Consider the following 57671-nt stretch of genomic DNA (forward strand, 5'->3'; position numbering starts at 1 on the left):
GGGGGTCTGGTGTTGTGTTAAACCCCCACCCCCCCCCCCCACCCCCCATTACCCCCCGCGGCCCCCCCCCCGCCGCGGGGGGTTTAAAACCCCCCCGGGCCGGCCCATTGGCCCCCGGCCGCGTAACCGTTCGGTCGCTTAGGCCGCGAACGCTCTGACCCTGACGCCGCTTGCCTCAAGCCGTCTCCTGACATGCGCGGCGATGGCGACGGCAGCCGGCGTGTCGCTGTGGACGCAGATCGAATCGATCGGCGTCCGCAGCATCTGCCCGGAAAGCGTCTCGATGGCGCCTTGCTTGACCATTCGGACGACCCGTTCGGCTGCCCTCTCGGCGTCGTGGATGACAGCGCCTTCCAGCTTGCGCGAAACAAGGAAGCCTTCCTCCGTATAGGCGCGGTCGGCGAATATCTCGGACCTGACCGTCAGCCCAGCGTCGCGCGCGATCCTGTCCTGGAAGCCGAGCGCAATGACCAGGCAGATCAGGCCGGGATCGACGGCCTTGACCGCGCGCGTCACCGCTTCGGCGACGCCACGATCGGTCTGGGTAAGATTGCCTAGCGCGCCATGCGCCTTCACATAGTGGATCGGGTGGCCGGCATAGGCGGAAAGCGCCTGCGCCGCGCCGATCTGGTAGGCGACCAGCCTTTCGATCTCATCCATGGAATGCGGAATGATGCGGCGTCCGAACCCCCACAGATCGGCGAAGCTCGGATGCGCGCCAACGGCAACGCCCTTGTCGCGCGCCATCGAGAAGGTGGCAGCCATGATCTCGGGGTCGCCGGCATGAAAGCCGCAGGCGACATTGGCGGAACTGACGATGTCGAGGATCGCCGCATCGTCGCCGAGCCTGTAGGCTCCAAAACCCTCGCCCATGTCGGAATTGATATCGACCTGCAATCCTTGGGCCGCCATGGCGCTTTCCTCAGTGGTTCGAACCATCGCCTTTGCTTCACACCAGCTCGTAGAGCGGCGTGCCGTAGCCGACGACCGCTCCGTCCTCGATCAGCGCCGCGCCCAGCACGCCGTCTACCGGCGCGAGCACGGCCTTCAGGCATGGGCCGACCTGCAGGACGCCGACCGTCTCGCCCTTGCGAACCACCTGGCCAGGGTCGGCAACCGGCCGACCGGTCGTTGGATGATCGAGACGGAACACGCCGACGCCGGGCGCGCGCACGCCTTTGAAGACCGTTTCGGCCTTCGGGGCTTCGGCCGCGGGTGTCGAGGGAACAACGGATTGCATGTGCAGGCGCAACGAAAAGCCGGCCTCCGACACTTCGATCTCGCCGATGCCGGCGCTAACACACCAGCCGGCCAGCCTTTCGAGCTCCTCAACCGTCATCGCCGCCTCGTCCCTGGAGCAGACCGCCTTCAATGAGACGTTCAAGATGATGGATATCGAAGCCGCCGGCGGCAAAGCCGGGCTCCTCCATCAGGAGGCCGTGGAGCGGCGCGTTGGTGGCGATGCCGACAGCCTCCATCTCGCCCAGCGCGCCGCTCATGCGCCGGATCGCCTCGGCCCGCGTCGCGCCATGCGCCAGCAGCTTGGCCACCAGGGAATCGTAGTGCGGCGGCACGGTGTAACCGGAGTAGAGATGCGATTCGACGCGGATTCCCGGGCCGCCGGGCGGCGTCCAGCGCTCGACCCGGCCCGGATGCGGGCGAAAGCTGTAGGGATCTTCAGCGTTGATGCGGCATTCGACGGCGTGGCCCTGGATGCGGATGTCTTCCTGGCTGAACGACAGGGCTTCGCCCCGGGCGATGCGGATCTGCTCGCGCACGATATCGATGCCGGTGACAAGTTCCGTGACGGGATGCTCCACCTGCACGCGGGTGTTCATCTCGATGAAAGAGAAGCGCCCGTCCTCGTAGAGGAATTCGAACGTGCCCGCGCCTGTATAGCCGATGGTTAGGCATGCGTGGGCACACAGCTCGCCGATCTCGGCAATCGCCTCGCGGGCGATGCCGGGCGCCGGCGCCTCCTCAATGATCTTCTGGTGGCGGCGCTGCATGGAGCAATCCCGCTCGCCTAACCACACCGCCTTGCCATGCTTGTCCGCCAGAATCTGAATCTCGATATGGCGCGGGTGCTCAAGGAATTTCTCCAGATAGACTTGCGGGTTGCCGAAGGCCCGGTCCGCCTCTTTCACCGCCATCGAAACGGCTTCCAACAGAGCGCGCTGCTCGCGCACGATGCGCATGCCGCGCCCGCCGCCGCCGCCCGCCGCCTTGACGATGACCGGATAGCCGATGGCCTCGGCAATGGCGCGCACTGCCTGCTCGTCCTGCGGCAGCGCCCCCTCCGACCCTGCAACGCAGGGAACGCCGGCAGCGATCATCGTGCGCTTGGCGGAGACCTTGTCGCCCAAGGTGCGGATCGCCGCGGCCGACGGCCCGATGAAGGCGAGGCCGGCATTTTCGACGGCCTCGGCGAAGGCGGCGTTTTCCGAGAGGAAACCATAGCCCGGATGGATCGCGCCCGCGCCGGTGAGTTGCGCGGCCGCGATGATCTCGGCGATATTGAGATAGCTCTCCGTCGCCGCAGCCGGCCCGATGCAGATCGCCCTGTCCGCCAGCGCGACATGGCGAAGGCTCGCGTCGGCTTCCGAGTGCGCTGCCACCGTCTTCAATCCGAGATCGCGGCAGGCGCGCAGGATGCGCAGCGCGATTTCACCGCGGTTGGCGATAAGGACGGTGTCGAACATCGCCGCTAGCCCAAATCTTCGAGAACGAACAGCACATCGCCGGACTGCACGGCGGCATGGTCGTCCAACGCGATCTGGACGATCCGCCCAGCGCGATCGGATTCCACGACGTTGAACGTCTTCATGGCTTCGAGGACACCGACCTTCTGCCCTTCCACGACCACATCGCCAACCGAAGCGAGCGGCGGTTCGCCTTCGGTGCCGGAACGGTAGAACACGCCGGTCAGCGGCGCGCGGATCGAATGCCGCGCGATGGGCGGAGCTGTCGAAGCCGGATTTGTGAAGACGGCAGGGCCGGCGGCTGACCCCGACTGCGGCGAAGGCTGCGACGCGGATTGCGCCAGCACCCCCTGCCTGGACATGCGGATACGAACGCCATCGCGCTCGATCTCCAACTCGGCAATGGGCGAACGCGAGACAAATTCGATCAGCTTCTGGACGAAGTCGAGATCCATCGCCGGCCCTACCGCAGCGCTTCGACAGCCTCGGCGATACGCCCGATCGCTTTTTCGATCAGGTCCATCGACGTGGCTATGGAAATGCGGAAATGCGGCGACAGGCCGTAGGCAGAGCCCTGCACCACCGCGACCCGCGCCTGATCGAGCAGGTAAAGCGAGAAGTCGTCGTCGCTGCCGATAGGAGTGCCGTCCGGGCGGCGACGACCGATCAGGGCCGAGCAATTGGGATAGAGATAGAAGGCGCCCTCGGGCGTCCGGCAGGTGAGACCGGGAATCGCGCGCAGCAGATCCAAAGCGCGGTCGCGCCGTGCCTGGAATTCAAGCGCCCGAGGGCGAAGAAAGTCCTGAGGACCTTCCAGTGCGGCAATGGTCGCGGCCTGCGAGATGGACGACGGGTTGGACGTGCTTTGGCTCTGCACGGTCGCCATGGCGCGGATCAGCGGTTCCGGCCCGCCGGCATAGCCGATCCGCCAGCCGGTCATGGCATAGGCCTTCGACACCCCGTTCACTGTCAGCGTACGGTCCTTCAGCCTCGGCTCGACGCCGGCGATGGTATGGAAGGTTCGTCCATCGAACAGGATATGCTCGTAGATGTCGTCGGTCAGAACGTGCACATGCGGGTGATCGAGCAACACCCCCGCCAGCCCCGCAAGTTCGTCGCGGCTGTAGACGGCGCCTGTCGGGTTGGAAGGCGTGTTGAGCAGCAGCCATTTGGTGCGCCCGGTGATCGCGGCTCGCAGGGCTTGCGGTGTCAGTTTGAAGCCCTGCGGCTCCGTGCAGGGAACGACCACGGGCTTGCCTTCGCCGAGCAGGACGATGTCGGTGTAGGAAACCCAATAGGGCGCTGGGACAACCACCTCGTCGCCGGGGGCCAGCGTTGCCAGCAGGGCGTTGTAGATGATCTGCTTGGCGCCGCCCGCGACACTGATTTGCGAAGGCTTGTAATCGAGGCCGTTCTCGCGCCTGAATTTTCCGGCCACCGCCTTCTTCAGCGCGGCGGTGCCGTCGACCGCCGTATAGCGCGTCTCCCCCCTGCGCATCGCCTCGTAGGCCGCCTCGACGATGTGCGGTGGCGTTGGAAAATCCGGCTCGCCGGCGCTCAGGCTGATGACGTCGATGCCGGCCGAACGCATTTCGATTGCCCGCGCGGTGACCGCCATGCTGGGGCTTGGCTTGATGACGTCGAGACGGGGAGCGATGAGGCCCACGGGAAATCCTCGGCATGGCTGCCGCGACGTTGCCGGGCAGGTGATATCTGTTACAAATTGGATAATGTATTCTGTTTTTCACGTCAAACCTCTTTTTCTGCATCGAAGACCGGGTTATGTCTCGTTTTGGACGTGGACCGATAGAGGAAGATATCCAATCCTTGTCGCCGCGGATGATATTCGAGATAGGGAACGCGATTGGTATGGGCACAAACTATGATGTGGTGATCGTCGGCGGCGGCGTTGTCGGCAGCTCGATCGCCTACTTTCTGTCAGCCAATCCGGATTTCGATGGCAGGATCGCGGTGATCGAGCGGGACCCGTACTACACGGCGTCCTCGTCTTCCTTGTCGACCAGCGCCATCCGCCAGCAGTTCGGCACGGCGCCCAACATTGCCATGTCGAAGTTCAGCATCGACTTCCTGCGCCAGGTAAAGACGCGGCTTGCCATCGGCGACGAGTTGGCCGACATCGGCCTGCATGAGCCCGGCTACCTCGTGCTGGCGACACCCGAGCGGGCCGACGCGCAGCGTGCCAAGAACCGCGTTCAGCGCGGCATGGGCGTCGACGCCGAACTGATCGAGCAGGCCGATCTGGCGCGACGCTTCCCATGGCTCAACACGGACGATCTCGCCCTTGGCTCGCTCGGCCTTGGCAGCGAAGGCTGGTTCGACGGCCCCGGCCTGATGCAGGCATTCCGCCGCAAGGCACGCACGCAGGGCGTGGACTATCTTGCCGCGACCGTGACCGGACTGACCATGGCGTCTCCCGGCAAGGTTGGCGAAGTGGTTCTGGACAATGGCGACCGGCTTGCCGCCGGCACGGTGATCAACGCGGCCGGGCCATGGAGCGCGGGCATTGCCAGGATGGCCGGCGCCGACCTACCGGTCGTCCCGAGCAAGCGATGCGTCTTCGTCTTCGAAACACCGGCAAGGATCGAGAACTGCCCCTTCATCTTCGACACAAGCGGCCTCTGGCTGCGGCCGGAAGGTCAGCTCTTCCTGTGCGGTATTCCACCGGTACGCGAGAACGACCCGGACGATTTCGGCCTGGATGTGGACTACGACCTGTTCGACGAGTTGATCTGGCCAGCACTCGCCTATCGTGTGCCAGGCTTCGAACAATTGCGCATGCTGCGCGCCTGGGCGGGGCTCTACGAGTACAACACCTTCGACCACAGCGGCATCATCGGCCGGCATCCCGAGATCTCGAACTTCGTCCTGGCCACCGGCTTCAGCGGCCACGGCATGATGCACGCGGCGGCGACCGGGTCGGGCGTCAGCGACCTCATTGCCTACGGCGAGTACCGATCTGTCGACCTCTCGGCCTTCCGCTACGAACGGATCGCTGGCAATCAGCCTATCGAGGAACATGTCTACTGAAGCGAAACGGGCGACATGGCATCGCAGTGACAACGGTGCTATGCGTCCACTTCTTCAATCAAAACGGCGCCAGTCAACAAACACGGCGGCCGCCTCAGGCTGATTCATGCTCGTACAGAAGAAAACCATCTCGACCCAGGTCGCCGATGCCATCAGGCAGAAGATCCTGATCGGCGAATACGAGGCCAACTTTCAGCTGCGGCAGGAGCATCTGGCCACCGAGTTCGGCGTCAGCCGAATTCCGGTGCGAGAGGCGCTGCATCAGCTTCATTCGGAAGGCTTCGTCACGCTGGTTTCCCACAAGGGCGCCGTCGTTACCTCCATTTCCCTGGACGAGATTCTCGAGCTCTACGAATTGCGAGCCCGGATCGAAACATGGCTGCTAGCCCTGGCCATTCCAAGGATGACGGAGGCAGACCTCGCGCTGGCTCGCGAGCGCGCAAAGCAGCACCAGGAGCAGGGCAAGACCGGCGAGTACTCGAACCAGCTCAACTGGAACTTCCACGCCGCGCTCTACGCGCCGTCCGGCCGCAAGGCGACGATCGAACTGGTCGGGCGCATCTACCAGCAGCTGGAACGCTACACGCGCATGATGGTGACGCTCACCGAGATCCAGGCCCAGTCCGACCGCGACCACTGGCAGCTCATCGACCTGTGCGAAGCCAAGGATACGCTGCGCGCCGTCGGCCTTTTGGAAATGCATATCATCACCAGCGGCAAATTCCTGGTCGACCGGCTTCAGGAATTGCGGGGCAGCTGATCAGTCGCCCCGTCTCCTTGTCCAGCCCCAATCCTTCGCGCGAAGATCATTTGCCGGGCAGATTGGTCGCCCGGGTCAGCAGGATCACGCCTGCCTTGTCGGCTGTGTCGTAGTAGGTGAAGCCGGTGCGGTTTTCCCGGCGCCCGCGCATCAGCACGGCAAGTCCGTCGGTTTTCGCCTTGGTTTCGGCTGCGTCCGCATCACGAACCTCGAAGCCGATATGGAAGACACCTTCACCCTTGCTGTCGAGATGAATTCGCTGCGGTGAAGGATCGCCGTTCGGCTGGCACAGCTGCAGCTGAACGTTCGGCAAGTTGCAAATCCGATATTGCATCGCCTTGAAACCCTCGGGGCTTGGGACCTGCAGTTCTTCGTATTCGGCCAGCGGCGGATAGGGCTCCCATGGCCCGATGCCGATGGAGTCGTAGTAGGCCTGCGCCTTGTCGATATCGTGCACGACGATGCAGATGTGATGCAGCTTTTCGAAATTACCCATGTCACTCCCCATTCTTCTCACTCCTTGATCGGGACCGTATAGTTCAGAACGCGGCGCCCCCCGTCGGGGTAGATCGTCTCGCCGGTGATGTAGGAAGCGTCGTCGCTGGCCAGGAATGCCACGACCGAGGCGATCTCGGCTGCCGTGCCGAGGCGCCCGAGCGGTGTCCGCGAAAGAACCGCCCGTCTCATTTCCTCCGAATCGATGAATGTCCCGTCCATGACCATGTCCGTGGCGATGGTGCCCGGGCCGACACCGACCACACGGATGCCGTGGGTGGCGAAGGCGACGGCCGCGGTGCTGGTGACCTGGTTCATGCCGCCCTTGGAGATCGCGTAGGTGGCGACGCGCGGGTTGGCGAGGCCCGAATTGATCGACGACATGTTGATGATGACGCCGCCTCCACCCTGCGCGATCATCTGGCGGGCGGCCGCCTGGGTGCCCATGAACGCACCTTTCAGATTGACGGCGAGGACCCTGTCGTAATCCGCTTCGCTGATGTCGAGAAAGTCCTGGACCGGAGCGATGCCGGCATTGTTGACCATGATGTCGACACGGCCGAACTTCGCCACCGCCGCTGCAATCAGCCCATCGACCTGGTCCTTCTTGCTGACATCCGTAACGACCGCCAGGACGCTGTCGGTGGTGCCGATTTCAGCGGCACATTTTTTTAGCTCCACGGCATCGATGTCGCCGAGCACGAGCTTCGCGCCTTCGGCCAAAAAGCGTTCCGCGCAAGCGCGTCCGATGCCGCGCGCCGCGCCTGTGACAACAGCCACCTTGCCTGCCTGTCTCATGTCCAATCCTTCGATCATTTGTAAGTCGGCCACCGTCTCAAGGAGTATGGGCCGAGCTTGGCTACGGATGGGGATTCTCCCACCGAAGCCTAGCCTAGCGGATAACGAAGGGATTGGCGGTCTTGCCGGCGGTGTCTATCCACACCGTCTTGGTCTGCAGATAGGAATTGATGGCATCCTGCCCGCTTTCGCGCCCGATACCGCTCCTCTTGTAGCCGCCGAAGGGCGCCATGTAGGAGACGGCACGGTATGAATTGATCCAGACCATCCCCGCCTCCATTGCGGCCGCGCCGCGCAACGCCCGGCCCATGTCGCTGGTCCATATTCCTGCCGCCAGCCCGTAGGGGCTGTCATTGGCAATGGCGAAAGCCTCTTCCTCGTCGTCGAACGGAATGACCGAAAGGATCGGTCCGAACACCTCTTCGCGCGCGATCCGCATGGTGTTGTTCACGCCAGTGAAGATGGTGGGCTCGACGAACCAGCCCTCGGCCAATTCACCCGAGGCCGGCTTGCCGCCGCCCAGCACGCAAAGCGCACCCTCGCGGCGCGCGATGCCGAGATAGGACAGCACCTTCTCGCGCTGGGCTTGCGTGGTGATCGGCCCCACCTGCGTCTCTTGCAGCGCCGGATTGCCCAGTCGAGCGCTGGCCGCCAGCGTTATGACGCTCTCCACGAACCGGTCGTGGATTTTGCGATGCACCAGCAGCCGCGAACCCGCGATGCAGGTCTGGCCACTGGCGGCGAAGATGCCTGAGATCGCGCCGTTGACCGCGCCCTCGATATCGGCATCGTCGAAGACGATGTTGGCCGATTTGCCGCCGAGCTCCAGCGTGACGACTTTTAGCTGTTCGGCAGCCGCCCGATAGACCGCGATCCCGCCAGGCTCACCACCGGTGAAGGCGATCTTGGCGACGTCGGGATGAGAGACGAGTGGCGCGCCGACATCAAGCGGCATGCCGGTAACGGTGTTGACCACGCCGGGCGGGAAGCCTGCCCGCGCAAACAGTTTCACGAACTCCAGCGTCGAGGCCGAGGCGTGTTCCGACGGTTTGATGACGACAGTGTTGCCTGCCGCCAGCAGCGGCGCGAGCTTCCATGTCAGGAGCAAAAGCGGCGAATTCCAGGGCACGATCGCTGCAATGACACCCAGCGGCTCGTGGCGGGTGAAAGCGAACATGCCAGCCTTGTCGATCGGCAGCACCGACCCTTCGATCTTGTCGGCAAGACCGCCGAAATAGCGGAACCATTCCGGGATATAGCGCAGCTGTGCCGTCATTTCGGTGAGCAGCTTGCCATTGTCGCGCGTCTCGATGGCGGCAATGCGATCCGCGTTCTCCGCGATCAGCTCAGCCAGCCGCACGAGCAGCTTGCCGCGCGCGGTGGGCGTGATCCCGGCCCACTCCTTCGACCGGAAAGCAGCCTTGCCGGAGGCTACGGCGGCATCCACCTCGGCCTGTCCATCGCTCGGAATCAGCGCCCAGGGCCTGCCGGTGAACGGATCATGGCTCTCGAATGTATCGGCTGTCGATTGCAACCGACCGCCGACCGTGTTCTGGAAACTGACCAGCGCTATATCGGTCCTCAACAGGTGGCAAAGCCCAGATGGGCGCGAAAGCGGTTCTTGACCTCGACCGCGTCGCGCGGCGGCAGCGAGCGCGGCAGGTTCTCGGCGGTGATTTTCAGCACGAAAAGGCGCGGACCGTCGGCCGGATGCCGAAGCTCTTCACACAGCGTGTCGACCTCCTCCAGCGTACGCAGCTCGGCGGTCTTCGAAAAACCGCAAGCGGCCGCGACCTTGTCGAAACCAATGCCCTTGCCGGTATGGCTCGACTGCATGCCGGTCTCGCCGAAATGCTGGTTGTCGAGCACGATCAGGTCGAGATTTTTCGGCCGCGCCACCGAGATCGTCGCCAGCGAACCGAACGCCATGAGCTGTTCGCCATCTCCGGTGATCACCATGACCCGCTTGTCGGGCTGGGCCTGGGCAAGCCCCAGGCCGATCAGCGCAGCACCGCCCATGGCGCCCCACAGATAATAGTTGTCGTTGCGGTCACCGGCAGCATGCACGTCGTAGCTCGGCGAGCCGAGACCGGTCACGACCAGGGCGCCATCGCGGGCGTCGAGCAGCTTCTTCACCGCAACCCGGCGGTCCATCGTCGGTAAATTCATGTCGCTCACCACTTCTTCTTGCCGAGCAGCCGCTGCCCGATCAGCACGGCAATCTGCTGGTCGGCGTCGAAAGCCATCAAGGCTGCCTGCGCCACCGTCTCCACGAGATCGGGACCGGTCTCGGCGCGCAGCACCCTGAGGCCGATCGCCTTCAGCGAGGCCTCCGTCGCCTGCCCCATCGGCACCTGCCACGGATTGAACTCGGCCCACTCGCCTCGCATCGTCACCAGGACGAGCAGGGGAAAGCGCGCCTGCACGGGAAGCGACAGCATGTTGATGCAATTGCCGACGCCTGAGGATTGCATGAGCACGACGCTCCGCTTGCCGCCGAGCCAGGAGCCTGCGGCAATGGCGATGCCCTCCTCCTCCGTCGTCAGCACATTGGTGACAACCTCGGGATCCGTGCTGAAGCGCTCAATCAATGTGGTGTGGCCTGCGTCGGGCACGTAGGACATCTGGCTGATGCCGGCGGCCTTGAGCACGTCATAGACCTGATCCGGCCACTGCTTTTCAGACGCCGCCGGAGCGGCTGCAAGTGCTGCCGCTTGCGGATGTTTTGCTTCTATGCTCGCCGTCACCTTGGACCCCCGGGAATTTGGATTGGAACCAGGTTACCTCGGCTGTCCGATCTAATCTTCGTTCCTTTATTGTGATCAGATATAATGATATTCGATAGCTCATGGAGTTATCGCAGCTACGCACGCTCATCCACGTCGCCGAACTCGGCAGCCTCAGCAAGGCTGCCGACCGGCTGCACATCGCGCAGCCGGCACTCAGTCGGCAGGTACGCATGCTGGAGGAGGAATTGGGCTTTGCACTTTTCCTGCGCCACGGACGCGGCATGGTGCTGTCCGAGCAAGGCAAGGAGGTGCTGACACACGCCATGCGCGTGATGGCCGAGATTGACGAGATCCGCGCCACAGCCACGCCCGCCGACGCGCCGCTGACCGGCGAAGTGGCCATCGGCCTGCCACCCACCGTTGCGGACATTATTTCGATGCCGCTGGCTGCCGCCTTCGGCAAGGCCCACCCCAAGGCGAAACTCAGGCTTGTCAGCGCCTACACCGGCTATCTGCTGGACTGGATGCATCGGGGCGAAGTGGACGTCGCGGTGCTCTACGACCCGCGCATGGCGCGTTCACTGCGCTCGCGCCCGCTGCTTCTGGAAAACCTCTTCCTGATCGGACCGCCAGACGCGGGGTTTTCAACCGTGCGCGCCGTATCGTTCGCCTCACTCGCCGGCAAGCGCCTGCTGCTGCCCAGCATCAAGCATGGGCTGCGCATCATCGTCGAACACTGCGCCGCGGATGCCGGCATCACGCTCGATGTCGGCATCGAGGCGGACTCGTACTCAGCGCTGAAGGACCTGGTGCGCAACGGCCATGGCTGGACGATCCTGCCGCTCGCCCCTATCCATGCCGACGTGGCCGCGGGGCTGCTCACCGCCGCGCCGCTGATCGATCCGGTGCCCGTGCGCCGGCTGATCCTTGCCTACCCGGCGGACCGGCCTGCCTCGCGGCTGGCGCGGTTTGCCGGACAAGCGATCGAGGACATCGCCAAGGATCTTGTCGGGCGGGCCGTCTGGGTTGGCCAGCTTCTCGGTCCTCCGCCATAAGCATTTGAATTTCGTTATATCTGCTCACACCTGCCTTGCATTGCGGATAGGGCGTCGAGGCGCGATAGTGAGGCCTGCAGCAAGACGAAAAGCCGGACAAACCTCATGGAACACTACCAGGACATTCGGGATGCCGTCGCCAAGCTGTGCGCCCGCTTTCCCGGCGAATACTGGCGCGCACTCGACAGGGACATGACCTACCCCGGTGAATTCGTCGCAGCGTTGACGGAGGCTGGCTGGCTCTCGATCCTGATCCCGGAGGCCTATGGTGGCTCGGGCCTGCCGCTTTCGGCCGCCGCTGCCGTGCTGGAGGAAATCCAGCGCGCCGGCTGCAATGGCGGCGCCTGCCATGCGCAGATGTACACGATGGGCACGCTTCTTCGCCACGGCTCGGAAGCGCAGAAGCAGCGATACCTGCCGAAGATCGCCGCGGGAGAATTGCGCCTGCAAGCCTTTGGCGTCACGGAACCGACCAGCGGTACCGACACGGGTGCGCTCAAGACCACCGCGCGGCTCGATGGCGATCATTTCGTGGTCAAGGGCCAGAAAATCTGGACCAGCCGCGCCGAGCATTCTGATCTGATGCTGCTTCTGGCGCGGACCACGCCGCTGAAGGACGGCATGAAGAAGACCGACGGCCTCTCCGTCCTCATCGTCGACATGCGCGAAGCCGTTGGCAGCGGCCTCACCATCCGGCCGATCCGCACCATGATGAACCATGCCACCACCGAGGTTTTCTTCGACGATCTGCGCGTGCCCGCCGAAAACCTGGTCGGCGAAGAAGGAAAGGGCTTCCGCTACATTCTCTCTGGCATGAATGCCGAGCGTATCCTGATTGCCGCCGAATGCGTCGGCGATGCGAAATGGTTCATCGAAAGGGCGAGCACTTATGCCGGGGAAAGGCATGTGTTTGGCCGAGCGATCGGCCAGAACCAGGGCATCCAGTTTCCGATCGCCCGGGCCTACGCCAACATGCGGGCTGCCGAACTGATGGTGCGGGAGGCGCTGAACCTCTACGAGGCCGGCAAGAACCCCGGAGCCGAAGCGAACATGGCCAAGATGCTGGCGGCCGACGCTTCGAACGAGGCCGCCAATGTCTGCATCCAGACGCATGGCGGGTTCGGTTTCGCGGAAGAGTACGATGTGGAGCGCAAGTTCCGCGAGACACGGCTCTATCAGGTCGCGCCGATCTCGACCAACCTCATCCTGTCATACCTTTCCGAGCACGTGCTTGGACTGCCGCGTTCCTACTAGGAGTCGTCTGTGAACGTCCTCATCGTCTATGCCCACCCGGAAGCAAAATCCTTCAACGGCGCCATGAAGGATCTCGCCGTGGAAACCCTGACCCGCGCAGGCCACGACGTCGTCGTCAGCGACCTCTATGCGATGGGCTTCAATCCTGTCGCCGGGCCTGGCGACATATCAGGCGAGCGCAACGATCCGGACTTCTTCAGCCTGTCGCGCGAGCAGACCGCCGCCTACGAGACCGGCGCACTCTCGGCCGACATCAATACCGAGATCGAAAAACTGAAGCGGGCGGACTTCGTGCTGTTCCAGTTCCCGGTCTGGTGGTTCGGAATGCCCGCAATCCTCAAGGGTTGGGCCGACCGTGTCTTCGCGCGCGGTTTCGCCTATCTGCCGGGCCGCAAATACGACACCGGCATGTTCAGGGGGAAGCTCGCCATGGTGGCCGCCACCACGGGCACATCGGCCGACACCTACGCGCCCGACGGCATCGACGGCGACATCCTCACGGTGCTGTGGCCGATCCACAATGGTCTGCTGCGCTATTCAGGCTTCGACGTGCTGCCGCCCTTTGTCGCCTATATGCCGGGCCGTATCGGTGATGACGGCCGCAAGGCCTACCTGGAAGCCTACCGCAAGAGGTTCGAAGACATCGACGGCACGCCGCGACTGTTCTTCCACGCCGCCGAGGATTACGGCAAGGACGAGCGGCTGAAGCCCGGCGTGCTCGCTCGTTCCGGGGTGCAGCGCAATGTCTGACAGCGCCCGCCCGCTGGAGGGCCTGTTTGTCGTTTCGATCGAGCAGGCTGTCGCCGCTCCGCTTTGCACGGTCCGCCTTGCCGACGCCGGCGCGCGCGTCGTGAAGATCGAGCGCCCGGAAGGCGAAACCGCGCGTCACTACGATTCCGCAGTGGAGGGCATGTCGGCTTACTTCGTCTGGCTCAACCGCGGCAAGGAGAGCGCGGTGCTCGACCTGAAGACCGAGCACGACCTGGCTCTCCTGCGCCGGATGGTCGCGCGCGCCGACGTCCTCGTGCAGAATCTCGTGCCGGGCGCCATCGACAGGCTCGGCCTCTCGGCCGATACAATTGCGAAAGAGTTTCCTCGGCTGATAGCCATCAACATCGTCGGCTACGGGCAGGACACGCCCTACGCGGCCATGCGCGCCTACGACATGCTGGTGCAGGCCGAAAGCGGCATCTGCGCCGTTACCGGCACACCGGACACGCCGAGCAAGGTCGGGGTTTCCGCCGCCGACATCGCCACCGGCATGAATGCCCATGCAGCGATACTCGAAGCCTTGTTGGCGCGCCAGAAGACTGGGCGCGGTCGCATTGTCGAGATTGCCATGTTCGACGCCATGGCCGATTGGATGACCGTGCCGCTGCTGCACTACGAATATGCGGGCCGTGAGACCCAGAGATATGGCCTGGCGCACGCTTCGATCTACCCCTATCGACCCTATGCCTGTCGGGATGGCAGCGTGGTCGTGTCCATCCAGCAGAACAATGAATGGAAGCGCTTCTGCACGCTCGTGCTGCAAAGGCAGGATTTGTTCGCCGACGAACGCTTCGCCACCAATACCTGGCGGGTTGCCAACCGCACGGCGCTCGACGCCGTGATCGAACCGATCTTCGCGGCAATCGACTGCGACGAGGCCATAGACCGTCTCGACGAGGCGCAGATCGCCTGGGGCCGGGTGAGTGCAATGCGCGACCTGCCGCACCACAAGGCCCTCCGCCGGACGGAGGTGGCACTGCCGGACGGCAAGCGCATCGCAGTACCCATGCCTGCAGGGCGGCCGGAGGGATTTGCAACGGTTCCCAGCGTCCCCGCGCTTGGAGCCGATACGGACCGGATCCGGTCCGAATTCGCCCCCTGACGAGGACCTCATGAGCCTGGACACAAGCACGCTGCAGGAATGGGTTGGACGCACGCACGAGGTCGAGGATGTTGTGACCCCGCGCCTGCTGGCCAGCTTTGGCGCCACGCTTGGGGACCACGCGGCGCAGACTGCCGAGGGCGCGGCCGCGCCCGGACTGCACTGGTGCCTGACACCCGACATTGCCGAAATGCGAGAACTCGGACCTGACGGGCACCCGGCCAAAGGCGGCTTCCTGCCGCCGGTGTCGCTTCCACGCCGCATGTGGGCTGCCAGCGATGTGCGTTTCATGGCGCCGATCCGCTCTGGCGACCGCATCCGCCGCAACTCGACATTGACCGCCATAGAGGAGAAACAGGGCCGCACCGGCCCGCTCACCTTCGTCGCGGTCCGGCACGACATCGCCAACGATTCCGGTCCGGTCATCGAGGAGGACCAGACCATCGTCTATCGCGGCGCCGAAGCCGCTGCTGCGCCCCCTGCCCCGCCGGCCAATTCGCCCCTGGCCGCATCGCACGAGCGCACGATCAACGTCGATCCCGTGCTGCTCTTTCGATATTCCGCGCTGACGTTCAACGGGCACCGCATCCACTATGACGCGCCCTACGCCACGACGGTCGAGCACTATTCCGGGCTCGTCATCCATGGCCCGTTGCAGGCGACGCTGCTGATGAACTTCGCCACCGCCATTGCCGGCACGTCGCCGCGCCGCTTCTCATTCCGCGGCGTCCATCCGGCGAGCGGCCCACAGAGCCTGGTCCTGAGTGCAACAGCCCGAGACAAGGACGGCATGGCGTTGGAGGTGCGGTCGGCGGACGGGCATGTAACGGTGAAGGCCACGGCGCAATGGTGAGCTTCGTCACGCCTGTCGTACCGCTTTTCGTGCCGGGCTCGCGGCCGGAACGGTTTGCCAAGGCCGACGGCAGCGGCGCGGACGCAGTCATTCTCGACCTCGAGGATGCCGTAGCCCCTTGCGACAAGGACCGCGCTCGCGAAGCGATTCTCGCCAATGCGGCCACGCTGAAATCCGCCGTTGTGGTCCGCATCAACGCCGCGGGAACACCCTGGCACGAAGCGGACATCGACGCCGTGCGGCGCCTCGACGGCGTCTCCATCATGCTGCCCAAGGCCGAACGTCCGGAGGACATTGCCGATATGGCCAAGCACATGGCACGCAGCGTTTCCGTCATCGCGCTGGTCGAGAGCGCCGTCGGCCTCGCCAACCTGCCGGACATATTGGCCACGCCCGGCGTCGTTGCCGTCGCCTTCGGCTCGGTCGACTTCTCGCTCGATCTCGGTTGCGCGCATGATCGGCTGATCCTGCTTGCGGCTCGCAGCGAAATCGTCTGGCGCTCGCGCGCCGCTGGCCGGGCCGCGCCGATCGACGGCGTAACGACCGACCTGAGCAATCCTGAAATCACGGAGGATGACGCCCGCCACGCCATGAAGATGGGTTTTGGCGGCAAGATGGCCATCCATCCGAGGCAGATCGAGCCGATTCGCAATGGCTTTCGCCCGAGCGAAAATGACATCACATGGGCACGCGACATCATTGGCGCGGCCTCATCAGGCGAAGCCAGCCAGGTGAACGGCGAGATGGTGGATCGGCCGGTCATCGAACGTGCAAGGCAGGTCCTGCGCCGGGCCGCTTTGGTCTAAAGGGCATGCCAGAGGAGGAGCAACAGATGAGCACGGACACCGCCGATTGGCCGACCGCCAGGCTCTGCTCGTTCATCGCCGAACTCGACTTCGAACAGATCCCGCCGCGCGTCGTTCATTTCGCGAAAGGACTGATGATCGACTGGCTCGGCTCGGCGCTGGCCGGCAAGGGTGCGCACCAGGTCGAGATCATCGACGGCTTTGCGCGTGCCATGGGGCCGGCGGACGGCCCAAGCACCATCATCCCGACGCGGCGGCGCACAAGCCCCTATTTCGCGGCGATGGTCAATGCGGCGGCCTCCCATATCGTGGAACAGGACGACGTTCACAACGGCTCGGTCTTTCACCCGGCGGCCGTGATCTTTCCGGCGGTCCTGGCGGTTGCCGAGGCTGAGGGGAAGACCGGCCGCGACGTCCTGACTGCCTGCATCGCCGGCTATGAAGTGGGCATCCGCGTAGGAGAATTCCTCGGACGCTCGCACTACGAGATATTCCACACCACCGGCACCGCTGGCGCTGTCGCCGCGGCCGCGGCGGTCGGCAGATTGATCGGACTGGACGCAGCCGGTCTCAACCATGCTCTCGGCTCCGCCGGCACCCAGGCGGCAGGGCTCTGGGAATTCTTGCGCGATGCCGCCGATTCCAAGCAGCTTCATACGGCGCGAGCCGCCGCCAACGGCCTGTTTTCTGCCTATCTGGCACGCGATGGCTTCAAGGGGGCCGCGCAGATCCTCGAAGGGAAAAAGGGCATGGCTTCAGGCATGTCCAGCGACGCCGATCCGGCCCGCCTGACGGACGGCCTCGGCAGCCGTTGGGCAACCGAGGAGACCTCCTTCAAATGGCACGCCGCCTGCCGGCACACCCATCCGGCCGCTGATGCGCTGCAGCTTCTCATGCGCCGCGAGGGGCTCGGTCCGGACGACATCGCTGATGTGGTAACCCATGTCCATCAGGGAGCCATCGATGTCCTGGGCGCGGTGGTCATTCCACAAACCGTCCACCAGGCGAAGTTCTCCATGGGCACAGTGTTGGGCCTCATCGCCGTCCATGGCGTCGCCGATCTCGACGCGTTCGAACACCAAGCACTTGCCGACACGCGCGTCGCCCGTTTCCGCGCCAAGGTGCGGATGGAGTTCGACGCCGAGATCGACAGACTTTATCCCAAGCAATGGGTCGGCAAGGTGAGCGTCATGACCATTGACGGCCGCAAACTCGATACCCGCGTCGACGAGCCCAAGGGAGACCCCGGCAACACGCTTGCGAAACAGGAACTGGAAGCCAAGGCGATACGCCTTGCCGAATTCCGAGGCGGCGCCACCGCCGACGAGATGCGCGCGTGTATAGCCCGCATCTGGAGACTCGATCAGCCCGGAAGCACGGCGCATATATTTGCAAAGCCGTAGTCCGCTATGGCGCCGAACGCTCGAGCTCGTTCAAACCCTCCCATTTCATACGTCGTTGCCGCCGATCGCCGCATGGATCGCTGAGCGGCTGTTCCGACACCGGAATTTCCGTATTGCGTGTCACATGTGTTTCAGTGAGAAGGAGATTGAGAGCGCAGGCTCAAAATATTTTCCTTCGAACGCCAGGAGATTGGCCGAGTCTGATGAATCAACCCATGAGAGATTTGGCGTAAACTACTATTGATAATGGTGGGCCCGGAGGGCATATTAAAATCCTTCGTTTTGTTGAGTTTTTCGTGGGCCAGAATCTGAAAGCTTCCCGTATCGTTTCGTATGCTCCCGCGACCCCAAACTGCCGACCATAGCTGACCTCGTTTTACGAACGTTGGGAGCAGGGTCCAGAACGGCGGAAATGGGGCCGGAACCTGACTGGCAGCTTCGCGACTTCGGGATGGCCCTAGCGGACGTAGTCTGGAATGTCCCATCGGAGACTCGACGACGTCGCTAGGCGAGAAGCGCCGAAACGCTTGTCCAATTATCCCCGGTTATCCCCGGCCCGTTCCGCTTCGATCGCCTCATCAGGAGGCCTCTGGTCGCGCACCAACTTGACGATCTGTTAGCCATGGCAATTGTCGACTAGTATACTTAGCTGGAGTGTTCATGCTGAGGTTCTTGTCAGCGCGCCGCAGTCGCTAGAAATCCGGCCGGGCGCCATGCCACAGCCCGGCGCCAGCGAAGTGGTCGTTCACGTCAGCCGTGCCGGCATCTGTGGCTCCGACATTCACATCCTGCATGGCTCCAATCCGTTCGCCGTTCTATCCGCGCGTCATCGGCCATGAGTTCGCGGGCACCGTCACCGCGCTCGGACGCCATGTGACCGGCGTTGCCGTGGGAGGAGGCCGCGCGGTGGTCGACCCCGTGGTGTCGTGCGGCCACTGCTATCCCTGCCGGATCGGCCGTTCCAATGTCTGCGCCAACCTCGAAGTGATCGGCGTCCATCGCGACGGCGGTTTCCGTAACTTCGTCGCCGTCCCGGCGCATAATGCCATTCCAATTCCGGCCGACATGCCGTTCAGTCTGGCGGCGCTGGCCGAACCGATTTCGATTGCCGCCAACGTCCTCGACCGCACCGGCTGTGGCTCTGATGATACCCTGCTGATCAGGGTGCCGGAACCGTCGGCGTCACGGTGCTGCAGGTTGGCAAAATGCATGGTGCCCGCTGCATCTGGCCGACATCGATGAAGCTCGCCTCGAGCGGGCGCTACGCTTCGGTGCGGACCGGGTGATCCACTCCGTGCGCGATCCCGTGCCGGCCGCGGTGCGCACGGAGAATGACGGTCTTGGCCCGACAATGGTCATCGACGGCGCCGGCATTCCCGCACTTCTTGACGAGGCCTGCCGCTTGGCCAGTCCGGCGGGCCGCATCGACCTGCTCGGCTTTTCGAATGCCCCGTCCAACCTCAGCCAACAGAAAGTGGTGCGCAAGGAACTGACCATCGTCGGCTCGCGCCTGAATCGCCGGCTGTTGCCACGCGTCGTCGAATGGCTGGCCGACAAGCGGCTCGATCCGCAAGGCATGATCAAGTAGCCTATAACTCATTGAAATTGCACTAAAATATCCGAAAATTCCAAAAGGGACCGACACTAGAGCCGTCAAAAAATTACGCTTTTGGTTTTAAAGGGAATTCGCCGCAAAGAATTTTCGAGGGTTCACCAACTATCGGGACCAATCGGGCGATTTTTGTACCTCACGACGTTCGACGGCCTGCCCAAGCCGTTTAAAGAAGTGCCGTCACCGCTCCAATAAGGCATTGGCATGGGCCATAACGATCGACAAGCAACCGGTGTCGCACACACCCTGCAGTTGGTGGTGTGTTGCGACCGCGCTGGCATCCACTCGATTCTTGCTGAAATTCCGGCTAGCTTGGCGACAGATGGCTCAATTTCTGGTCGGTGAATCACAATGAGACCGCCCGTCAAGAGAATAATGGGCGGCACCTTTGGTCCCGAGGCGAGTGCAATGGCGCACGAATGAATTCTACAACAATGCGCCGTGCGACGCCAGCGACCTTGCCCTTTCGTATGCGATCAAGCAATTGGCTATATGGGCAAGATAGGGGAATTTCACCTTTACCAGTCCGGATCGGAATCAAAAGGGATGATTTCTGCCGATTTTTTTGACATCGCTTTCCTCCTCGATCCATCCCACAATACAACAGGAAGTCTCTGCTCACACCCGCGCGGCGATATCCGCCACCCATCTAGTTCCGGACTCGCGATCAGAAAGCATATCTGAACGGCATTCCATAGAAGCAATATAAATTGAAAATTGCGGCCAAACCCAGGATGGTTTCGAAGCCGGCGGGCCACTCACGGTCTCAAGGCGAGAATTTAAGAGACGTTCAAGAATGACCCAGCACGCAGAAAACGCTCGAATTCTCATGTACAGCCACGACACGTTCGGGCTCGGCCACTTGCAGCGCTGCCGGACTATCGCGCATTCGCTGGTCGAGGATTTCCGTGGGCTTCAGGTGCTTATCATTTCGGGTGCGACTATCGCCGGCGCCTTCGACTACCGCGCCCGTGTCGACTTCGTGAAGATCCCCAGCGTCATCAAGTTGCGCAACGGCGAATACACCTCGTTGGAAAAGGACATCGATCTGCATGAGACGCTAAGGATGCGTCAGTCGATCATTCGCCACACAGCCGAGACCTTCCGGCCGGATATCTTCATCGTCGACAAGGAACCGCTCGGCCTGCGCGGTGAGATTGAGGACACGCTGTCCTACCTCAAGACGCGGGGCACCACGCTGGTGCTTGGCCTGCGCGAGGTGATGGATGCACCGCATCTGCTCGAAGCAGAGTGGGCGCGCAGGGATGTGATGCGCAAGATAGGCCTGTTCTACGACAAGGTCTGGGCCTATGGCCCGCCGGATTTCTACGATCCATTGACCGGCTTGGATGTGCCGCCGGCTGTCAGGGCAAAAATGAGATTCGTCGGTTTCCTGCAACGGAGCCTGCAGCGGAACCAGTTGCCCGGCCACCGGCCAGAGGGCGACTATATCCTGGTTACCACCGGTGGCGGCGGCGACGGCGCCGAATTGATTCACGACGTCATCGATGCTTATCAGCACGATCCGAAATTGCAGCACAAGGCGCTGATCGTGCTTGGGCCTTACATGCCGGCTCGCAAGCGCAACAAGTTGCTGAAGAAGGGGGCCACGATCCCCTACATCAAGATTATCGAGTTCGACAACCGCATGGAAGACCTGATTGCCGGCGCCAAGGCGGTAGTGGCGATGGGCGGTTACAATACTTATTGCGAGATACTATCTTTCGACAAGCCGGCGCTCATCGTGCCGCGCATCGAACCCCGCCAGGAACAACTGATCCGCGCGCGGCGCGCAGCCGAACTGGGCCTCGTCGAAATGCTTTTGCCGGAGGAAGCCAAGGACTCGCAGCGATTTGCCGATGCACTGGTGGCGCTGCCGAATCGGCCTCGTCCATCCCAGAGTAATCCACATCTGACCCTGGAAGGGCTCCCTCATATTTCCGAAATCGTCGCGGAATTGCTCGACCGGCAGGCTGGCCCTCACCTTTCGGTTATTGAAGGCATGAACTGAGTTGCAACATCGCAAGATCGTCGTGGTTCTGAAGGGTTATCCGCGGCTCTCGGAAACCTTCATCGCGCAGGAACTGCTCGGACTGGAGCGTGCGGGGTTCGATCTGATACTCGTCGCGCTCAGGCGGCCGACCGACGCAAAACGCCACCCCGTGCATGACGAGATCAAAGCGCCCGTCCATTATCTGCCGGAATATCTGCATGAAGAGCCGCTGCGCGTGGTTCGCTCGCTTTCTGCTTGTTTGCTGCGGCCGGGCTTCTGGCGTGCACTGGGATCGCTGGCCGTCGATATGCCGCGCGACTTTACGCGCAATCGCGCGCGCCGTTTCGGGCAAGCGCTCGTGCTAGCGGCCGAATGGCCCGAAGACGCGGTATGGCTGCATGCGCATTTCGCGCACACGCCGGCATCGGTGACGCGCTATGCCAGCCAGCTTCTTGGTCTGCCCTGGAGCTGCTCGGCCCATGCCAAGGACATCTGGACTTCGGCGGATTGGGATCTGGCCAGCAAGCTTTCCTCGGCGCGCTGGACGGTAACTTGCACGAAAACCGGCTTCGACCGTCTGAAAAAACTCGCCGACGGCAACTCGTCAGTGCATTTGAGCTATCATGGGCTCGACCTTGATCGCTTCGGCATTTTCGGCGAGGCACGAAAACAGCATGACGGCTCGGCGCCGGACGAACCGGTTATCGTTCTGAGTGTCGGGCGCGCCGTTGCAAAGAAAGGTTACGACACCTTGCTGGAGGCCCTTGCCCTCTTGCCCGGTGATTTAGCGTGGCGTTTCGAGCATATTGGCGGCGGCGAGGAACTGGAACGGCTCAAGGCGTTGGCGCAAAAGCTCGGACTGGATGGTCGCATCTCTTGGAAAGGCGCGCTCGCGCAGGAAGAGGTGCTTGAGCACTACCGCCGCGCCGATATCTTCGCCCTGGCCTGCAGGATCACCGCAAATGGTGACCGCGATGGTCTGCCGAATGTTCTGGTGGAGGCGGCCAGCCAGCGGCTTGCCTGCGTGTCGACCGATATTTCCGGCGTGCCGGAGCTTTTATCGCCGGATGAAACCGGGCTGCTGGTTCCGACGGAAAACCCAATTGCCCTGGCACAGGCGCTGGAGCGGCTGATCCGTGATCCCGTGCTGCGTGCCCGCCTCGGCGACACCGCAGAGGCGCGCGTGCGCGGCAATTTCGATCACATAGCAAGCATTGGACAGCTCAAGGAGCTGTTCGAACGGGAGTGGCGGGCCGCCGAATGAAGCGGCTGCGCGCGTTCTTCTATGTCCAGCACCTGCTCGGCATCGGCCATCTCGCGCGCTCCAGCCGCGTCGCGGCGGCTCTGGTCGATGACGGGTTTGACGTAACCATCGTCACTGGCGGAGCGCCGGTCGCGGGGTTTCCGGGATTGGGGGCAATATCTGTAACCCTGCCATCTGTCACCTCCGGTGATGAAGGATTTTCCGGTCTTGTCGACCTGCAGGGCAAGCCCATCGACGATGATTTCAAGAAACGGCGTTCAGAGATGCTGCTGCAGGCATTCCGGGATTGCAGGCCTGATATCGTCATTGTCGAGGCGTTTCCATTTGGGCGCCGGCAGATGCGTTTCGAACTCTTGCCGCTGATCGAGGCCATCGACGCGGCGTCGCCCAGACCGCTGCTGGTGACGTCAGTCCGTGATATCCTTCAGGAGCGCGTCAAGCCGGGCCGAAACGAGGAAACGGTCGATCTCGTTAACAGGCATTTTGACCTTGTCATGGTCCATGGCGATCCGGCTTTCGCAACCATCGACAAGACATTTCCACTGGCGGGAGCGATCAGGGCCGAGGTTGCGTACACGGGGCTCGTTGCCGCGCCACCAGCGCCCGCGGCCTCCGAGCGTTTCGACGTTGTGGTGTCGGTTGGCGGCGGGGCCGCCGGAAAGAGCCTTGTCCGGTCCACCATCGCATTAGCGCGGAATGCCGACAACGCCTGGAAATGGTGTCTGATCACCGGCCCAAACCTGCCGAAGGACGAATTTGACGCGATTACACGCGATGCGACGCCGCGCCTGTCCATCTTCCGGTTTCGCGAGGATTTCGCCAGCTTGCTGACCGGCGCCCGCCTGTCGGTCTCGCAGGCGGGTTACAACACTGTCTGCGATGTCCTGCGCGCGCGCTGTCGCTCGCTGCTCGTTCCCTTTGCAGCCGGCGGGGAAACGGAACAGACGGTTCGAGCCCTTATGCTCGAAGAGCTCGGCCTTGCAACGGTGCGGATGGAAAAGGACCTGACGCCTGAGTGTCTGGCGCAAGCGATCGAACAGGCGCTTGCGGGACCGGCGCCAGCGGCGCATCGTCTCGATCTGGAAGGCGCCCGTCACTCTGCGCAAATCCTGCGCGAGCGGCAACGAACCTGGTCCTCGAAATCCTAACGCAGGTCGCATCTCGTTGGATTCGCGAAACGCGCTTCAAACAGTTCCAATCAGCATGAAGCGCGTATATTTTTTTGTCGGCAGTTCGCCGGAGAACCTGATCTCCCGTAGCGCCGCCATTGCTTCGAAGGCTGCAAGCGAAGCCACGCAGTTGATGTGCGTCGGCTCGCTGAAGTAATCGTTCGATTGCAGCAGCACATTCGTGCCCCGCGGAAGCAGGGCCAGCCAGGCACCCAGCTCGGCTATGTGTTCGCAGCTCGTATTGACCACTAGGTCGGGCCGCCCGGCGGCATAGTCGAGTGCGTACATATCTTCCGTCAGCGCCCGGAAGCGGTCGCCGGCTTCCCGGTTGAGGGTCCGGGCGACCGACCCGACTTCCGGATCGATGTCGATGCTGTCGATCGCCGCAATGTCGAAACGGGCGTCGTTGAAAAGCATTGCCGGCAATACGCCGTACCATCCACCCAGCACCCATATACGCCCGAACCGGCCGCCGCAGCTTCCAAACAGCTCGTCGAGCGCCCACATCTTGCAAGCGACCTGCTTGTGGTTGAAGGCGTTGGCGATGTCGGCCGTCGGATGCTTGGCGATGACGCGCGCCAGCCCGGCGACGAGAGGGTGGTCGACATAGGCGGCAATTCCCCGGGCGAGATCCAAGGCTTGTTCGTGCCCGCCGGCATTGCGTGCTTGTGTGACATCCATCATATTCGTCCTCTATGTTGGGATTTCGGGCGACACAACGCAATATTGCCTCACGCGAGCCTGTTCGACTTGCGGATAAGACGATGCCGCCAGCCGTTTCGCCGTTGCACGGTGGCGAAGGGGGCCGATTGCGTCTGTCCCGACCAGCGGCGTCCATCCGCGAAGACATTGCCGATACATCGTTTGCCAGCAGGTGCTTTCACCGCCTGCATCCTCCAAACTGACAGTCGCATATGGAACCCAGCCTAGCCCGCTATATCTGGACGCACACCCGGAAGCAGCAGATCTGGATATTGATGATCGTCCTGCTTTCGATGATCCCATATTTCATGTCCTTCGACCTGCCGAAGCTGATCGTCAACGGCCCGATCCAGGGGAAGGGGTTCGAGCAACCCGGCACGACCCTGCCCTTCATGAGATTGCACTATAACCTGCCGTTCATTGGCGAGGTCCAGTTCTTCTCCGGTTTTCAGCTTGACCGCAAGGAGACGCTGCTTGCCCTGAGCCTTGTGTTCCTCTTGCTGGTCGTCATCAACGGCCTGTTCAAACTCTACATCAACACCTACAAGGGCCGCCTCGGCGAACGCATGCTGCGGCGTATTCGCTTCGATCTGATCGATCGTGTGCTGCGGTTTCCGCCGATTTACTTCAAGCGGGTGAAATCCGCCGAAGTGGCGACCATGGTGAAGGATGAGGTGGAGCCGCTGGGCGGCTTTATCGGCGATGCCTTCCTGCAGCCGGTGCTGCTCGGCGGCCAGGCGCTGACGGCCATGCTGTTCATCATGGTCCAGAACGTCTGGCTCGGAATGATAGCGGTGGTGATCGTGATCATCCAGATCGTACTCATCCCGCGGATGCGGCGGCGGCTGCTCGTGCTTGGGCGCCAACGGCAGTTGACGGCGCGCGCGCTTTCTGGCCGGGTTGGCGAAATCGTTGACGGCATCGGCGCGGTTCACGTCCACGATACGTCGAACTACGAGCGCGCCGACATAGCTGCTAGGCTAGGGCTCATCTTCAAGATCCGCTTCGATCTTTACCAATGGAAATTCATGGTAAAGTTCCTCAACAATTTTCTCGCACAGCTCACGCCCTTTCTGTTCTACATGATCGGCGGGTATCTGGTCATCGGGGGCCGGCTGGACGTCGGCCAACTCGTGGCGGTGATCGGAGCCTACAAGGACCTGCCCGGACCGATGAAGGAACTGATCGACTGGGATCAGGATCGGCAGGATGTCCAGGTCAAATATCAGCAGGTCGTTGAACAGTTCACCGTCGAGGATATCATTGCGCCGGGAATCGCGGCACTGACGATCGACGATCGCGGTCCGATGACAAACCCGCTGTCGGCGGTCGGTCTCTCCATGGCAGACGATGGCGGTGCAATGCTCCTCAACCGTGTCTCCATGCAGGTCAAGCCGGCTGAGACGGTGGCGCTGGTCAGCACCCCGACAGGCGGAGCGGAGGCGCTAGCAGAAGCCTTCGCGCGTCTGAACTGGCCAGAGAGTGGAAAGGTCGCTTCGGGCGCCGATGACCTGCTTGAACTCCCCGAAGCCGTGACCGGCCGGCGCATGTCTTACGCCTCGTCGGATGTTTTCCTGTTCCAAGCAAGCCTGCGCGATAACCTGCTCTACGGGTTGAAGCATGCACCGCTGACATCGGTGACTTATGACGGCGCCGCGGCAGACCAGCAGCGCTGGAACATGGACGAGGCGCGCCGGTCGGGCAATCCGGATTTCGACGTCCATAGCGACTGGATCGACTATGCTTCCGCCGGTGCTACCGGCCCGCACGACCTCTTTGAAGCGGTGCGCCGGGTGCTCGACGCGGTTCTTCTGTCGCGCGACATACTGGATCTTGGCTTGCGCTCTTCGGCCGACCTCACGCGTCACACGAAGCTCGCCGGGCGGATCGTCGAACTGCGTGCAGCGCTGCGAACCCGGCTGGAACAGGAAGGGCTGCGCGAACTGGTGGTTCCTTTCGAGCCGGGCGCTTACAACACGGAAGCGACGATCGGCCAGAACTTGCTTTTCGGCGCCGCCGCCGGCCCCGAACTGGCCGACAAGGCTCTGGCGGCCAATCCCTACTTTGCTTCCGTGCTGAAGCAGGCCGGCCTCGACAGCACGCTCTACGAGATGGGCATGGAGATCGCCGAACAGGCCATCGAGCTGTTTGCCGACCTGCCGCCAGATCACCAGTTCTTCCAGCAGCTCGCCTTCATGAGCGCCGAGGAGATCCCCGCCTACGAGACCTTGCTGCAGCGGCTCAAGAACCGCCCCTACGAGGCGGTTTCGGAGGCCGACCGCGCCATGATCATCACCTTGAGCTTTGCCTATATCGAGCCCCGGCACCGCTTCGGCCTGCTGACCGACGAGTTGATGAGCAAGATCGTCGCCGCACGCAACCAGTTCTATGAAAACCTGCCGCCCGAACTGCACAACGCGATCGAACGGTATGATCCTGCCAAATACATTGCCGCGGCCACCGTCATGGACAATGTCCTATTCGGCCGTGTGGGAAACAACCATCCCGACGCCCCGGACCGCATACGCTCCATCGTCTATGACATTCTTGACGAGCTGGGGCTCTATGCCGAGCTTCTGGATGTCGGCCTGGACTTCAACGTCGGCGCCGGTGGAAGGCGGCTGACCGGCGGACAGCGACAGAAGCTCGATGTTGCCCGGGCTCTGCTCAAGCGTCCCGATTTTCTCATTCTCAACCGGCCGCTGTCGGCGCTCGACCAGCGCATTCAGGACAAGGTGCTGCGAAACGTGCTCGAGGAAGCCAGACGCGACGGCCATTCGCCGGCAATTGTGTGGGTCGTGACGAGTCCGGCAATGGCGATGATGTTCGATCGCGTTATCGTCTTTGACTCGGGTCAATTGGTGGAAGACGGTACACACGAGACACTTTTGGCAGAGAACGGTATCTTCAAGGAACTTCTGTCATAGTCTGGCAGACGCGAATTTAGGAAGGTTTGCGACAATGCTGCTCAAGGATGAAGTTGGAATGCTTCAACGCGTTCCCTTGTTCTCTGGCATTGAGCCGGCAAAGCTCAAGCTGCTCGCGTTCACATCCGATCGCGTGAATTACAGCGCCGGCCAGATTCTTTTCCGGCAGGGCGACGAGGCAGACGCTGCCTATGTCATCCTTTCAGGCAGGGCGGATATTCTGGTCGATTCCGACAGCGGGCCGATGAAAGTTGCCGAACTGCTGCCAAATTCGATTGTCGGCGAGATCGCCATATTGTGCAACAGCTCCCGCACTGCCACCGTCAGCGCGGCAAGTGATCTGGAGGCCTTGAGAATCCGCAAGGATCATTTCCTGAGGCTTATGAAGGAGTTCCCGGAAATGACCATCGAGATATTGCGGGTTCTTGCCGATCGGCTAAGCCATACGACCGCGGATCTGATCGACGCACGAAGCGCCTAGAGCTATGATGGGCGAAAGGTAGCATGGACGACGATTTTTTCCTGGTCAGATTTTGGGGCGTGCGCGGCAGCATTGCTGTATCCGGGCCAGAATTCGCTCGCTATGGCGGCAACACAATCTGCATTGAGATGCGATGCGGCAAGCATACGCTTCTGTTCGACGCAGGCTCTGGCCTACGGCCTGCCGGCAGGGCGCTTCAGGCGTCGGATGTGACCGATTTCGACCTGCTTTTCACCCATTGCCATTACGATCACATCATCGGGCTGCCGGCTTTTGCGCCTATCTTCGACCCGAGCGTCAAGCTTACGCTTTGGTCCGGGCATCTTGCAGGACGCATGACGACCCGGCAGATTATCGATGAGTTCATACGGCCGCCGTGGTTTCCGGTGAAAATGAACGTCTGCAAGGCAAATCTCGACTGCCGCGATTTCGTATCCGGAGACGTGCTTCGGCCGCGCGAAGGGGTGGTGGTTCGGACCGGCAGTCTCACCCATCCGGGAGGCTGCATAGGCTACCGGATCGAATGGGGCGGCCGCGTCGTGGCGGTGATCACCGACACCGAGCACGAGCCGGACAAACTCGATCAGTCGGTGCTCGACCTGATCGAAGATGCCGACCTCGTCATTTACGATTGCACCTACACCGAGAAGGAAATGGAACGCCGCCGCGGTAACGGTCACTCGACATGGCAACAGGGCGTCAAGCTCTGTGAGGCGGCCGGTGCACGGGCGCTTGCACTGTTTCACCACGATCCGACACGCACCGACGAGCAACTGGACGAGATGGAGAAGCTGGCCAAGAACAGGTTTGCCGGCGCTTTTGCCGCGCGGGATGGCCAGATGCTCAAGTTCCCGGTCTCATCGCACAGAAAGCGCTGAGCTATTTTCCTTTACCCGCGTGGCGCCCGATCAATGTCCTGATCGGAAGCCATGCACAGGGTTCAGCCTGTGCGGTGACTGTCAACAATCGTTCGAGGAAAAGCCAGGCCGATTCATCATGTACAAGATGGTGGGTGAGCAGGCCGATCGGCTCGCCGTCGGATGCATGCTGCAAGTGTGCGATGATAGCCTGGACCAATACACCATGATCGCGGCAGCCGCGCGTGCCATGCCAATCCATGATGTCGACATTGCTGTTGATGACCGCCAATGAAGCCGGCTTCGGCGGCCCATAGACTGACAAGGCCGCAAAACCTATCGATCCAAGGTCGGATACCACGCCGGCGTCGATCCTGTTCCAGGGCGGCACCAGCATCGGAACGGCACGTGCGCCGTGCAGGCCGGTTACTCGCGACAGTCCGCGAGCCAGATCATCGAGCACCGCCTCGCGTGGCCGATGCGCGCCGAGCTCCTGCTTTTTCTGGTCCTCGGGCGCATGAGTCCGGTGCGCCCAGCCATGGATGGCGACCGTGGCATGCGGGGCCTCGTCGAGCCGGGCGACAAGCTTCGCGTCGGTCAGGGCCGGAATGACGGCCAGAGTGACCGGAACCGCGAATTCACCGGTGAGGTCGAGCAGCCGATCAAGCGCAGGCGTCGGATACACGGCGTCGTCGTCGCGCAGCCAGAACTCCGCCTTTCGGCCCGCCCGTTGCAGGCGCGCCAGCTCTTCCACCAAGGGCTGCCAGATCGGATCGGACGTCATGAGACCGGGACCTTCGCAATAAGTTCGGCCAGACGCGCAGCTGCGCCACCGAGGGAACGTTCTTCGAGAACGAAACGCCGGGCTTCCGCGGCCATGATGGTTCTTTCGTCGTCCCGGGCCAGAAGCCTTTCAATGGCGGAAGCGAACGCCGCGACATCGCCCGGCGGGGTGAGAAACCCGGTCTGGCCATCCCGCACGACCTCCGGCACGCCGGCGATGTCCTGGGCCACCACCGGAAGGCCGGCGGCCTGTGCTTCAAGATAGGCAACGCCGTAGGCCTCGCCATAACCCGGCCAGACATAGATTCCCCCGGTGTAAAGGACATCCGGCACGGCGGCAGGCTCGATCGAGCCGATCCATTCGATACGATCGGCGGGCAAGCCGGCGAATTGCGCTTCGACCTCGTCGCGAGCTGGCCCGTCTCCGACGACCGACATGGTCCAGGGCATATGGCCGATCAAGCCGAGCGCTTGCGCCAGCATGCGATAGCTGCCCAGTTTGTCGCCCGGGCGCATCATGGCGACGGTAACGAGGCGCGTCGGACAACCCCGTGCCGGGATTTCCCGGAATGCCGATATGTCGATGAAGGGCGAAAGCATACCGAAAGCGGCCTTGGGAATAGCATCCGCCAGTCCCTGACGATCCCTTTGGGTGAAGCAGATGTTCAGAGCCGCTTGTTCGATGGCTCGCGCCACCAATGCTTGGCTATCGGCCCACAAGCCGGCATTGCGTCGCCTGGAATAGGAGGCTTCCGCTGTCACATAGGGGACAGCAAAGGCCGACGCCAGCTCCGGCCCGATCAAGTCGGGCGCCTTGTAATAGGGATGGTAGGTGAACCAGAGATCGGGCTTGCCGTCACGATCCCAAAGCTTGGTCAGCCGCGCGGCTTCCTCTGCGGCCTCGATCTTGAGTGCCTCGAAACTTTTCGACTCCGGCTGGCGTAGATAGAAGCGCAACTCAGATGCCAATTCGACGCTATGCCCTCCGTACTCCAGCGCTTTGACAAGCATCCGTGCCATCTGGCGGTCGCCGGAGACAACGGGATGATTGGGTGACTTCAGCGGCGCGTAGAAGGCAATTCGCATCGCGCGACCTATCATCGGAAAGCCTGCGCAAGTCAATTTCGAAGCGTAATCGACTTCACCTTCAAGCCGTGGAATGTGCTATCTAATGGCCATGGAACCAGCTGTCGCGTCCGACCCGTTTGTCGCTTCTTTGCCTGTCTTCGCAAAGTTCGAAAGCGTTGCCGATATCGATAACTATCGGCCCCTCCCCGATGGCTGGGCGCTGGCCACTGCCGACATTGTCGGCTCGACCAAGGCGATCGAGGCGGGGCGCTATAAAACCGTCAATATGGCCGGCGCAAGCGTCATTTCGGCGCTGCTCAATGCGCTGGGTCGGCAAGATCTCCCCTTTGTCTTCGGCGGCGACGGCGCACTCGTGGCGTTTCCCGGCTCGGCGCTGGAGATCGCCCGCAACGCGCTGGCGGCCGTCCAAAGATGGGTGGCGGACGAACTGGGCCTGACCTTGCGCGCCGCGATCGTGCCGATAGGGGACATAAGGGCGCAGGGCCTCGACGTTCGCGTGGCGAGGTTCCAGGCCTCCGAAGCGGCCTTCTATGCCATGTTCGCCGGCGGTGGCGGCAGTTGGGCGGAAGCTGAGATGAAAGCGGGGCGCTACCGCATCGATCCTGCGCCGGTCGGCGCGCGGCCGGATCTGACCGGCCTTTCCTGCCGTTGGAACCCGATCGAAGCACGGCATGGCGAAATCGTCTCGATCATAGCCACACCGGGGGCGTCGCGCGACTTGCGCGGGTTTCAGTTTCTGGCTTCCGACATCATCGCCCTCGCCGGCAGGCAGGAGCGCAATGGCCACCCGGTGCCGGTGGACGGCCCGGGCTACAGTCTGCTGCCCGCCGGCCTGGATGTCGAGGCGCGGGCGATGGCCACGGCAGGATGGCGGTGGCGGTCGAAGCTGTGGATCGTGTTCCTGATGACGCTTACGGCTGTAACCGATCGATTTGGCTGGACGATTGGCCGTTTCGATCCGAAGGTCTACAAACGCGAGGTGGCCAGCAATTCGGATTTCCGAAAGTTCGACGACGGCTTGAAGATGACCATCGACGTTGACGCGGATGTGCTGCATCGGATCCAAGACCGGCTGAAGCAGGCGGAAGAGGCGGGCATCTGCAATTATGGCCTGCACCGCCAGAAGTCGGCCTTGATGACCTGCCTCGTCATCTCGCCGCTGCAGCGCGATCATGTTCATTTCATCGATGGCGCCGCCGGCGGCTACGCGATGGCTGCCGCAAGCCTGAAGGCGAAGGCGCCGGTCTGCTGACTGCTTGCGGAAATCGATTTCCGCAGCATGCCCTCACTCATGGTTCTTGGCACCGGTGAGCCGCGCCATGGGAGCGGGTAGCCTGTCCGAATTGACGGGAAAGCAGATTTTTGGACGCCTAACGATCAACATATGACCGTCTTCTGAACCGGATTTCGAGGTGCGTCGCGCAAGTCGGCGTGATCGGACCGAGCTATGTCGGGTTGCCGCTGTCGGTTGCGATCGCACGCGCCGGGTTCCCGGTTTCCGGCTTCGACATCGAAGCCCGGAAGGTCGATGCCTGAGCAACGGCCAATCCTACTTGAGGCAGTGACGTCGACAGCCGTGCCGGCCGGGCGGTTCCGCACCACTGCGGATTTGCCGAACTAGCCGTCTGCGATGCCATCATAATCTGCGTTCCGACACCGCTGACGAAACACCGGGAGCCGGAGAGGATCCCCGAAGGATCCGATGCTGTCGTCGTGGCAACCTACCACGACGCGATCGACTATCAGGCGATCGCTGATCACGCTCCTCTGGTCGTCGACACACGCAATGATTTTGGCCGCCTCGGGCTGGTCCAAGCGACAGTGGTGGTGAAGGCCCGACGATGTCTGAGACGGCGAATTCTTTGCCCGATGTCAGGATCGAGATTGCACTCCGCCGGAAGCCTCGCCACATAGGGTTCCAGGTGATAGATGCTGTTTACGCCTGCTTCCTTCCTGCAAGGAGTTATTTAGGAAATTCTTCGCCGGCTTTCGTCGCCGAAGCCGGCTTCACTGCCTTCACTTGTGTGGCGGATCAAAGGAGATGGCTCGTCTTCGACGGGTTTGAGATAGCATGAGCACAGCGCAAGCAGAAGTTTCCACCATTCTCATGGATAAAGTTGCCGACTGGCTGAGCCAATCGGCGCTGGCGGGCAACGACCTGGAAACATTGGTAAAGGGCTTTTGTGAACGGTTGGCTGCTGCCGGCCTGCCGCTGAAGCGGGTGCATTTGAGCTTTTCGATGCTTCATCCGCTCTATGACGCGCTTGGTTTTACCTGGCTTCGCGGCCAGGGCCTGGAAGTGGAAGGCTTCCGCAGTGAGAACGGCGTTCATTCCGACAGATTCCTGACCAGCCCATACTACCATCTGCTCAGCAACAAGCTCGACCACCTGCGGCGCCGGCTTGACCCCTCGGTGCGATCGGAGTTTCCTGTTTTCGACGACCTCAGGCGTATGGGCGTCACCGATTACATGGCATTCGTGCATCCCTTCAACGGCGATACCAGCCAGGGCATGATGGGGTCGTGGTCGACCGACAGTGCGTCTGGCTTCAGCGACGGCATGATTTCGGCGCTATTGCGGATCCAGAACTATCTCGCTATCGCCACCAAGATGGCGGTGCTCACCAAGCTCGCCGACAACATGATGACCACTTATCTTGGCGGCGACGCCGGCAGACGTGTGCTGGACGGCCAGATCAAGCGCGGCGAGGGTGACACAATCCGGGCCGCACTGGTCATGGGCGATATGCGGGGGTCGACAAGGCTTGCCGAAACCTCCGGTCGCGAAATCTACATCGATACGCTGAACCAGTTTTTCGATGCCATCGCTGCACCTTTCAATCGCAAAGGCGGGCAGATCATGAGTTTCCTGGGGGATGGCTTCATCGCCGTCTACCCCTGCGAAAGGCATCGCTCGCAGTCCGAGATCGCCTGCCAGGCTGCTCTTGCGGCAGCGCACAAGGCCAGCGCGCGCATGATGGAGCTCAATCTGCGCAGAAAGGAGCAGGGGTTGGGCGACATAAAGTTTGGTATCGGCCTGCATGTCGGCAATGTGATGTTCGGCAACGTCGGACTTACCGACCGGCTGACATTCTCTGTCTTCGGCTCGGCTGTAAACGAGGTCCAGCGTCTCCAGACCCTGACCAAGAAATATCCGCACAGCGTTCTCGCCAGCAAGGACTTCGCCAGCTATTGCGGCGACAACAGTTGGCTGACGCTCGGCACGGAGGAACTGGCGGGTATCAAGCAGAAGCTGACGGTGCTTTCACCCGATTTGTCGGGTGCTCTCGCGCTCGATGAAGACGCTGCGCCGATTCAGGACCGGATATCGGACGCCGAGCAGGTCATGCTGCTTCATCGCGATGCCGCGCGGTTGTCGGCAAGCGACCGGAGGAAGCTCCAGTAACCGACACGATCCGGTCCGAAAGCCTTGGTGTGCAGCCCGGTCGCCGGTTCCGTCGCGGAATTCGATTCGAATCCAAGTTGCTCTAGGCTGGCAATACGCTAGTCTCGCTTTTTGGGTCTGCCGCCCGGCAGACTGCCAGAGTGGGGCTGGTGTGAGGATGAATTCGGGCATTGATCTGCTGCGGATCGAGGATCTTGGCATCTCTTTTGCCATGATCGGGGGACCGTTGCATGCCGTCAGACGCGCAAATCTCCGCGTCCTGCCCGGCAAGGTTACCGCGCTTGTGGGCGAGTCCGGTTCCGGAAAATCGGTTCTCAGCCAGGCAGTGATGGGCATTTTGCCGAATACGGCCCACGTTCGCGGCCGTATCCTGTTTTCTGATCCTGAAAAGCCTGGCACGACGCAAGACATCCTGCAGATGCAGCGTGACGGAACCGAAATCCGGGCGTTGAGAGGCAGCCGCATCGGCAAAATCTTTCAGGAGCCAATGACATCGCTCTCGCCGCTGCACACGATCGGCAACCAGGTCAGCGAATCCTTGCAGATTCATACGCCTATGGCTCGGGCGGAGCGCAAGGCGCGGACCGAGGAAATGCTCGGCCTTGTCGGCTTCCCCAATCCCAAGCGCGCCTACGACATGTATCCATTTGAACTTTCGGGAGGATTGCGGCAACGCGCCATGATCGCCATGGCGCTTATCTGCCGGCCTGCTTTGTTGATCGCCGACGAGCCGACGACGGCGTTGGACGTCACCATCCAGGCGCAAATCCTGCAATTGCTGCGCGGGCTTCAGACCAAGCTGAACATGGCGATGCTGCTGATCACGCACGACCTCGGCGTGGTCGCCAATGTCGCCGACGAGGTGGTGGTCATGTACCATGGCGAGATCATGGAAATGGGGCCTGTCGAGGCGATATTCCGCCGGCCGGGCCACCCTTACCTGAAGGGCCTAATGGCAGCCGTTCCGCATTTCGACCTGAAGCCCGGTGAAAGGCTAAAGGCGCTCCGCGAGGTGCCGGTGAATGTCGGGAACCTGCTCGGCAAGCAGACTGCCCCGGCATCGAAGGGGCCAGACGACATCCTGCTGTCGGTAAGGGATCTGACTAAGACCTTCACCATCCGCAAGTCAGGATGGTTCAGCGGGGGTCATCAATCCTCTGTTCGCGCCGTGGACGGCGTGAGCTTCGACATCAGGCGGGGTGAGTGTCTGGGTCTGGTCGGCGAAAGCGGCTGTGGCAAAACAACCGTCAGCAAGATCCTCATGCGGGCCATTACCCCCAGCGGCGGTTCTGTGATCTTCAACGGCCGCGATGGACCGACCGACGTCCTGGGCGCAGAGGGAGATGCCCTGCGCATATTGCGCGCGAAAATCCAGATGGTCTTCCAGGACCCGGTTTCGTCGCTTTCACCTCGCATGACGGTGGAGAACATCTTGAGCGAGCCGCTGGAGATCCATGAGCGTGGCAATGCGGCGTCCCGACTCGCCACGGTCAAGAGCCTGATGCAGGCAATCGGGCTCGATCCGCGCTTCATCAAGCGTTATCCGCACAGTTTCTCCGGCGGGCAGCGTCAGCGCATCGGCATCGCGCGCGCATTGGCGCTGGGGCCTGAACTCCTGATCTGCGACGAGCCGGTTTCGGCGCTCGATGTCTCTGTCCAGGCGCAGATCCTGAATCTTCTGAAGGACCTGCAAAAAGAACTGGGCCTGACCTACCTGTTCATATCCCACAATCTGGCGGTGGTGGACTACATGGCAGACCGCATCGCGGTGATGTGCGGCGGGCGTATCGTCGAGCTTGCGCCGCGCGAAATTCTGCTCAGGAAACCAATCCACCCCTACACGCGCTCCCTGGTCGCCGCGGTACCTTTCCCCGATCTCGACCGGCCGATGGATTTCAAGACGCTGAAGCTCGGCGGCGCTTCTGACACCAGCGCATGGGGACCACAATTCCGCGAAGAAGGCGACGAGGATGTCCTGGCGCCGCTCGATCTTGGCGGCGGCCACCTCGTGCTGGCCCGACGTTCGGCCGATGTCAGCGAGTTACGCCATTGATCAGCCGTCGCACCGTCCTTGGCGTGATGGCTTCGGCACTCCTGCCGGGCACGTCGCGCGCTGGCGACCTGGAGCCGGAATTTCTTCGGCCGCAGCTGACGGCCAGGGCGCTGCCAGCACTCACCGAGCGCCTGCCCAAGAGCCCGCGCGCCTTGAATCTCGCCACGATGGGCCGGCAGCCGGGCCAATATGGCGGCACGCTGCGTACGATCATCGGCAGCCAGAAAGATATCCGGATGATGACGATTTACGGATATTCTCGCCTGGTCGGCTACGACGAAAAGCTTAGCTTGCAGGCCGACATTCTCGAAAATTTCGACGTCGCGGATGATCGCATCTTCACGTTCAAGATACGGGAAGGACACAAATGGTCCGACGGCAGCCTGCTGACGCCGGAGGATTTTCGCTATTGTTGGGAAGATGTCTGGCTGAACGATGAGCTTTCGCAAGGCGGGCTCGCCCCGACCCTGATGGCGGACGGCAAGCCGCCACGCTTCGAGATCGTCGATCCGTTGACGGTGCGCTATAGTTGGGATGCGCCCAATCCCGACTTCCTGCCCAAGCTCGCTGCCGCTTCGCCGATATCGCTTGTTCTGCCATCCGCCTATCTCAAGCAGTTCCACAAGAAATATCAGGATCCATTCCGGCTCGCCGGCCTGATGAAGGAGAACCGGACCCAGAAATGGACGCTCCTGCATATCCGTATGTCGCGGCAATATCGCCCGGAGAACCCGGAACTGCCGACGCTCGACCCCTGGCAGAACCGAACCAAGCCGCCGGCCGAGCAATTCATCTTCGAGCGCAACCCCTTCTTTCATCGGACAGACGAGAACGGCCGGCAACTGCCCTATGTTGACCGAATCATCATGAATGTCAGCTCATCGGCGATCATCTCCGCGAAGACCGGGGCGGGCGAGAGCGACCTGCAATGCATGGGAATTGACTTCAGCGATTACTCCTTCCTGAAGGACGCGGAGAAGCGCTATCCGGTGAAGATGCACCTGTGGAAACGCACACAGGGTTCTCGGCTGGCGCTGCTGCCGAATCTGAATTGTGCCGACCAGGTGTGGCGTGGCCTTCTGCGTGACGTGCGCGTGCGCCGCGCACTTTCGCTCGCCGTGGACAGGCGCGAGATCAATATGGCCGTGTTCTACGGATTGGCGCAGGAAAGCGCCGATACGGTTTTGTCCGAGAGCCCGCTCTACCGGCCGGAATTCGCTAAAGCTTGGGTTGCCCATGATCCCGACCAGGCCAACGCGCTGCTCGACGAGGTCGGGCTTCTGGCACGTGACGATGACGGCCTGCGGATACTTCCCGATGGACGCTCTGCCCAGATCATCGTGGAAACCGCCGGCGAAAGCACGCTGGAAACCGACGCGCTCGAACTCATCACCGATCACTGGCGAAAGATCGGCATCGCCCTGTTCATCCGGACTTCGCAGCGCGACATCTTCCGCAGCCGCGCGCTTGGCGGCCAAATCATGATGTCGATGTGGTCGGGCATCGACAATGGCGTGCCGACCGCCGACATGAACCCGAGTCAGTTGGCCCCCACAATCGACGATCAGCTGCAATGGCCGCTCTGGGGTGCTCACTACTTGTCTCATGGCAAGATGGGCGAGGCGCCCGATCTTCCTGCAGTGATCGAGTTAATGGTTTTGCTCAAGCGCTGGAACGCATCGACCGAAGCGACAGAGCGCGCCGAAATCTGGAATTCGATGCTGTCGATCTACACCGATCAGGTGTTTTCGATCGGGACCGTGAACGGAACGCATCAGCCGATTCTGGTGTCCTCACGGCTGCGCAATCTGCCTGACAAGGCGCTCTTCGGCTACGATCCGACCGCCTATTTCGGTGTCTACATGCCGGATACATTCTGGCTTGGAGAGTCCTGAGCGTGCTTCGATATATTGTCTGGCGCATTACTGTGATGGTTCCAACGCTGCTGGTGATATCAGCGCTGGTGTTCACGATCATCGAACTTCCCCCCGGCGACTATTTCGACAGCTATGTCGCCGAGCTTCGGGCACAGGGCGAAGGGGTGGATTCCGATCGCATCGAGATGATGCGCAAGGAATATGGTTTCGACAAGCCGCCGATCATTCGTTACTTCTATTGGGTCGGCGGGATGCTGCACGGCGATTTCGGCTATTCCTTCGAGTATGAGTTGCCGGTTCGCGACGTCGTCGGGGACCGAATGTGGCTGACTGTGCTGGTTTCCTTCGTCACGATCATCTTCACTTGGCTCATCGCCTTTCCGATCGGCATGTACTCCGCGACGCATCAATACAGTTGGGGCGATTACGGCCTGACCTTTTTTGGCCTCCTAGGCCTTGCCATTCCGAACTTCATGCTGGCGCTGATCCTGATGTATTTCGCCAACATCTGGTTCGGCACGTCCATCGGCCATCTCATGGACCCGCAATATCTCAGCGAGCCGATGAGCTGGGCCAAGGCGAAGTCGATACTCTCCCATCTCTGGATCCCGGTCTTGATCATCGGCACCGGCGGCACGGCAAGCATGATCCGGCGGCTGCGCGCCAATCTGCTCGATGAGCTACACAAGCAATATGTGGTGACCGCGCGCGCCAAAGGTCTTCATCCGTTCAGGGCGCTGGTCAAATATCCGCTGCGCATGGCGCTCAATTTCTTTATTTCCGACATCGGCTCCATCCTGCCGGCCATCATCTCCGGCGCCGAAATCACCGCGATCGTGCTGTCTTTGGAAACGACCGGGCCGATGCTGATCAAGGCGCTGCAGAGCCAGGACATGTATCTGGCGGGGTCGTTCCTGATGTTCCTCGCCTTCCTGACGGTTATCGGCGTCCTGATTTCCGACCTGGCGCTGGCGCTGCTGGATCCACGAATTCGTTTGCAGGGCGGCAGCACCAAATGAAAACGGATTCGCCGCTCCCCGCACCGAGTGCTCCACTAGAACACTATGTTTCCAGCGCGCCCTTTGACCTGCAGTCGGTCGAGGCGATGACGGTGGAGCAGTCGAAGGTCTTTCAGGCGTCGCAGTTGCGGCTGATGTGGTGGAAATTCCGCTTGCACCGGCTCGCCCTTGTATCCGGCATATTCCTGGTAGTGCTTTATTTCGGGATATTAATCTGCGAGTTCCTGGCGCCCTACAACCTGCACACGCGCAACATGGACTACATCTATTCGCCGCCGCAGCAGGTGCACCTGTTCCACAACGGCCAGTTCGTCGGGCCGTTCGTCTATGGCCGCCAGATGACGCTGGACATGGACACGCTCAAGCGGAACTACATCGACAACCAGGACGATGTTCAGCGGCTCCGTTTCTTCTGCAAGGCCGATCGTTACCGGTTCTGGGGCCTGATCGAAGGTGACAGGCATTTTGTCTGCGCTGCCGAAAACGGTCAGCTTTTCCTGGCGGGCACCGACCGGCTGGGGCGCGACGTGCTCTCGCGCATGATCTATGGCGCACGCATTTCACTGACAATCGGCCTCGTCGGCATCAGTTTCAGCTTCCTGCTGGGCATCGTCATCGGCGGACTGGCCGGTTATCACGGCGGTATCTTCGACCTGATCGTTCAACGAATAATCGAAGTTCTGCAATCGATTCCCAGCATTCCGCTATGGTTGGCCCTGGCGGCGATCATGCCGATAACCTGGAGCCCAATCCTGATCTATTTCGGCATCACCGTCATCCTCGGAGTGCTCGACTGGACCGGACTGGCGCGGGCCGTGCGTTCAAAGCTTCTGGCCTTGCGCGAGGAAGATTACGTTCTCGCCGCGCAGTTGATGGGCGCCGGAAGCAGCCGCATCATTAGGCGGCATCTCATTCCCGGCTTCATGTCGCATCTGATCGCGACGGCGACGCTCTCGATTCCTGGCATGATCCTGGGCGAGACGGCGCTGAGCTTCCTCGGGCTCGGCCTGAGGGCGCCGATAACCAGCTGGGGAATCCTGCTCACCGAGGCGCGCAGCGTCAGCGTGATCGCGTTCTATCCATGGCTTCTCCTGCCGATGCTCCCCGTCATTCTCGTCATCATGGCGTTTAACTTCCTCGGTGACGGCTTGCGGGACGCCGCAGATCCCTACAAGTGAGGTCGTTATTTTGCCGCGCGCCGTGCCGCCTATTCCACCCGGTATGATCCTTGCCGGCTGCCTGTACGGTTGTTGCAGTGTTCATCGTCCGCCTCTATATGTTCCGACACGTGATCGAGTTTGGCACTACGCCTTCGGGATACACCCGTGAACAGTTCGTGTCGGAGGCATTGCCGATCTTGAGCTGGTTCAGGACACACAAAGCATATGAGTCGCCTTGAGAATTTCATCAGCAGGATGACCGCACAGCGCGACATTCTCGACCAAGTCTGCGTCGAGGTGGCGAAGATGGAGGGGCTTGTGCTCGAGCTCGGCCTCGGCAACGGACGGACGTTCCACCATCTGCGCGAGCGCCTGCCCGGGCGCCGGATCGTGGTGTTCGACCGCGAAGTCGGTGCACATGCCAGCTCAATTCCCGAAGCCGAAAACCTCGTGCTCGGCGAAATACGCGAGACGGCCCGCAAGTTCATTGGCATCGAAGCCGCCCTTGTTCATGCCGACATCGGCACCGGCTATGACGATCGCGATGCAGTGACTGCTACCTGGCTTCCCGATCTGATTGCGAGCCTGCTTCGCGTCGGCGGCTTCGCGGTCAGTGGCACGCCGCTCGATCACCCGCTGCTGCAACGCCTCCCGGCGCCGACTTCAGAGCCCGCCGATCGTTATTTCCTCTGCAAGCGCGTGTGAGCGGCCGAGAGCCCTCATCTTTTCACGCAAACGATGCTCTACCGCAATTCCAAGGGAAAGTGCTAGGCGCTTTTCCCGAAAACCGTTTACACTTCCTTGGAATTGCTCTGGACGGCCCAATTGCTCAGGGGATTGTATACACCGCTATCTCCCGCTCGATGCCGCGCAGCGAGACTTCGTGAAGCACGGGCGTCAGAGCGTTCCTGCGCAACAGATCGGCGGTGAGATTGTCGTCGACCACTGCACGGGTGGCGAAGATAGCCTGTGCGTTGGCCAGGTTCTGGACCCGTGAAGCAATGTTGACCGTCTGGCCGAAATAGTCCTGTCGCTCGTTCATGGACACGGCGATGCAGGGGCCGGCATGGACACCGATCTTGAGCAGCAGATCCTCGCGCCCGCTTCTGTCATTGAGCGCACGCATGGCATCACGCATCCTGAGGGCCGCAGCCATCGCGCGATCAGGCGTCGCGAATGTCGCCATCACCGCATCACCGATGGTCTTCACCACCGCGCCTGCCTCCGCCGCGACGATCTCGTGCAGAACCTGGAAATGCACGTGCACGAGATCGAAGGCTGAAAGGTCGCCCACCCGCTCGTAAAGCGCGGTCGATCCGCGCAGGTCGGTGAACAGGAAGGTGAGGCTGGTGATCTTCAGGCGCTGGTTGATGTCGAGCGTATCCGTACGATAGAGGTCGCGGAACGTCTGGTTGGTGAGCAGGCGCTTGGCGGTCAGAAAAGGCCGGCGTTTGCCCAGGAGATTATGCAATGCCTCGCCGGCGATGAAGACTGCCGGCAGCACGCGGGTGTCGGTCCTGTTTTCCAGCGAAATACGCAGCGGACCGGGTAGCATTTCCAGTGTCTGGTTCTGGACATGGTCGCGGTCGAAAGCCAAAGACAGGCTTCGCCGCTCTTTTGTTGGTTTGCCCTTCGCGTCGATGAACTGCGCTGAATGGGTGACCGGCTCGAAGACGATGATGAATTCGGGCGGAAGCTGTATAAGCAGGACGGCCTTTTCACCCGGCGCCAGCTCGATATCCTCCAGCGAGAACGCTCCTATGTTTTTCGCCAGATCCTCTTCCGGCAGATCGACGCCGGATCCCCAGTAAATCTGGCGAAAATATTCCACCAACGGCAGTTCGTGTGGATTGTGGGCGGCAATCCTGCGCACGCGAGGGCTGACGGTGAATGTCACCTCGACCATCTCATCAAGGGTCGGCGAATAGCCTTCGGAGCATAGCGCGCAGGTGTATTCGTCCTTCTGCAGGGTTTTCAGCGTAGCGTTGGTGTCGAGCACGCCGCCACAGCCGGGGCACAGAACATTCCATGAAATGTCGAAGATGCCCACCCGCGCCGCATGGAGGAAGGCGCTTATGGCGCGTTCCTCGTCGAGGCCATGCTTGCTGGCGAAAGCCGGCACATTGATGCGGCAAAGTTCATAATCCTTGCCTTCCGCGATGGTCCGCCGGATCGCGTCGATTGCCTGGAGATCGACATCGGTTGATTGCCGCAAAAGCGAGAACAGATCCTGAATTTCGGTCATCGTGCAGGCTCCGGAAAATGCGCCCCCTAGGTGGTTCACCGGAACCGGTCTTTGTTCCGAGCGCTCCATCTTACTTCGAAACGGATCGTACGGCCATTCGAATGGCAAAGCCCGCGCGACGGTTCAATTTCCGTCGGGATTTTCACCGATCGCAAGCGGCACTATGGTGAGTCCATGGGGTATTCATCTTTGGGACTTTCTCCCGCGCCGACACCCGGCAACCCGCCATTTCCCGCGGCCCTGCGGCTTTTCTCGGCGGGGGTCATCATCGTCCTGATCGTCGGCGCCGGCCTGTTTTTCGCGCCTGCGCTGGTCAAGCCGCGCTGGCCCTGGGCCGTCACGCCGTTCAATGCCCGCTTCCTCGGCGGCTTCTACACCGCCGAAATGGTCGTGATGGCGGCGCTGCTGGTCTGGAACCGCTGGTCGCCAGGCAGGCTCGTGCTTGTCATGGCCTTCATCTTCACCGTCATCGTGTCGGCGGCTTCGTTCTTCAGTCTCGGCTATTTCAACTTCGAGCGCAAAGCGCCCTGGCTCTGGTTCTTGGTCTATCTTGCTTCGGTCGCGGTATCCGGATCGTTCCTTTGGCGGGCCAGGGGCCGTCCTTCCGCAAAGGGCGTGACCTTAAACTCTGCATGGCGCGGCTACATGTCGATGGAAATGGTGATCCTCGGGCTCTATGGCGTCGGTCTGTTGCTGTTTCCCCTGACATTCGGCGGCTTCTGGCCGTGGCCGATCGACGCCTTCCACGCTCAGGTCTACAGCGCCATCTTCCTCGCCGGAGCGGGCGGCACATATCTCGTCAGGAAAAGCGCGCCGCGCGAAGAGTTGCTGGTGCTCGGTCTGGCGCAGTTTCTGGTCGGCTTGTGCCATCCTTGGCCTTGTCATCACCGAGGCCGCAGTGCACCGGATCGACTGGACGGCGACGGGAACATTGTGCTGGCTCGCCCTTTTCGGCTGGATCGGAATCAGCGGCATCTTCAAACTCTACGCCGTCTCCTGGTACTTCAGCGCGCAATCGGCATCATAGGATGATGAGATGGCTGGATTTTCAGATGATGTCCGGTGCATCGTGCCGGGCCCATTGCCTTTGCCGGGAAAGCCATGACCAGCACGACCTCGCCATTCCCAAAGAAAATCCAGCCGCAACTCCGGGCCATTCGGCCAAGCGATGCGGAGGCGCTTTGCGCCATCTTCAACATGCCGGGCTTCCGCTGGGGCACGCTCAGGATGCCATTCGAGATGGTGGAGCAGGTAGAACGGCGTATCGCCAAGTCCGGCCAGGAAACCACCTGGATCGTTGCCGAGCTGGACGGCAAGGTCGTCGGCCATGGCAGCCTGGTCGTGCAGGGTTCGCCGCGCCGTTCGCACATCGGTGAGATCAATATCGGCCTTGACGATGGCTTTGTCGGCAAGGGTATCGGCTCTGCCATACTTGGCGCGCTGCTTGACGTGGCCGACAACTGGCGCGCCCTGAAGCGAGTCGAATTGACCGTCTATGCCGACAATGAACCGGCCATCCGCCTCTACACAAGCCACGGCTTCGAGGTCGAAGGCCGGCATGTGAAGGCCGGCTTTACCGAAGGGCGGTATCACGACCTTCTGAGCATGGCCCGGCTGCGGTTCTGATGACCACGGACTTTGATCCGACCCTTAAGGCTCCGGTGGATGTTCTGGCAGTGCTATCACTGCTCTGCCCGGAAGTCGTGCGTGACATCGAGCAGAACTGGAATGCACCGGTTTCCGAATACGCCCGCCATCTGTGGCGGCCGGTGGCAAGGCCTGCATCGAGTCCGGCGATCGCTGCCCGTTCGATCCTGCTTGATATACTGCATCAGCGCCTTGATTTGATCATGCAGCCTGAAGAGGTCGGCAAGGCCCTTGAAGAATTCGACCACAGACCGGTGATTCAGTCCGGCCTCCACTGCCTGCTTCTGATGGACCGGATCACCTTCGATGCCCTCCTGTTTGCCTGGCTCGGCGCGGTCGAAAACGGGCTGTCGGCCTTCGTCGGCTTCATGGGAACGACGATGACCATGGAGACAATTGGCCGGGAGGGGCCGGGATGGCTCGATGTCGGCGACGACAAGGTCAACTTGTTTGGCATGGGGCGCCACAAACTATGCCGCAAAAGCGCCTGCGCGGCCGGCCCGGTCACCCTCAACAAGCGGGCGCTCGAAGCGGTGGGCGACGAAACGGATGCCAGCCGCTGGCTGGGCACACTGCTCGCCAGCCAGGACAAGGTGTTTGGAACCGCCGCCGATGCACTGACAGAACTCAACGAGGATCTGGTCGCCGATTGGGATCGTTCCGGCATGGCTCGGCCGGTGTTCATCGATGACCGGCTCGCGGCTTCCGTCGTGGCGCGGCATCTGGACCATGACAGCAGCCTTCTTTCCAAGCTGCTCCTTGAGCCCGCAAGGCGTCAGCGTCTCGAACGTACCCTGCAAGAGACCGAATCGAGCCCATTTGGCAGATTCCTGCCCAATGCCACGGCCTATTTCTGGGGCATTCGCGAGGAGCGCGTGCGCAAGCTCGTCCTCGAGAACGGGCACCTGATCGAGCCTGAAAGGCCGAATGGTCTTTCCATCCCGTTCGAGCGGGCGCATCTCAAGCAGGCGCTGCTGGACGGCGTGCTGCTGCCGAACTTGTTCCTGACGTTCCTCGTTCTTGCCATATTGCCGCGCGTGCGGGTCGTGGGCGGCCTGAGGCAGATCGGTTATGTAGCGCTTTTCCATTCGATCCTGCTGGCCGCGCTGGATGAAACCGCGCCGGAAGAGCGCGGTCTGGCTGCCGAGTTGCAGGTTCGGGAAAATGCCTGGGGCACCCGGGTCATCGATGAAAAAATGTCGGTCCGCGAACAGGTTGCCGGCCTGCCGGCAGGGAGGCTGTTTCCTGACCTGCTCGGGCACTACCGTTCGCACACCTTTGCCGAGACGACCGACGACCTGAAACTGGTTCGTGAAAACGCCCGATGGCGCAAGATAGGCCGAGCCTTTGGCGTCTGATCCGGGCCGCATGCCCTCATTTGTCATTGCACTATTCCGGCCTTGCGGAGCCCGTCGACCGTGAGTTCGATATCGGCAGGGTTCTTGTAAGGCAAGACTTTGCGACGGTATTCCAGCGAATAGTCAGGATTGACGCGAGCAGTTCCTGCCATGCCGCCACGCGTGGGGAAAACGGCCCAGATGGCCGTAACTGTCGTTGCGAGCCAGCCCCAAGTCGCCCAATGAGGGTCACTAGTTGGGTCAAATCTTTGCGTTGATCATTTGCGGCTTGAGATGCAGTGCGCTCCAGGATCGTCAACCGGAAATCAGGCTGGGAGCCGCCACATTCGTACACGACCTGCACCACGCAATTCCGTTTCCTCAAGTGGGTCGCAAGCAAATTTTGGCCCAAGCAGTTGGCGCGTTGCATCGGAGATACGGATTTCACCGGGCTCCGCGGACGTTTGAATACGTGAGGCGAGATTAACGGTCTCGCCCCACAGGTCATAGGCGAACCGCCTTTTGCCTATGACGCCAGCGACGATCGGTCCCGAGTGAATTCCAATTCTCAGCCTTATCGGTTCTCCTGCGAAGAGTTCGCGCTTGACCGCCTTGCGCAGTTCAACTGCATAGTGCGTGAGGGCTCGTGCATGATCGGATCGCGCGGTGGGCAGGCCAGCGACCACCATGACACAATCGCCGATAGTCTTGATCTTTTCGCAGCCGTGTCGTTCCGAGAGCCTATCCGCCGCCTTGAAGAAGTAATTCAAGATAGCGAGCGTAGTCACCGCTCCGACGCTGCGCGCTCTTTCGGTAAAACCGACGATGTCGGCAAAAAGCACACTCACCTCCGCGTGGTTGTCGGCAATTTTCTTTTGCGCTTTCAACCGCTCCGCGATCGACGCCGGAAGAATGTTGAGGAGCAGGGATTCCGCGCGCTGGTATTCACGCGACAATCCCTCCTGACTCTTCCTCAACGCCTCATTGGCCGAATGTAACTTCTCGTTGAGTTGGCGCTCCCTCTCTTGCAGAAGAGTCATTTCATAAGCCTTCTGTTGAAGCCGCTGCTTGTTGTCGCGTTCGGCAGTGGCATCAAGAAAGAGCAGCCACACGCAGTCATCATCAGCAAAAAGATGAAGGTCCGCGACACGCCCGCTGGGCAGTTCGACCATAGGCATATGAAATGGAAGCTCCGGGCAAGGCAGCAAACCTTCCATGAATTCAAGCTGGTCGGCTACAGGCTTACCGATGCGAAGGCATGAGAGCCCGTAATGTTCAACGTTACCGCCCTTCGCCGCTGTCCGCAGCTGGGCGTCAATTTTCACATACGCAATAGCACGCTCGTTGTAGAAGAAATCGTAAATCCAGCTTCCGACCTCTCTTGGCAATCTTTGCATGGTCTATTTGGTGACCATCGAAGCGAGTTTAAGAAACGCATCATCGACATGCTCACCCGAGAGCGCACTTGTCAGATAGACTTGCCATCCGCGTTGCCTCAGTTCGTCAATTTCTCTATCTGGTATTACCCACCGATCGGCCAGATCTGATTTGTTGAAAAGCAGTACGAACGGCATAGCACCGAATTCAGCCTCGACCCGCTCGCGCAGCGTGAGTGCAGCGGTAAGGGTAGCGGCGCGGGTTCCATCGACGACAAGCACGAGGCCTGTCGCACCTCGCACATGGCTGACGCGGAATGAGCCGATATCATCTTCGCCGGCCAAATCCCATAAAATCAGATCCACTGTTTTGTCCGGGAGTGCGACACTCTTTTTGTCGATTTTCACTCCCACCGTGGTCAAGTAGGTCTCTGAAAAGATGCTTTTCACAAACCTGCGAACCAGGCTCGTCTTTCCAACAGAGAACCCGCCCAACATACAGATCTTTTTTTGCAACATCTTGGGCTCCCACCTAGTCCAAGTTTACCGTAACGGAAACCCGGCGATTGGTGGAGCTACCAGCCTGACTATTTTCAGGCACCGCCGGTTCAAAGGTGCCCGCGCCCCGAACCAGCAGCAGTTCCGGGGCGACGCCGCGCTTGTTGAGAAGCGCACGAACTGTCTCGGCACGGGCGGCGCTGATCGACGCGTTGGCCGTCTCACGGCCCGTGGTGTCCGAATGGCCGGTCAACATGAACCGCGCAGTTACGCCTGACTTGCGGGCATTTTGGGCGAATTCCTTTATTTGATCCGCCAATCTGTCGAGAACCGGCGTCTGCTCTGGTCCCGGCACAACTTTGCCGGAAGAGAAGAAAATGTCGGTCGTCTGGATAGACTCTCTCAAATGATTGAGCTCTGCAAGGTCCAGCTCACGCAGTTGCGAGACATCCAGAACCACTCCGTCCGCCGAAAGTTGTTCAGCGGCGGCCTGCGCCCGGTCGATCCAGGCGGCAGGAGCCTCGCCCACGACAACGATGCGACCCTGGATGATCGAAAGTCGGACCGATTTCGGCGGCGTCAGCGACGCCGTCAGCCGCTTCACCACAAACTTCGGATCAAGGCTCTGGTAGAATTGCCACTGTGAATGAACGCGGGCAGGATCGACCTCCGTTCCGGACAGCAGAGCTTGCGGGTCGGCGGCAAGCGGGTCTCGCAGGCCGGAAATATAGAAATGTCCACCCCTGGTCGATTGTTGGGCGACGACAATTCCCGGTTGGGCCTCAAGTCGCGACACATAATACTGCCAGTGCTCCGCCGCGCGTGCTTCGGGGCTCACATCACGAACCTTGGAAATGTCGAATTCCGGTCCACCTGCCGAAAGCTGTCGGGCCGCTGCGCGCGCCCGATCTATCCAGGTGTCGGGAGCCTCGCCCTCGGCAATGATGCGATTATTGACGATCGAAAGTCGTACTGTATCCGGTGGATACAGCGACGCCGTCAGCCGTTTCAACACGAACTCCGGCTCAAGGCTCTGATAAAATTGCCATTGTGAATGAACCCGGGCGGGATCGACCTGCGTTCCAGACAACAGCGACTGCGGGTCGTCGGCAAGCGGGTCTCTCAGGCCGGCAATATAGAATCGGCCATCGCGTATTTTTTGTTGTGCAACGATGATGCCCGGCTGGGCCTCCAGTCGCGACACGTAGGCCTGCCAGCGCTTCGCCTCGAGTACTTCGGGGCTTACGTCACGAACCTTGGAGATGTCGAATTCCGGTCCGCCTGCCGAAAGCTGTCGGGCCGCTGCACGCGCCCGATCTATCCAGGTGTCGGGAGCCTCACCCTCGGCAACGATGCGCTCATTGTCGATTGATAGTCGTACTGAATCCGGCGGAGCCAGCGACGCCTTCAGCCGCTTCAGCACGAACTCCGGTTGAAGGCTCTGATAGAATTGCCACTGCGAATGAACCCGGGCGGGATCGACCTGCGTTCCAGACAACAGCGACTGTGGGTCGGCGGCAAGCGGGTCTCTTAGGCCGGCAATATAGAATTGGCCGTCGCGCGCCTGTTGTTCGGCAACGATGATGCCCGGCTGGGCCTCCAGTCGCGACACGTAGGCCTGCCAGCGCGACACATAAGCCTGCCAGCGCTGCCCGGATTGCCAGGAAAGAAAGAACCAACCGCCTGCCAGAATCAAAAACAGCAGGGCCACGGCGGCCACCAGCCACGGAAATCCCTCGTTTGATTCCTCCTGCTTCTGCTCCACGCAGGTCCGCAATTGCGCCTCTACCCCGGCCAACTGCGAACTGTCGCCGTCAAACTCTACTAAAGCCTGTGAGCATTCCTCATGGATGCGAAGCAATACATCGCGAACTATTTCATGCAATTCCTCTGGCGGATTTCCCCGGATCACCGAAACCAGGGTCGCAAACGGTCCAACTTCCGACCAGAGACGAAGGTCGCCAAAACGGATAGTGTCCAGGCCGCTCTGCTCTCTCTCGTTGAATGAATCTTTCACAAAATCTTGAATTGCACTAAGCATCGACGAAATCAGCTGGGGATCTTCGCTCGTCGCATTGTCGGCAGCTACATGCGCTATCAAAAGCCCGGAATTACGATTAATGAGAAAGGCATGCTCTACACGATAGATAAGAGAATGCTTTAGGACAACTTCCGAGAAGCTCGCACCTGTCCTCCAAGCTTCAAATCTCCACTTGAGCCCATGCCAGGTAAATATATGTCTTAAAGTTTCATTCAGTGACTGAAATGTCTGGTCGATCTTTTCCCCGATCGACTTGCGGATTGCCGGCAGAAACACCGGGTATAATATATCCGTCAGCGTGCGCGGGCTCTTCTGGATTGACCGTTGCACAGCCCGTTCGACAGCTGGCGCAAGCGCCTCGCCGAGCTGCGCATGAGTCGCTCGCGCGACCGCAATGGGAAGAACATCGCCCACCGCTGCCGCAAGCTGCTCGGGTTCGTCCAGCAGATGCGTAACTCGTGAAAGCTCCGAAATTTCGCGGCTGACCAGCAACTGGCGCAGCGTTTCCATGCGAGGATCGGCGGTTGGAACTCCGTCGAAACGCGCACGATAGTCCGGATCAACGTTCCGGGCAATTTCGACCAAAAGACGAGCCAGAGCCTCGCGATCAATTTCTGTATCGTTCGAGGCTGTTCTTTGTGGAAGACTGATTGGGTCGACGGTTGACGTCAAGGTCCCATCAACTCACTTTCCAGCTACGATCCGAGTTGCCCTTGCTGCCGACGGGATCCTGATTCAGACATTTCGCAACCTCTACAAACAGGCCAGCCAAAAGATTTCGGTCGGTCTTAACGTTGCTGAGATCGGCAAACATTTTCTCTATCAGCATCTGAACGCCTTCATTCTTCTGCTTAATTTCCTCACGCAACAAATGATCGTTTCGATTTATCCGGTCCGAAACGTCCCGCTCAAGCGCGCTCAATTGATCCGACAACGCACGCACCTGCTTTTCAAGTGCCTGGTTTTGCTCGCGAAGATTCCGGTCAATCTCCTTGTCGGCATCGGCTCGTGAGTCTTTTTCGTTCCGCAATTGCGCCGCGAGCGAATCGATCTGCTTCTTTGCATTTGACTCGTACATCTCAAGATTGCGCTTGGCTTCGGATTCGACATCCTTGAAGCGCTGCAACACCCGTTCTTCAAGCTTGGAAAAACGGCGGTCATAGTCCTGCATCTGGTTGCCGAACAGCAGATCGCGTATCTTGTCGACACCTACGGCGTCGCCGGCGCCCCCGTTTTCGCGAACCTGGGCCGCCATGAAGTTCAGCCCGCTTCCGTCTGCATTACCGATCAAATTTGCGTCCGCCTTGTTTGCGGAGGAAACGGCACTCGAAGTACTCGAAGATTCCTTGGCCATCCTTATACCCCTCTATTTGAACCACCTGCCACAGTGCAGAGACCCATAAACAGGTGAAGATGCCAGCAAAATCCGCGACCTGCAAGCCGGAATCTTCTTGGCGAAAGCCAATTTGCGTGCTCTTTTTACACGTCTTGGACCGGCCGAAAAAGCACCAGTACCGCTAGGTGTTGCTCTCGCCCCTCTCTGTGATAGCAACCATAGCCGTTTAATCTAATTGGTTATCGAGCGAAATCTACTATGAAGCCGAGTGATACAATGGCATTATGTATATCTATTTAAACAGACGTAAGTAATGAGTTTTCATTAGAAATTGCTAAAATAGCTGTTCCAGTGAGCAGCATATTGGCTCTCGCTCCGCTATATACTGCCACCATCAGCTTCCGGCGCGATCTCAACAGTAGAAGGAGAATCTTCTTCTTACACGAGGAATCGCCGATCAAGAATGCAGCCCGGAATCGAGGTGTTTCGGTCGATAGGAGAGAGCAATAGGTCCCAATAGCTGGCAGTCATTCAACCAAAGCTTCAGTGGGCTTGCATTGCTGCGTCGTCGATTGCAAAGGACGGCAGTTTGCCATAGCCAGGTGCCAGGGACCGCAGCTTGTGGTCATGGTGCCGATTTCAGGGATCGACATGAGTATGCGGCATGCTTGGTTTTGACGTGCATCTGCGACAGCCGGCGTCCGATCTCGGCGGCACGGATGAAATGCTGCGCCAGGCTTCTAATGTCGCTAGCACGACAGGAGCAAGCTCGCACTGCAGCCAAATGGCGGCGCGACGGCTCGGAAGAGTTTACGGGAGACTGTTTGGACGCAGCATCCTCGGTGACCGTTTCCTTTGGCGGGAAACCGCCGGCTATGTCTCGGGGCTCTTGTACCTTCGAACCAGGCTTGGGTAAGACGGCATGGCGCATAATCCATTGGTTTCAATCGTGGTTCCTGCGCACAACGCAGAGGTGACGCTGGCGCGCGCACTCGATTGCCTTCTCGATCAGGAAATCGTGGATTGGGAGGCGATCATCGTCGACGACGCCTCCACGGACCGCACCCCCGCGATCATTGCCAGTTATGTGGAACAAGATTCCCGATTTCGGACGTTGAATTCTTGCGCCCGTGGCCCCGCCGGCGCGCGCAATAGCGGGATTTCGACGGCGCGCGGCCACTGGCTCATGTTTCTGGATGCGCACGATTGGGTAGACGCCAGCTTCCTCGCGAAAATGCTAGCCGCACTGGAGGCTGCGCCCGATTCAGTGGCCGCCTATTGCGGCTCCCAATGCGTGATGCCCGATGGCGAACTTATCTGGTTGAGCATCTCGTCAGAGGTTGCGATCCAGCCCTTTGAAACATTTGCCCGCCGGTGTGCCATCGCCACCCACGCGCTGCTGCTCGACCGGGAGACAATCGTCGAGTTGGGCGGTTTCGATGTGTCGCTGCGCACATGCGAGGACTGGGATCTGTGGCAGCGCCTCGCCCGTCTCGGCAGAAATTGGGTAATGGTCGACGAGCCGCTCGCCTTCTACCGGGCTAGCCCCAACTCGCTCACCCGCAATTCATCTCAGATGCTGGCCGACGCGGAAATCGTCATCGCCCGTGGCTTCTCTGCCGACTCCAGAGTCAAACACCCGGTGACTATCCACGCCAACGGAGCGAACTCGGCGGATGGCCGCACCGCTTCCGAAGCACTCGCGTGGTTCGCATTTTGGAACGCCGCGTCGGATTGCGGCGGCGGCTCGGGCTCGATCAACCCGCAGTCCCTGCGCGCGCTTCCGGCCGGACGCAAGTGGGCGAGTGAGATCGCCAAGGTAGCCATCAACGGCCTTGCGGTGGGAAGCCTGTCTGTGCCGGCGCAACTGGCTGCCAGGTGGGGAAGGTTCGGCCGCGCCATCACCGAGTTGATTACCGAACTCGGCAAGGTCTGGGACAATCCCGCAGCGGCTCGCCGCATCCAGTATCAGCTTGAGCAAATGCTTCTCGAGGCCGACGATCTTGGCGCGCCGCGCAGGCTGGCGCGAACACTTGGAATCCGCGTCGACGCTCGAAATCCGACCTCGACCGAACTGCCGGAAGGAATCGACCAAATCTATGCCTACCTGATGATGGATGGCCACATCGAGGCCGTCGTACAATTCGGCGTGCTCGGGACAGTGACAAGGGATCATTGGATTGAACTGATCCGGAATTTCGCACCGCAAAAGGAGGCTGGCGCCAACACTCCGAACACGCTTCCAGCCCGGGCATTGTCAGGCACAGCCGAACGCGAGCCTGATCCGGACAGCCATTTCGGCAAACTCGCGAGATTGGCTGCGCAAGCGCGGGAGTTGGTCCGGTCGAGCGCCGAACCTGCGGAGCCTTCTGCCGCGCCGCGCCGTGCACGGCCCAGGCACGACGAGAATCGCACGTTGTTCTGGAATGGCTATTTCACGACCGAGGATCCCTGGAACTACAGTTCGTCCTATGAGCAGGAAAAATATGAGCGGCAACTCGAGATTCTGCCTGCGGGTCCCATCGGACGGGCACTTGAGCTCGCCTGCGCGGAGGGCCACTTCACGCGGCAGCTGGCGCCGCGAGTGGGCCATCTGACCGCAACCGACATCTCCGCCATAGCCGTGGGACGGGCCCGCGCGCGATGCAGCGATCAGCCGAACGTCGAATTCGGCGTACTGGATTTCTCCGCAGACACGCTGCCGGGTGAAATGGATCTGATCTTCTGTTCGGAAGTGCTCTACTATCTGGATGATCTCGCCGAGTTGCGGCGCATTGCCAAAAAATTCGCAGAGGCGTTGGCGCCTGGCGGCAGTTTCATCAGCGCCCACGCATTCGTGCTGCGTGACAATGTTGAAAGGACGGGGTTCGACTGGAACACATTCGGGGCACAAGCGATCTCAGAGGCGCTCGCAGCGACCGAAGGTCTCGTCCTCGAGCAGTCGATCCAGACCAAGCTCTATCGCATAGACCGCTTCCGCCGCCTGTCACCGCACGATGTAGTGACGGAACCGAGGATTGATCATGCGCCGATCCGCGCGCCCATCGGACTCGGGGTCGCCCGAAATATCGTCTGGGGCGGGGCGCGGGCCTTGCGCCGCGACGTCGCGCGCAGCGAGCGGCGGCCACGTATCCCTGTCCTCATGTACCACAGCGTCGCCGAAGAAGGTCCGGCTGCCCTCGCCCGTTTTCGGCTAACGCCCGCCGCATTCGCCAGCCAGATGGCATGGCTGCGCGCCAATGGCTTTCACGCGACCACGTCCGAGCAACTGGAACGGTCCATCGCCAACCGTCAGCCTTTCGCTGGCCGCCCAGTGCTCATCACCTTCGATGACGGTTTCCAGAATTTTGCCGACCAAGCCTGGCCAACCTTGCGCGCGAACGACCTGACCGCGGAAGTGTTCCTGGTGACTGACCTGGTGGGTGAAAGCGCGCAGTGGGATGCCGAAAACGGTCCGCCGACGCAGCTTATGGATGCCGGGACGGTGCGGCGGCTCGCCGCCGAAGGTGCGTTCTTCGGAAGCCATCTCGCGACGCATCGCGCGATCGATGGTCTGTCGAGCTCTGACTTGGCCGCCGAACTGCTGCGCTCTCGTATGTTCATCGAACGTTGGACCGGTCGGCCAACCTCGGCGTTCGCGGCACCCTTCTCTGTCACCGACCGACGGCTCGGCAGACTGGCCAAGGAGTCCGGCTATCGGATCGGCTTCGGCAGCAGACACGGGCCGGCGGACCTTAATTGCGATCCCATCGATCTTCCACGCATCGAGATTCGCGGGGATCGCTCGCTCGACGACTTTGTCGCCACCGTCGAGGCCATGCTCGATTAAACGGTGAACTTTGTCACGGTCATCGGTCCCGCTCACGTGCGCAAGATCGACGAAACGCTCCGCACTCGCCAGACTGCTGCGATCGCCCGATGTCACCCCGAGATCGGAATGACCTGCCCCGGCGGCTGAGTAAACACTGCCAAAATACCCGGCGCATCAGCATCTTCAAGCGCGGCATGCGTGGCACCTATCAGCCTTGCGCAAAAAAGCATCTGCACCGCGACCTCTCCGAATATGACTTCCGCCATAATTCACGCGTAGCCCCTGGCATGAACGACGATGCACGGGCCGGTCGCAGCCTCGATGGTATCGTCGGCAAGCGCCTCGCCTCGGGTTACTTCACACGGAAGCGAGCGACGGCGCTTAAGCCGAACCATAATAGGGCCTTTCGTAGGGTTCGGAGCTACCACCTGTGCAGGCTAACTGTATTCGATAGCCGCTTTTCCCGTGCAGATGGATTTCAGATTACGAGCAAATAAGTAAACGTCTCCGAAGTAATTCGGATACATTTCCACAAGCTTTTCTTTCTTATCTACCTCGACCAAGACAGCCTTCACCTCACTGCCCCTTAGCTCGATTTTTTGCTCGATCTCTTTCAGTTTTCGCGCACCTAATATAAGCGCCCAGAACGGCTCGATGGACAATTTATGATCTTTTCCATATTGAAGCAAATAGTATCGAGTTTTGGCTGCTTTATGTACGAAGTTTTCTGGGCAGTGAGTAGTATTATTGATTTTTTCTAGTATGCCGATCGCATCTATACGCTTGTTGAGATCCTGCAATTCTCGAACCCGGTCATTGTGATCCGGAACACTTACATGAACGGGGCACTGCTCAACGTGCGCGAATTCCGCCGACATAAGCTGGAAAAGGCGAAGCCAATCCTGGTCGCCCTCTCCGTGCTTCAAATCCTGGCCCCGGAATAGCCCGACAGCCTCAACCGCAGTTGCCCATGAGTGCTGAAGCTTGGTACGAACTTGCAACTCGATGCGTCGTCCGTCGAAAGCCTCGGTGTCGGCATCTCTGGGTCGGTATTTGAAAACAATATGGTGACTTCGATACCCGTCCGGCTTCGGCTCATCGATATAGTTAAACTCCCTAGAGTGGATCTCATGGGGGAACTTGTCTCGCATCGATGCGAGAAGCGAGCGAACACCTTTGATATCGGCCATGATCGCTCGGCAACCGCCGATGTCGTTCATGGTGTCCAAATTGGTGGTGGACTCTCGAAGCTTCCGACGAATGGATGCCATGCGCTTCGGCCGGGATGCCATGTCGCCCTCCAGTCGCAGGGCTCTTATGTGATGACCGACAGAGAACCGAACGCTGCGCATCGGCAGAAAGTGCGAGTCGCGCCAGCTATTGGCGATTGAGAAGATTTCGAGTGCGTCCACATACTGGCCGACAGTGATGTCTCGTCCGAACTGAATAGGTTTTGCCAGCCGGTCGCCTGCCTTGCGAACGGCTTTCATGCTGTAGGCAAGGCGCGGGTACTCAGTCATTGGAGCCAAGAAATCAAGATAGCCCGCCTCATTCTGGACTGGCCGGACTATCGCAGGGGAATCAGATCCCAAGAGTCATATCCGTTTGGGTAAGCGAAGTACCATAGCGCGCGACATCGGATCTCCGCGAGCGATCGTCTCGGCCGTATCTGCCTAGATCGCGCCCCTGGACATGACGCGGACGTAGATGCCGTCACGGTCAGCCAGCTTATAGTTCTTTTCAGTGCTTTAAGGGCGACGCCGACAACATAGCAATTGCCTCCTGAAAGATACCTCAGGACAATTGAAGGCTTCATGGCAGGAAATTGCCTTTTCTCCATCGCATTGGGCATTAAAAAGCACCACCGTGAGCCTTATTGCTCTGATGGTGGTACCTAGAAATCCGGGTGGGCGATATGCGAAGGTTCATCAAAGCCAATCGACGTTTGAGTGGGCCTGAATCATTCCCACTCGATTGTTCATGTCGGCGACGATCAGCGTCGGTGGCGGCAGTTCATCGAGGATTGGTCTTCGAACGATCTCCTCCCCATCGGCGGTGGCGCGACCGATAGGCCGCATGTTGAGGACGGCCATGCCGAAGCCGGATGCGACGGCCGAGCGCACCGTTTCGTAAGAGCGCGTGCGAAAGCGCACCTCCGGCCGTTTCGCCAGCTCCTCGATCGGCTCTCGAACGCGTGAGGACGATGCTGGGAAATCTTCCTGAATGATCCGTGCGGAACATTGGAAACCTTCGGACGGGTTCGTTCTGGAGCCCAATGCCCTAGAGGCAGCAACAGAGACCGAAGCCAACCTAGCGCTCACTGCCGGACCGGGAGCCGGCAAGACGGAGATGCTCGCAACGCGCCGACTTTCTCCTGCGGACGCGAAGCTGCAGATACCCAAAGCGTATCCTTGCGATCTCCTTCAAGGTCGATGCCAGCACGAACCTCAAGGCGCGCGTAAGGCGCCGGTGCGGCCACCAGCTTGGGGAACGCTTCGACAGCTTCACATTCCATCGCTTCGTGCTCCGCATAATCCAGCAGTTCCGCCTCGCGCTCACCGGGCAGGACGTACTGGCTGCGGACTTCTCCGTCGGGCCGGCTCGCATCCAGGGCCAGTCGATTACATTCAGGGACATGATCCCTCTTGCGAAGACGATCGTCGAGGGCAGCGTGATCGCGCGGAACGCGCTGAGGAAACATACAGCCAGGTATTCTTGGACGAGTTCCAGGACTGCACCGATCTCCAGTACGGCCTCATTAAGGCCTGTTTCCTTGGAACCGGCGCGCAACTCGTAGGGGATGTCATGGAAAGACAGTCTATCGCTATCGTGCAAAGGGAATGCCTGAAATCCGCCTCCCAGGTCAGCCCGGCGATCCGGAATTCGAGGCTGCCTACGAAAAGGCGACGCAAGGCCAGGGCCTCAAGGCAGCTATTATCGACCTACCCGGTCGGGCGTTGCCAAAGACATTCGGTCATGCTGCGCGGCGGCTTGAAGCGACGATGGAATGGCTGGACTTTGACGAAGCGACGCAGCGGAAGAATGCCCGTCTTATTGAACGCTTCCTTCGGATGCAGGTCGATCCTGCCTGTCCGCTAACTTGGCGCGATACGCCCGTCGAACATCTCGACGCCGACCATCTGCGTTCGATTATAGAAAGCGTCTTTGCCGCCAACAGGACGGTTGCCAAGCACCTGCTGGTCGCAATCAAG

General features: G+C 60.9%; 50 protein-coding genes and 2 pseudogenes (1 of these 52 running past the window's edge). 32 read left to right on the top strand and 20 right to left on the bottom strand.

The genetic code is table 11. From position 1 onward, the window contains the following. Positions 1–138: 138 nt before the first annotated feature. From NKI21_RS23460 to NKI21_RS23480, 5 genes are read right to left on the bottom strand one after another with little or no spacing between them, the layout of a single operon-like run. Entirely contained in the window at positions 139–912 is a 774-nt protein-coding gene (locus NKI21_RS23460; RefSeq protein WP_031212611.1) for a LamB/YcsF family protein, read from the bottom strand. Positions 913–949: 37 nt separating this feature from the next. Further along, on the bottom strand, positions 950–1339 hold the full coding sequence (locus NKI21_RS23465; protein ID WP_023809521.1) for an acetyl-CoA carboxylase biotin carboxyl carrier protein: 390 nt from the start codon (positions 1337–1339) through the stop codon (positions 950–952). Continuing rightward, positions 1329–2702: an acetyl-CoA carboxylase biotin carboxylase subunit gene (accC, locus tag NKI21_RS23470; RefSeq protein ID WP_023809522.1), complete on the bottom strand. Its 1374-nt coding sequence runs from the start codon at positions 2700–2702 to the stop codon at positions 1329–1331. Before accC ends, NKI21_RS23465 begins: the two co-directional genes overlap by 11 nt. 5 nt (positions 2703–2707) lie before the next feature. Continuing rightward, positions 2708–3157 (bottom strand): acetyl-CoA carboxylase biotin carboxyl carrier protein, encoded by a 450-nt coding sequence (locus NKI21_RS23475; protein ID WP_023809523.1) that lies wholly within the window; start codon positions 3155–3157, stop codon positions 2708–2710. 8 nt (positions 3158–3165) lie between these two features. Further along, the gene (locus tag NKI21_RS23480) at positions 3166–4368 is read right to left on the bottom strand and encodes a pyridoxal phosphate-dependent aminotransferase (protein ID WP_352442509.1); all 1203 of its coding nucleotides are present in this window, start codon (positions 4366–4368) and stop codon (positions 3166–3168) included. A 203-nt stretch (positions 4369–4571) separates the two neighbouring features. On the opposite strand from NKI21_RS23480, the gene NKI21_RS23485 reads away from it, so the two are divergent. Further along, positions 4572–5750 (top strand): NAD(P)/FAD-dependent oxidoreductase, encoded by a 1179-nt coding sequence (locus tag NKI21_RS23485; RefSeq protein WP_352442508.1) that lies wholly within the window; start codon positions 4572–4574, stop codon positions 5748–5750. Between the two features lie 106 nt (positions 5751–5856). Further along, entirely contained in the window at positions 5857–6510 is a 654-nt protein-coding gene (locus NKI21_RS23490; RefSeq protein ID WP_027167548.1) for a GntR family transcriptional regulator, read from the top strand. 46 nt (positions 6511–6556) lie between these two features. On the opposite strand, the gene NKI21_RS23495 is transcribed toward NKI21_RS23490, so the two are convergent. The 5 genes from NKI21_RS23495 to NKI21_RS23515 form a co-directional block, all read right to left on the bottom strand. Next, on the bottom strand, positions 6557–7006 hold the full coding sequence (locus tag NKI21_RS23495) for a VOC family protein (RefSeq protein ID WP_023809527.1): 450 nt from the start codon (positions 7004–7006) through the stop codon (positions 6557–6559). A gap of 17 nt (positions 7007–7023) precedes the next feature. Continuing rightward, positions 7024–7803 carry an SDR family NAD(P)-dependent oxidoreductase gene (locus NKI21_RS23500; RefSeq protein WP_352867537.1) on the bottom strand — a complete coding sequence of 260 codons (780 nt, stop codon included), beginning with the start codon at positions 7801–7803 and terminating at the stop codon, positions 7024–7026. 94 nt (positions 7804–7897) lie between these two features. Further along, positions 7898–9376 (bottom strand): aldehyde dehydrogenase, encoded by a 1479-nt coding sequence (locus NKI21_RS23505; RefSeq protein WP_352867591.1) that lies wholly within the window; start codon positions 9374–9376, stop codon positions 7898–7900. Between the two features lie 8 nt (positions 9377–9384). Beyond that, a complete protein-coding gene (locus NKI21_RS23510) occupies positions 9385–9972 on the bottom strand; it encodes a thiamine pyrophosphate-dependent enzyme (protein ID WP_352799214.1) in 588 nt (195 codons plus the stop codon). A 5-nt stretch (positions 9973–9977) separates the two neighbouring features. Then, complete coding sequence (locus NKI21_RS23515) at positions 9978–10550, bottom strand: thiamine pyrophosphate-binding protein (RefSeq protein ID WP_352551631.1); 573 nt, start codon at positions 10548–10550, stop codon at positions 9978–9980. A 101-nt stretch (positions 10551–10651) separates the two neighbouring features. On the opposite strand from NKI21_RS23515, the gene NKI21_RS23520 reads away from it, so the two are divergent. The 12 genes from NKI21_RS23520 (at position 10652) to NKI21_RS23580 (ending at position 23793) form a co-directional block, all read left to right on the top strand. Then, positions 10652–11587 carry a LysR family transcriptional regulator gene (locus NKI21_RS23520; protein WP_352867539.1) on the top strand — a complete coding sequence of 312 codons (936 nt, stop codon included), beginning with the start codon at positions 10652–10654 and terminating at the stop codon, positions 11585–11587. A 105-nt stretch (positions 11588–11692) separates the two neighbouring features. Further along, positions 11693–12841: an acyl-CoA dehydrogenase family protein gene (locus tag NKI21_RS23525; protein WP_352867541.1), complete on the top strand. Its 1149-nt coding sequence runs from the start codon at positions 11693–11695 to the stop codon at positions 12839–12841. 9 nt (positions 12842–12850) lie between these two features. After that, complete coding sequence (locus NKI21_RS23530; protein ID WP_352867544.1) at positions 12851–13591, top strand: NAD(P)H-dependent oxidoreductase; 741 nt, start codon at positions 12851–12853, stop codon at positions 13589–13591. After that, positions 13584–14714, top strand: a complete 1131-nt coding sequence (locus tag NKI21_RS23535) for a CaiB/BaiF CoA transferase family protein (RefSeq protein WP_128303855.1) — start codon at positions 13584–13586, stop codon at positions 14712–14714. Before NKI21_RS23530 ends, NKI21_RS23535 begins: the two co-directional genes overlap by 8 nt. Before the next feature lie 10 nt (positions 14715–14724). Continuing rightward, entirely contained in the window at positions 14725–15567 is an 843-nt protein-coding gene (locus NKI21_RS23540; protein ID WP_352774916.1) for an HTD2 family dehydratase, read from the top strand. Continuing rightward, on the top strand, positions 15561–16373 hold the full coding sequence (locus tag NKI21_RS23545) for an HpcH/HpaI aldolase/citrate lyase family protein (RefSeq protein WP_352867548.1): 813 nt from the start codon (positions 15561–15563) through the stop codon (positions 16371–16373). Before NKI21_RS23540 ends, NKI21_RS23545 begins: the two co-directional genes overlap by 7 nt. Before the next feature lie 26 nt (positions 16374–16399). Next, positions 16400–17776: an MmgE/PrpD family protein gene (locus NKI21_RS23550; protein WP_352774920.1), complete on the top strand. Its 1377-nt coding sequence runs from the start codon at positions 16400–16402 to the stop codon at positions 17774–17776. A gap of 792 nt (positions 17777–18568) precedes the next feature. Next, on the top strand, positions 18569–19018 hold the full coding sequence (locus NKI21_RS23560; RefSeq protein WP_352774922.1) for an alcohol dehydrogenase catalytic domain-containing protein: 450 nt from the start codon (positions 18569–18571) through the stop codon (positions 19016–19018). A gap of 40 nt (positions 19019–19058) precedes the next feature. Beyond that, a complete protein-coding gene (locus NKI21_RS23565) occupies positions 19059–19364 on the top strand; it encodes a zinc-binding dehydrogenase (RefSeq protein ID WP_352675274.1) in 306 nt (101 codons plus the stop codon). An 820-nt stretch (positions 19365–20184) separates the two neighbouring features. Beyond that, positions 20185–21399: a glycosyltransferase family protein gene (locus tag NKI21_RS23570; RefSeq protein WP_128303851.1), complete on the top strand. Its 1215-nt coding sequence runs from the start codon at positions 20185–20187 to the stop codon at positions 21397–21399. A 1-nt stretch (position 21400) separates the two neighbouring features. After that, positions 21401–22645: a glycosyltransferase gene (locus NKI21_RS23575; RefSeq protein ID WP_023809541.1), complete on the top strand. Its 1245-nt coding sequence runs from the start codon at positions 21401–21403 to the stop codon at positions 22643–22645. Next, positions 22642–23793 (top strand): glycosyltransferase family protein, encoded by a 1152-nt coding sequence (locus NKI21_RS23580; RefSeq protein ID WP_023809542.1) that lies wholly within the window; start codon positions 22642–22644, stop codon positions 23791–23793. The genes NKI21_RS23575 and NKI21_RS23580 overlap by 4 nt, the downstream gene beginning before the upstream one ends. A 36-nt stretch (positions 23794–23829) precedes the next feature. Here NKI21_RS23580 and NKI21_RS23585 read toward each other — a convergent pair whose 3' ends face one another. Beyond that, the gene (locus tag NKI21_RS23585; protein WP_352867555.1) at positions 23830–24495 is read right to left on the bottom strand and encodes a class I SAM-dependent methyltransferase; all 666 of its coding nucleotides are present in this window, start codon (positions 24493–24495) and stop codon (positions 23830–23832) included. Between the two features lie 233 nt (positions 24496–24728). Between NKI21_RS23585 and NKI21_RS23590 the strand changes: the two genes are divergently transcribed. From NKI21_RS23590 to NKI21_RS23600, 3 genes are read left to right on the top strand one after another with little or no spacing between them, the layout of a single operon-like run. Continuing rightward, positions 24729–27443, top strand: a complete 2715-nt coding sequence (locus NKI21_RS23590) for an ABC transporter transmembrane domain-containing protein (protein ID WP_352442505.1) — start codon at positions 24729–24731, stop codon at positions 27441–27443. 34 nt (positions 27444–27477) lie between these two features. Next, entirely contained in the window at positions 27478–27924 is a 447-nt protein-coding gene (locus NKI21_RS23595) for a cyclic nucleotide-binding domain-containing protein (RefSeq protein WP_031212612.1), read from the top strand. A 23-nt stretch (positions 27925–27947) separates the two neighbouring features. Beyond that, positions 27948–28802: an MBL fold metallo-hydrolase gene (locus NKI21_RS23600; RefSeq protein WP_352867559.1), complete on the top strand. Its 855-nt coding sequence runs from the start codon at positions 27948–27950 to the stop codon at positions 28800–28802. Between the two features lies 1 nt (position 28803). On the opposite strand, the gene NKI21_RS23605 is transcribed toward NKI21_RS23600, so the two are convergent. Both NKI21_RS23605 and NKI21_RS23610 read right to left on the bottom strand, forming a co-directional pair. Continuing rightward, positions 28804–29565: a polysaccharide deacetylase family protein gene (locus tag NKI21_RS23605; RefSeq protein WP_023809546.1), complete on the bottom strand. Its 762-nt coding sequence runs from the start codon at positions 29563–29565 to the stop codon at positions 28804–28806. Further along, entirely contained in the window at positions 29562–30650 is a 1089-nt protein-coding gene (locus NKI21_RS23610) for a glycosyltransferase family 4 protein (RefSeq protein WP_023809547.1), read from the bottom strand. The genes NKI21_RS23605 and NKI21_RS23610 overlap by 4 nt, the downstream gene beginning before the upstream one ends. 73 nt (positions 30651–30723) lie before the next feature. On the opposite strand from NKI21_RS23610, the gene NKI21_RS23615 reads away from it, so the two are divergent. The 8 genes and pseudogenes from NKI21_RS23615 (at position 30724) to NKI21_RS23650 (ending at position 40873) form a co-directional block, all read left to right on the top strand. Further along, positions 30724–31905: a DUF3095 domain-containing protein gene (locus NKI21_RS23615; RefSeq protein WP_352442504.1), complete on the top strand. Its 1182-nt coding sequence runs from the start codon at positions 30724–30726 to the stop codon at positions 31903–31905. Positions 31906–32048: 143 nt separating this feature from the next. Continuing rightward, a pseudogene (locus NKI21_RS32395) lies at positions 32049–32336 on the top strand (NAD(P)-binding domain-containing protein); the annotation flags it as partial. 388 nt (positions 32337–32724) lie between these two features. Beyond that, a complete protein-coding gene (locus NKI21_RS23625) occupies positions 32725–34059 on the top strand; it encodes an adenylate/guanylate cyclase domain-containing protein (RefSeq protein WP_352442503.1) in 1335 nt (444 codons plus the stop codon). 157 nt (positions 34060–34216) lie between these two features. Beyond that, positions 34217–36112, top strand: coding sequence for an ABC transporter ATP-binding protein (locus NKI21_RS23630; RefSeq protein ID WP_023809553.1), 1896 nt, complete (start codon positions 34217–34219; stop codon positions 36110–36112). Continuing rightward, entirely contained in the window at positions 36109–38007 is a 1899-nt protein-coding gene (locus tag NKI21_RS23635) for an ABC transporter substrate-binding protein (protein ID WP_023809554.1), read from the top strand. Before NKI21_RS23630 ends, NKI21_RS23635 begins: the two co-directional genes overlap by 4 nt. A gap of 2 nt (positions 38008–38009) precedes the next feature. Beyond that, the gene (locus tag NKI21_RS23640) at positions 38010–39008 is read left to right on the top strand and encodes an ABC transporter permease (RefSeq protein ID WP_023809555.1); all 999 of its coding nucleotides are present in this window, start codon (positions 38010–38012) and stop codon (positions 39006–39008) included. Then, positions 39005–40186, top strand: a complete 1182-nt coding sequence (locus NKI21_RS23645) for an ABC transporter permease (RefSeq protein ID WP_031212616.1) — start codon at positions 39005–39007, stop codon at positions 40184–40186. The genes NKI21_RS23640 and NKI21_RS23645 overlap by 4 nt, the downstream gene beginning before the upstream one ends. A gap of 207 nt (positions 40187–40393) precedes the next feature. Next, positions 40394–40873, top strand: coding sequence for a class I SAM-dependent methyltransferase (locus tag NKI21_RS23650; protein WP_023809557.1), 480 nt, complete (start codon positions 40394–40396; stop codon positions 40871–40873). Between the two features lie 124 nt (positions 40874–40997). Here NKI21_RS23650 and NKI21_RS23655 read toward each other — a convergent pair whose 3' ends face one another. Next, positions 40998–42413, bottom strand: coding sequence for an adenylate/guanylate cyclase domain-containing protein (locus tag NKI21_RS23655; protein ID WP_023809558.1), 1416 nt, complete (start codon positions 42411–42413; stop codon positions 40998–41000). Between the two features lie 189 nt (positions 42414–42602). Between NKI21_RS23655 and NKI21_RS23660 the strand changes: the two genes are divergently transcribed. The 3 genes from NKI21_RS23660 (at position 42603) to NKI21_RS23670 (ending at position 45418) form a co-directional block, all read left to right on the top strand. Beyond that, a complete protein-coding gene (locus NKI21_RS23660; protein ID WP_352867561.1) occupies positions 42603–43445 on the top strand; it encodes a hypothetical protein in 843 nt (280 codons plus the stop codon). A gap of 69 nt (positions 43446–43514) precedes the next feature. After that, positions 43515–44039, top strand: coding sequence for a GNAT family N-acetyltransferase (locus NKI21_RS23665; RefSeq protein ID WP_023809560.1), 525 nt, complete (start codon positions 43515–43517; stop codon positions 44037–44039). Further along, positions 44039–45418 carry a hypothetical protein gene (locus tag NKI21_RS23670; RefSeq protein WP_031212620.1) on the top strand — a complete coding sequence of 460 codons (1380 nt, stop codon included), beginning with the start codon at positions 44039–44041 and terminating at the stop codon, positions 45416–45418. The genes NKI21_RS23665 and NKI21_RS23670 overlap by 1 nt, the downstream gene beginning before the upstream one ends. Before the next feature lie 305 nt (positions 45419–45723). Here the strand turns inward: NKI21_RS23670 and NKI21_RS23675 are convergent, their stop codons facing one another. Genes NKI21_RS23675 through NKI21_RS23690 form a run of 4 tightly spaced genes read right to left on the bottom strand, consistent with a single transcriptional unit; the run spans position 45724 to position 50666 of the window. Continuing rightward, positions 45724–46794, bottom strand: a complete 1071-nt coding sequence (locus NKI21_RS23675) for an adenylate/guanylate cyclase domain-containing protein (RefSeq protein WP_023809563.1) — start codon at positions 46792–46794, stop codon at positions 45724–45726. Between the two features lie 3 nt (positions 46795–46797). Continuing rightward, positions 46798–47292: a Rab family GTPase gene (locus tag NKI21_RS23680; RefSeq protein ID WP_023809564.1), complete on the bottom strand. Its 495-nt coding sequence runs from the start codon at positions 47290–47292 to the stop codon at positions 46798–46800. Positions 47293–47305: 13 nt separating this feature from the next. Continuing rightward, complete coding sequence (locus tag NKI21_RS23685; protein ID WP_352442500.1) at positions 47306–49984, bottom strand: OmpA family protein; 2679 nt, start codon at positions 49982–49984, stop codon at positions 47306–47308. A gap of 7 nt (positions 49985–49991) precedes the next feature. Further along, positions 49992–50666: a coiled-coil domain-containing protein gene (locus NKI21_RS23690; RefSeq protein ID WP_031212622.1), complete on the bottom strand. Its 675-nt coding sequence runs from the start codon at positions 50664–50666 to the stop codon at positions 49992–49994. Between the two features lie 904 nt (positions 50667–51570). Between NKI21_RS23690 and NKI21_RS23695 the strand changes: the two genes are divergently transcribed. Beyond that, a complete protein-coding gene (locus tag NKI21_RS23695) occupies positions 51571–54477 on the top strand; it encodes a trifunctional glycosyltransferase/class I SAM-dependent methyltransferase/polysaccharide deacetylase (RefSeq protein WP_352867565.1) in 2907 nt (968 codons plus the stop codon). A gap of 158 nt (positions 54478–54635) precedes the next feature. Beyond that, positions 54636–54803 (top strand): annotated as a pseudogene (locus NKI21_RS23700) (IS1595 family transposase); the annotation flags it as partial. Between the two features lie 93 nt (positions 54804–54896). Here NKI21_RS23700 and NKI21_RS23705 read toward each other — a convergent pair. Next, positions 54897–56051: a RelA/SpoT domain-containing protein gene (locus NKI21_RS23705; protein WP_245273101.1), complete on the bottom strand. Its 1155-nt coding sequence runs from the start codon at positions 56049–56051 to the stop codon at positions 54897–54899. A gap of 336 nt (positions 56052–56387) precedes the next feature. Continuing rightward, positions 56388–56768 (bottom strand): type 2 periplasmic-binding domain-containing protein, encoded by a 381-nt coding sequence (locus tag NKI21_RS23710; protein ID WP_206638033.1) that lies wholly within the window; start codon positions 56766–56768, stop codon positions 56388–56390. A gap of 107 nt (positions 56769–56875) precedes the next feature. Between NKI21_RS23710 and NKI21_RS23715 the strand changes: the two genes are divergently transcribed. Continuing rightward, positions 56876–57256 (top strand): DEAD/DEAH box helicase family protein, encoded by a 381-nt coding sequence (locus NKI21_RS23715; RefSeq protein WP_352722856.1) that lies wholly within the window; start codon positions 56876–56878, stop codon positions 57254–57256. Between the two features lie 43 nt (positions 57257–57299). Next, positions 57300–57671 carry the 5' portion of a hypothetical protein gene (locus tag NKI21_RS23720; protein WP_245273103.1) on the top strand. It continues 273 nt past the right edge of the window, so only the first 372 of its 645 coding nucleotides appear in the window; the start codon lies at positions 57300–57302; the stop codon falls past the right edge of the window.

It is taken from the genome of Mesorhizobium sp. M0715, from assembly GCF_040320355.1.
Taxonomy (GTDB): domain Bacteria; phylum Pseudomonadota; class Alphaproteobacteria; order Rhizobiales; family Rhizobiaceae; genus Mesorhizobium.

Coding starts and splice junctions, on each gene's coding strand:
- NKI21_RS23585 (WP_352867555.1), bottom strand. CDS start 24,495: ATGGATGTCACACAAGCACGCAATGCCGGCGGGCACGAACAAGCCTTG.
- NKI21_RS23605 (WP_023809546.1), bottom strand. CDS start 29,565: ATGACGTCCGATCCGATCTGGCAGCCCTTGGTGGAAGAGCTGGCGCGC.
- NKI21_RS23645 (WP_031212616.1), top strand. CDS start 39,005: ATGAAAACGGATTCGCCGCTCCCCGCACCGAGTGCTCCACTAGAACAC.
- NKI21_RS23625 (WP_352442503.1), top strand. CDS start 32,725: ATGAGCACAGCGCAAGCAGAAGTTTCCACCATTCTCATGGATAAAGTT.
- NKI21_RS23520 (WP_352867539.1), top strand. CDS start 10,652: ATGGAGTTATCGCAGCTACGCACGCTCATCCACGTCGCCGAACTCGGC.
- NKI21_RS23665 (WP_023809560.1), top strand. CDS start 43,515: ATGACCAGCACGACCTCGCCATTCCCAAAGAAAATCCAGCCGCAACTC.
- NKI21_RS23550 (WP_352774920.1), top strand. CDS start 16,400: ATGAGCACGGACACCGCCGATTGGCCGACCGCCAGGCTCTGCTCGTTC.
- NKI21_RS23650 (WP_023809557.1), top strand. CDS start 40,394: ATGAGTCGCCTTGAGAATTTCATCAGCAGGATGACCGCACAGCGCGAC.
- NKI21_RS23615 (WP_352442504.1), top strand. CDS start 30,724: ATGTGCTATCTAATGGCCATGGAACCAGCTGTCGCGTCCGACCCGTTT.
- NKI21_RS23535 (WP_128303855.1), top strand. CDS start 13,584: ATGTCTGACAGCGCCCGCCCGCTGGAGGGCCTGTTTGTCGTTTCGATC.
- NKI21_RS23675 (WP_023809563.1), bottom strand. CDS start 46,794: ATGCAAAGATTGCCAAGAGAGGTCGGAAGCTGGATTTACGATTTCTTC.
- NKI21_RS23540 (WP_352774916.1), top strand. CDS start 14,725: ATGAGCCTGGACACAAGCACGCTGCAGGAATGGGTTGGACGCACGCAC.
- NKI21_RS23495 (WP_023809527.1), bottom strand. CDS start 7,006: ATGGGTAATTTCGAAAAGCTGCATCACATCTGCATCGTCGTGCACGAT.
- NKI21_RS23485 (WP_352442508.1), top strand. CDS start 4,572: ATGGGCACAAACTATGATGTGGTGATCGTCGGCGGCGGCGTTGTCGGC.
- NKI21_RS23610 (WP_023809547.1), bottom strand. CDS start 30,650: ATGCGAATTGCCTTCTACGCGCCGCTGAAGTCACCCAATCATCCCGTT.
- NKI21_RS23465 (WP_023809521.1), bottom strand. CDS start 1,339: ATGACGGTTGAGGAGCTCGAAAGGCTGGCCGGCTGGTGTGTTAGCGCC.
- NKI21_RS23525 (WP_352867541.1), top strand. CDS start 11,693: ATGGAACACTACCAGGACATTCGGGATGCCGTCGCCAAGCTGTGCGCC.
- NKI21_RS23490 (WP_027167548.1), top strand. CDS start 5,857: ATGCTCGTACAGAAGAAAACCATCTCGACCCAGGTCGCCGATGCCATC.
- NKI21_RS23630 (WP_023809553.1), top strand. CDS start 34,217: ATGAATTCGGGCATTGATCTGCTGCGGATCGAGGATCTTGGCATCTCT.
- NKI21_RS23500 (WP_352867537.1), bottom strand. CDS start 7,803: ATGAGACAGGCAGGCAAGGTGGCTGTTGTCACAGGCGCGGCGCGCGGC.
- NKI21_RS23680 (WP_023809564.1), bottom strand. CDS start 47,292: ATGTTGCAAAAAAAGATCTGTATGTTGGGCGGGTTCTCTGTTGGAAAG.
- NKI21_RS23670 (WP_031212620.1), top strand. CDS start 44,039: ATGACCACGGACTTTGATCCGACCCTTAAGGCTCCGGTGGATGTTCTG.
- NKI21_RS23580 (WP_023809542.1), top strand. CDS start 22,642: ATGAAGCGGCTGCGCGCGTTCTTCTATGTCCAGCACCTGCTCGGCATC.
- NKI21_RS23695 (WP_352867565.1), top strand. CDS start 51,571: ATGGCGCATAATCCATTGGTTTCAATCGTGGTTCCTGCGCACAACGCA.
- NKI21_RS23570 (WP_128303851.1), top strand. CDS start 20,185: ATGACCCAGCACGCAGAAAACGCTCGAATTCTCATGTACAGCCACGAC.
- NKI21_RS23460 (WP_031212611.1), bottom strand. CDS start 912: ATGGCGGCCCAAGGATTGCAGGTCGATATCAATTCCGACATGGGCGAG.
- NKI21_RS23690 (WP_031212622.1), bottom strand. CDS start 50,666: ATGGCCAAGGAATCTTCGAGTACTTCGAGTGCCGTTTCCTCCGCAAAC.
- NKI21_RS23560 (WP_352774922.1), top strand. CDS start 18,569: ATGGCTCCAATCCGTTCGCCGTTCTATCCGCGCGTCATCGGCCATGAG.
- NKI21_RS23545 (WP_352867548.1), top strand. CDS start 15,561: ATGGTGAGCTTCGTCACGCCTGTCGTACCGCTTTTCGTGCCGGGCTCG.
- NKI21_RS23475 (WP_023809523.1), bottom strand. CDS start 3,157: ATGGATCTCGACTTCGTCCAGAAGCTGATCGAATTTGTCTCGCGTTCG.
- NKI21_RS23655 (WP_023809558.1), bottom strand. CDS start 42,413: ATGACCGAAATTCAGGATCTGTTCTCGCTTTTGCGGCAATCAACCGAT.
- NKI21_RS23590 (WP_352442505.1), top strand. CDS start 24,729: ATGGAACCCAGCCTAGCCCGCTATATCTGGACGCACACCCGGAAGCAG.
- NKI21_RS23510 (WP_352799214.1), bottom strand. CDS start 9,972: ATGAATTTACCGACGATGGACCGCCGGGTTGCGGTGAAGAAGCTGCTC.
- NKI21_RS23595 (WP_031212612.1), top strand. CDS start 27,478: ATGCTGCTCAAGGATGAAGTTGGAATGCTTCAACGCGTTCCCTTGTTC.
- NKI21_RS23600 (WP_352867559.1), top strand. CDS start 27,948: ATGGACGACGATTTTTTCCTGGTCAGATTTTGGGGCGTGCGCGGCAGC.
- accC (WP_023809522.1), bottom strand. CDS start 2,702: ATGTTCGACACCGTCCTTATCGCCAACCGCGGTGAAATCGCGCTGCGC.